This window comes from Streptomyces sp. NPDC004111, assembly GCF_042874215.1.
GTDB lineage: Bacteria > Actinomycetota > Actinomycetes > Streptomycetales > Streptomycetaceae > Streptomyces.
Genome location: NZ_JBIAMU010000005.1, coordinates 213,466 through 271,136 on the forward strand (window position 1 = coordinate 213,466; position 57,671 = coordinate 271,136).

Consider the following 57,671-nt stretch of genomic DNA (forward strand, 5'->3'; position numbering starts at 1 on the left):
CCCTTGGGTGGACCCCCTCACTTTCGCCGGATGTTGTCCGCCGCCGTCCAGCTCCCCACCCCCCCCCTTGTACGGCATCTAAAAACCGGGGGGCCGCGGGGGGGGGCGGGGGTCGGGGGGCCCGCGCCCCCCCCCGACGGATGGTTCCCGGCGGCCGGCGGTGACGGGCGACGGCCCTTCCTCACCGCCGGGCCGCCCCGTTGCCCACGTCCCGCAGCCACTCCTCCAGCGTGCCGAAGTCGTCCTCGGTGAGGCCCAGCCGGGCGTCGACGTGCAGCAGCAGGGCGGGCGCCGGGTGGTGGGCGGCCACCCACTGCCGGTCGGCCGCGCCGATCTCGTCGTCGGCCCAGGCGAACGGCCGCCTTGCCGCCCACCGCGTCAGGGCGCGGGTCTTCCAGTGGACACCGGCCCGGGTGTCCGCGGCGGCGCTCTCGGGCGAGGGGTCCGGCCACTCCACCACCGGCAGCCGCGGCAGGCCCAGCCAGGGAGAGACGCACGCGTTCGCCTCGTGCAGCCAGGTCGTCGCCCACACCAGCTCGCACGGCAGGGCCAGCAGACGGGGGCCGAGGGCGGGGTCGAGCCGGGGGAGGAGCGGGTTCGCGTCGGCGGACGCGGGGGCGGCGTGCGGGCTGCGGTAGGTCGGGTAGCCCTCGGGCAGCTGGTCGCGGCTCGCCCCGAAGGGAATCAGCGGGCCGTCCACGTCGAGGAAGAGCAGGGGCGGGAGTGCGGGCGCGGGCTCGGCTGCCGGGGGCGGCGGTGCGGTGGTCACCGCCGCACCCTACTGAGCGTGGGAGCCGGTCAGTTCGGGCAGTGGGTGTCCTGGGCGGGGCGGACGCCGTCGCGGAGGAAGGCCGTCACCGTGCGGTCGCCGCAGGCGTTGCCGTTCGTCACGTACATCCCGTGGCCGCCGTTGGCGTTGGTGACCATGCGGGCCCGCTGGCCGAGGGCCTCGCGCATCTTCAGGGCGCCGAAGTACGGGGTGGAGGGGTCCCGGAGGCTCTGGGTGATGAGGATGTTGGAGGGGCCGCGGTCGGTGAGGCGGGTGGGGGTGTGGGTGGGGGCGATCTTCCAGAAGTTGCACGGGGTGAGGTTGGCGGGCAGGCCCGCGGTGAGCGGGTAGCGGGCCCGGTCGCGGGCGACCGCCGCCGCGTACCCGGAGATGTCGGACGGCCACCGGGTGTCGTTGCACATGCCCGCGACGACCACCGCGGTGTCCGTGTCGGGCAGCGGGCCCGAGATGTCGGGGGTGAGGACCGGGGTGCCCGCGGCGGAACCCGCCGGGGCCAGCGCGGCCTTCATCATGCGGGCCAGGGAGGGGAAGGCGCCCTCGGAGTAAAGCTGGTTCACCAGGGACTGGCGGAGCCGGTTGCCGGTCAGCGGGACACCGGGGGTCGTGGACCCGCGCGGGACGCGGTCGAGCCGGGCGGCGAGGCGCAGGAAGAGCGGGCGGATCTCGGCGGGGGTCGCGGCGAGCCGCAGGTTCTCCACCGGGGAGCCGGGCGCCGGGTCGGTGTGGGTCTCGCGCGCCGGGTCGGCTGCCCAGGCGGCGAAGTCGGGGAAGCGGTCCTCGGTGGCCTGCGAGGTGTTGACCATCCAGCCCTGTTCGAGGCGGCGCGGGTTCGGGTCGGCGACGCTGTCCAGCACCCAGCGGTCCGTACGGTGCGGGAACTTCTGGGCGTAGACGGCGGCGACGTACGAGCCGTAGGAGGTGCCCCAGGCGGACAGCTTCCGCTCGCCGAGCGCGATGCGCAGGCTCTCCAGGTCGCGCACCTCGTTCTCGGCGGAGAAGCTGCGCAGCAGCGGCCCGCCGTTGCGGGCGCAGGCATCGGCGATACGGCGGCTGCGGGCGATGTTGTCGTCGATCCGCCCGTCGGCGTCCGGCCAGGAACGCAGTTCGACCATGTGCCGGTCGGCGGCGTCGATGCCGCACGAGGCCTTCGTGCTGCCGCCGACCCCGCGCGGATCGAAGGCGACCAGGTCGTACCGGCCGCCCAACTGCTTCTGGAGCGCCTTGCCCTTCTGGCTCAGCCGCTGGAGCCCCGAACCGCCGGGACCGCCCGGAATCACCATCAGCACGCCACGCCTATCGGCGGCGTCGGTACTGGCGACCCGGGACACGGCGAGCGTCAGCGTCGCACCGCCGGGCCGCGCGTAATCGACCGGAACGGTCAGCTCCGCACACTCCTGCCCGACCGGCCCCTGCGCGGTGGCACAAGGACGCCAGACGAGGGAGGAGGACCCACCGGACCTGGCGGCGGCCGTGGTGGCGGAGGCCGTGGGCGCGAAGCCGGCCCCGAGGGTGGCGGCGGTCGCGGAGGCGGAGAGGAGCAGGGCGAGAGCGGTACGTCCGGTCGTCTTCATGGCCCCAACTCTCTTGTCGGAGCGCCCTGTTGACCATGCGGGCTGCTGGTGGACGGGGGTGGGGGTAGCCCCCGGGGGAGGATGGGGAGAGCGGCGGGGCGGCACGGTCGGCGGGACGGTCCTGGCGGTGCGGGCCGAGGCCGTCGGGAGGGAGCGCTCCGGCAGACCGGGAAGCCTCGGGTCGGCCGCGACCGCCGACGAAGAAGGAACAGGGGAGAGCATGCAGTTCATGCCGTCCGACCGGCCCGAAGCGGCCGTGCAGTCCACCGGGGCCGCGCAGACCGAAAGCGTCGTACAGCTCGTGCGGGAGCTGTTCGGCAAGGGGGTTGTGGGTGTCTACGCCCATGGTTCGGCCGTGCTCGGCGGGTTGCGGACGCACAGCGACGTCGATCTGCTGGTCGTCGTGGAACACCCGATGCCGCCGGCCGAGCGCCGTGCCCTGCTCGACGGGCTGATGGCGGTCTCCGAGCCCTGGCCCCGCCGCGGGCCCGGCCGGCACGTCGAGCTGACCGCCGTCGTACGGTCCGAGGTGCGGCCCTGGAGCTACCCGCCGCGCTGCGAGTTCCAGTACGGCGAGTGGCTGCGCGCGGAGTACGAGCGCGGCGAGGTCCCGGCCCCCGGGCCCGCCCCCGACCTCGCGCCGCTGCTCACGATGGTGCTGCTCGGGGACGCCGCGCTGTGGGGGCCGCCGCCCGCCGAGGTGCTCGACCCGGTGCCGTACCCGGACCTCGCCCGCGCCCTCCTCGCCGGCCTGCCCGACCTGCTCGCGGACGCCGATGAGGACACCCGGAACGTTGTCCTCACGCTCGCCCGCATCTGGCGCACCCTCGCGACCGGCGGTGACATCACGGCCAAGGACGCCGCCGCGGACTGGGCGCTGGAGCGGCTCCCGGCCCGGCACCGGCCCGTGCTGCGGCACGCCAGGGACGTCTATCTCGGGGCAGCGGAGGAGCGGTGGGGCGATCTGTCGGCGGAGGTGGGGCCCTTCAGCGCGTGCCTTCTGGGTGAGATCGAGCGGCATTCGCCGGGGGTCCGTCCGTGAGTGCGGTGTTCTGTCGTGACCAGTCGGCGCGGGTGAGTTCGTACGCGACGTCGCCCTCCTCGGAGCCCTCGATGGAGTCGGGCCACTCGTCCGTGAAGTGGCGCACGAACGTCAGCCCGGACTTCTCCATCACGCGGCGGGACGCGGTGTTGACCGTCATGGTGTCGGCCGTCACCCGCATCAGCCCCGGGTGCTCGGCGAACCCCCGGGCGATCAGGGCGCGCGCCCCCTCGGTGGCGTAACCCCGGCCCCAGGAAGCCCTGTTGAGCCGGTAGCCCAGTTCGACCTCGGCCGGGCTGTCGTCGGCCAGCGGCCGGAACTCGAACCAGCCCAGCCACGTCCCGGTGGCCCTCTCCTCGGCGGACCAGTAGCCCCGGGTGCCGGTGCACGGGTGGTCGTGCAGGAGCTGGGGCAGGACCTTGGTCCGGATCCTCTCGCGGGAGGTGGGGCGTCCGCCGTTGAGGAACCGCATGACCTCGGGGTCGCTGTCCAGCGCGTAGAGGCGCTCGACGTCCGCCTCGTCGCCCGAGAACGGGCGCAGGGCGAGGCGTTCTGTCTCCAGGTAGATCCGCATACGGCGATCCTCGCCAGGACGGGGGCCGACGCGCCACCGGAATTCGGCGGCGGCGGGGAGCGTCCGCCGGACCGGGGGCGTGTGCGCGGGCCGGTCTACGCGGACTTCGCGCGCCGGCCGCGCGACCTTCGTATCCGCGCCCGCAGCGCCCCCACCAGCCACAGCGCCCCGGCCGTCGCCGCCAGCAGGAACGCGGGCGGCAGGTTCTCGTCCGGCGACGACGCGCCCCGCACCCGCGCCACGGACGGGTCGGCCGCCGCGACCTCCAGGGGCACCGGCGCACCCACCGACGGCGGCGGGGAGAGGCGCCGGAGGCTCAGGGTGCCGGTGTCCGTGCGGTAGGTGCGGTCGCCCACCCGGTAGCCGACCTCGAAATCCGTGCTCTTCGCGTGCGGGACGGCTCCCGTGACCCACCCCGTCACCCGGACCGGCCCGGCGTCGATGAGGTCCCCGGCCCGCCACTCCCTGGCCGCCGCCGCCAGAGAGCCGACCACCACCAGCAGTGCCGCCAGGACCCCGAGCGTCGCGGGGCTGAACACACGGCGCAGTCGCCCGGCCATGCTGGGGACGGTACCCGGAGGGCCGGGGCGCGTCGACGGCGTGCGCGCGGCCCCGGCGGGGGCACGGCCGGGCCCCCGCGCCGGCCCGTACCGCAGCGGGACCCGACCCGCCCCCGTACCGGCTACTTGCCGAGCAGCGCCGCCTCCAGCCGCTTCGCCTGCTCCGTGGCGAAGGACTCCAGGCCCTTGGTGTCCTTGCTGCGGTACTCCTGCGAGACCGAGACGACCACCGTGCCGACCCGGAAGTGGACGACGCGCAGGGCGCTGTCGTCGCTGTCGCCGGACTTCACGTAGGTGTACGCGTTGCCCACCGGTGCGCCCTCCTCCTTGTGGGCGTCCGCCGCGAGCCTGCTCTCCTCCGTGTACCCCGACTCCGCCGCCGACCTGCTGCCGTACGCCTTGATGCTGGTGCCGACCAGGGCGCCCGACGCGTCGGTGTAGTTGCCGACGCCCTCGAAGGTCAGACCGTCGCACGGGCCCTCGCAGGAGGCGTTCTGGGCCTTGATGCCGCCGTTGTCGCCCTGGCTGTCCTCGGCCCAGCCCGCCGGGAGGTCCTTGGCGCGCAGCAGCGCCGCGTCCAGCGACTTGGCGTTCTTCAGCGGTGCCTGGGGGTCGCTGAGCCGGGCCTGGGAGGCGGCCGGGCGGTCGCCGTTGCCGTCGTTCCCCGTGCCGGAACCGCTGCCCTTCCCGGAGCCGTCCGTCCCGGATCCACCACCGCATGCCGTGACGCTCAGCAGCAGGGCGACCGAGGCCGCCCCGACCCAGATTCTCCGGGACCCCATCACACGTACCTCTTCATCTCTTCACCAGTTGCATTCAACCGGCAACCTACACAGCGGGGCCGCGGGGCGGGCCCGGTGCCCCGTTCTGGTCGCCGGGTGCCCGGGGGAGACTGCTTCGTATCATCGGATGCATGACCGCCGAACCCGCTGGACACACCGGGCCCGCCGAGGCCCCCGCCCGCCGCCCGCTGCGTGCCTCGGACGCCGACCGGGACGCCGTAGTCGAGCAGTTGCGGGACGCCGCCGCCGACGGACGGATCGACCTGGCGGAACTCGACGAGCGGCTGGAACTCGCCCTCGGCGCCAAGACCGTCGCCGAACTCGGGCCACTGGTCGAGGACTTGGTGCCGGAGGGGCACGAGGTGCGGCTGCCGGGCGCGCCGACCGGTGAGCCCCTCGTCCTCAAGGGCGGCATGCACGGAGCGGTCCGCGAGGGCCGCTGGCAGGTGCCCGCCCGGATCGTGGCGCACGGCGGAATGGCCGGAGTGCGCCTCGACTTCACCCGCGCGGAAGTGCGCGGCCGGGAGGTCGAGGTGGAGGCGTACGGGGAGATGGCGGGCGTCGTCCTCGTCCTGCCGGAGGGCTGGGCGGTGAACACCGACGCGATGGAACCGGGCATCGGCGGCGTGAAGAACCGCCTCAAGGGCGAGCGCACCCCGGGCACCCCGCTGATCCGCATGTCCGGCACGGGCGGCATGGCCGGCGTCGTGATCCGCCACCCGGGTCCCATGCTGCGCCGCAAGCTCCGCCGCGAGGCCGAGGACAAGTAGCGGGTAGGCCGCGAGGCCGGAGACAAGTAGGCCCTGCGCGGCGGGACTTGCCGGATTCCGCCGCCCCCGGGGCCCGTATCGCCGGGATTCCCGCACCCCGTCGTGGAACCGCTCGGATTCCTGCTCTCCGAGTCCGCTCCGGGACGCCTCCCCGCTCGTACACTGGGCTCAGCGAGTACCTGATACATGTGTGACGCTCGGGGGAGACGATCAGCATTGGGGCCGCAAGCCGGACAGGTGCGGGTGTTGTCGCGTGACGGAAGCCTGGCGGGGGCCGGTGTACTGGTGTCCGCGGGGGGCTCCCGGCTGTACGTACTGACCTGCGCCCATGTCGTCACCGCCGCCGGTGGCACCGCACCCGGCGGCCCCGGGCGCGGCGCGGCGGACGTGGTGGTCGACCTGCCCGGCCGGGGCTGGAGCACCAAGGCCCGCCTGCTGCGGCGGAGCTGGGCCCCGCCACCGCCGCTCGGAGAGCCCCCGCCGGGCCAGGACCTCGCGGGCTGCGGCGACTTCGCCGCGCTCGCCCTCCCGGACGACAGACCGCCGCTGCCGCCCGACTGCGGCCCGCTGCCGCTCGCCCCGTGCGGCACCCCCGACGGCCAGCGCGTCCAGATCATCGGCTACCCGCAGGGCGCCCCCGGCGGAGTCGTCGCGACCGGTCAGCTGTCCGGGGCGGGCGGCCCCTGTCCGAGATGGGTGCAGCTCGACGGGGTGCGCACCACCGGGGCCGCCGTGGAAAGGGGTTTCAGCGGGGCCGCCGTCTGGGACCCGGAACGGCGCCGGGTGGTCGGACTGATCACCGCCGCGCACACCCGCCAGACCTCGAAGACCGCCTGGATGCTGCCGGTGGAGGCCGCCACCCGCTACTGGCCCCCGCTCGGCGACTGGCTGGAGCCGGCCCGGCCGGACGGAGCCGACTTGCACGGACGCGACCAGCACGGACCGGACGCAGCGGAGCGGCACCCCCGCGAGCGGTACTCCCCGGACCCCGACCCGCACGGACCGGACCGGCACGGAGCGGACTTGCACGGGCCGGGCGGCCTGCACGGACGCGACCAGCACGGACCGGACGGAGCGGACCTGCACGGACGCGACCCGCACGCCCCCGACCCGTACGCCCCTTCGCCGCGCGCGGCCACGGCGTCCGCCGCCGGGCCCCGCGCCTCCGCCGCACCTCTCTGCCAGCCCCCGCCCCCGGCCGCCCAGTTCAGGCTCGCCGAGGCGCTGCTCCAGGTGCCGCAGATCGAGTACGACTCCGGGCGCGGCCTGCGGATGGCGCTGCCCGCCGCCGTACGCCGCAACGTCCGCAACCACGACTTCCCGCGCCAGCAGGTGCAGGCCTTGGTCGCCGCCTGCCTGGACCACCGCGACGGCTGCCCGGCGCTGCGCGCGGCCGTCACCGAACTGGGCGGCGACACCGTCTCCACCCACCGGGCCCTCTCCGTACTGGACCGGATGTGCTGCCGGGCCGGCCCGCGCGGCACCGGGCCCGGCCAGCGGGCCGCGGGCGCGGCGGAGACCGGCGCGCTGCGCGAGGCCCGCCCCGACGAGGACCCGCCGGGCGGCTGGTGGCCCGCCACGCGCCCCGAGCCGACCGGCCACCGCCCCGGGCCGACAGGCCACCGCCCCGGCCCGGAAGGCCTGCCCGGCCCGGCCGTCCCCAAGTACCTGGTCGACGTGGTCGCCGCGGTCGACTGCCTCCAGGACCGCACCGCCCTGCGCCGGCTCCTCCACCGCTTCGGCGTCGCCCCCTTCGAACGGACCGCGGACGCCGCCGCGCGCGAACTCGTCGGCCGGCTGGTCGAGGAGCTGTGCGAACGGCCCGACGGGCTGGTCCCGCTGGTCGAGATGCTGGAGGTGCGGGACGGCAACACGCCCGCCGTACGACGGCTCAAACTGGCCGTCGCCGTACGGCAGGTGGACCTCTTCGACCGCGAACAGTGGGACGAGGTGCTCGGGCTGCTGGACGAGGTGCGCATCGGGGACCTGCACCGGCGCTACTCGGAGTTCCTCCAGGACCTGGGGCACCGGGTGGCACCCCGGCACTGCACCGAACCCTGGTCGGTGTTCCTGCACGCGGCCACCCTCAACTCCCGCCCCGGCGACTCCCTGCCGTGCTTCCGGGTGCTCCGGGACCTGCTCGCCGCGGGCGCCGAGGGCAAGTACCGGCGCGGCATCGCCGAGTGGGCGCACGCCAACGACCCGGCCGTCCGCCAGCGGTTCGTCCCCCTCACCAACGCCGACCCCGACCCGGCACCGCACACCCGCCCGGATCCGGCCGTACACCCCGCGTCGGCCGGGCAGGGGGATCCGGCCGTACACCCGGACCCGCCCGCACACCCCGCGTCGGCCCCGCACCCGGCCCCGCACCCGGACCCGGCCGCGCACCCCCGGCCGGACCCGCACACCGAATCCGCCCCGCGAGCGGCCCGGACACCCAAGGCCCCCGCGCCCGCCCCGCCGCCCCGCGAGGTCTGGCGGCCCGAGGACTACCTCATCATCCGGCTGCGCCCCCTCCTCGACTCCGAACCCGGCCTCGACACCCTCCTCTCCCACTGGTGGCGGGTGCACCCGGGAGAACAACTGCGCGGCTCGGACCGGCGGATCGGGCTCCGGCAGGCCGAGGCGGAGGTCAGGGCGCTGCTGCGGAACGCCGAGAGCGACTGGGCCTACTCGGTGCGAGCAGAACTCGCCCTCGAATTCGTCCTTCCGCGAGATCTCCTCGACCTGTGCGTGGAACGCTGGGGCAAGGCGCCCTTCCAAGGTGTGGAGGGCCTGCTGGGGGAGGACCATCAAGTGGTTCTGCGCAGCCTGGAAAGGATCAACCGGCGTGATCTGCACCGGTACTGGGCCCGTCGTTGGGACGCCTTCGCGGGCGGCCGGGCGGGCCGGGTGCACTGGTTCCCGGAGGACGGCCGCTCGCACCTGCTGTCCGACCCGCCGCCCGCGGTCGTCGTACTGAGCGGGCCGCCCGGCGGCCACCGGCACCGGAGCGTCAGAAGCGGTCAGGGCGAGCGCCCGGAACTGGACGAGCTCTCGGAGGCGTTGCGGGTGGGGGTTCCCGTGATCCTCTGGGACCGGAGGGGAGAGCGTGACCCCGAGTTCCGCCGCGCGCTGCGCGCGCTCTTGGCCGAGCACGACCCCCGCGGGCTGCCGCATCTCGTCAAGGCATTGCGCACATCGGCCGATGCGACCGATGCTGAAGAGTATTTCTCTGTCGGCCGCCATGTCGCTTTGCTGTGGGACGATCCGGAACGGATGCCCGTCGCGCACACGGGATCCGCCGCGGTACCTCCTCCCACACCTGGAGAGGAGAGTCCGTGACATTCTCTGCCGGCACTCCGGCGTCCGCTTCCGGCAACGGCCACCCGGGAGCCGAACGGCCCCGCTGGTGGATCTACCGGGGGACGGGCGAACCGCTGCACGACACCACGCTCGCCGAACTGCTGCCGCAGGCCCCGCCGTGGCGGCGCTTCACGGGGGCGCCCGCCCTGCCCTCCCCACCGCCCGACGAGGAGGAGACGGTACGGCGGCTCGGCGCGCGCCCGCCCGCCCGCGCACTCTCCGAATTCGCCCGCCGCGAGGCCGAGATGGTCAACGCGGCACTGCTGCTGCGGCGCCCGCTGCTGGTGATCGGCCGGCCGGGCACCGGGAAGTCCAGCCTCGCCTACCGCGTCAGCCGCGAACTGCGCCTTGGCCGCGTACTGCGCTGGCACATCAGCAGCCGCACCACCCTCCAGCGGGGGCTGTACGAGTACGACGCGATCGGCCGCGTCCAGGACAGCGCCGCCCTGCGCGCGGCGGCGACCGGGGCGGACGCGTGGACCACCCCGGCCGCGACGCCGCCCGCCGCGACGGACGGGGCGGCGGCGGACGGGGCGGCGGACCGGGCGGCGGACGCCGTCCGGGACCCAGGGAGCGCGCCCGCACTGCCGCCCGATGTCGGCGACTACATCCAGCTCGGGCCGCTGGGCACGGCCCTGCTGCCGTACGACGAACCGCGCGTGCTGCTCGTCGACGAACTGGACAAGAGCGACCTGGACCTGGCGAACGACCTGCTCAGCGTCTTCGAGGAGGGCTCCTACCCCGTCCCCGAACTGCTGCGGGCCCGGCGCAGGCACCCGTCCGTGACGGTACTGACGGACGACCCGAGCGGCGAGGCGGAGATCGTCGGCGGCCGGGTCACCTGCCGGGCCTTCCCGTTCGTGGTGATGACCTCCAACAGCGAGCGGGAGTTCCCGCCGGCGTTCCTGCGCCGCTGCCTGGTGCTGCGGATGCCCGAGCCCGACGAGCAGGACCTCGCCCACATGCTGGCCGCCCACTTCGACGAGGAGACGGCGGAACGGTTCGGCGGCCCGCTGATCGCCAAGTTCCTCGCCCGCAGCCGCGAACAGGGCGGGCTCTCCATCGACCAGCTGCTCAACTCCCTGTACATCGCGACCTCCTACGGCGCCGAGGAGCACAACGGCGACCTGCTGGAACTGGCCGAGCGGGTCTGGCACCGGCTCGACGGCTCGGTCGTCCAGCCCGGCACCGCGGGAGGGGCGGGGCGGGGGAGCGACGGATGACCGGCGGGGACGCGCGCGGCTCCGGGCCGTCCTGGCCGGAACTCCTGGACGCCCTCTACCTGGCCGCCTGCCAGCAGGAGGCCGAGCCCTACCGGGAGTGGCGGCCGGAGAGCGACCCGGCCCCTCCCGGGGCGGCGTTACCGGCGTTACCGGACCCGCCGCCGGACCCCGCGGCCGCGCCCGCCGCCACCGCCGGGCCGCGGGACCCCGCACCCGGACCGGAACCCGCACCCGTGCCCGCCCCCGGCACCCCGGACGAGGAGGACGGCGACGGCGACGGCGGCGCGGACACCACCGCCCGCACCGGCGGCGACCGCCCGGCGCCCGGACCGCCCCCGCAGCCCGAGGAGTTCACCGTCACCGTCGGCGCCCACGACGACGACGGCGACCGTGCGTCCGGCGCCACCGGCGGCGAGGAGCAGTGGTTCGCCGGGCGCGCCCACCCCTGGGACGGCACGCTGGCCGGCACCCGGCTGCGGACCGCCGCCGCCGTCCCGGCCGGCACCCTGGCCGCCGCACCGCTGCCCGACGCCCTCGCACTGGGCCGCGCCCTGCGCCCGCTGCGGCTGCGCACCGAGGTCCGCGACTCCTGGGAGCTCGACGAGGAGGCAACCGCCGAGCGGGCGGCGTACGAGAAGCTGTGGGTCCCGGTGTGCCGCCCGGTCACCGAACGGCGGCTGCGGCTCCTGCTGCTGGTCGACTCCGCGCCCTCCATGGACCTGTGGCGGGACACCGGGCGCAGACTGCGCGGCCTGCTGGAACAGACCGCCGCGTTCCGCTCCCTCACCGTCGCCGAACTCGACCTCACCGGCGACGGCCCGCCCACCCGCGACGGGGACTCCTCGCCCGGACCCGACAGCCTGGTCCTGGTCCTCACCGACGGGGTCGCCGACGCCTGGCGGGACGGCACCGCCGCCGCCCGGCTGTGCGCCCTCGCGCAGAACTCGCCCACCGCGGTGCTCAGCCTGCTGCCCCAGGAACTGTGGGAGATCACCCTGCCCACCGCCGTGCGCGCCCGGTTCGACGTACCGGAGCAGGCCGCGCCCAACCGGCGGCTGCGGCTGCGCGGCCCCGTCGTCGCGCAGGCCGAACTGGGCGACCCGGTGAGGCCCCGCGCACCGCAGCACCCGCCCGTCCCCGTACCCCTGCTGGAACTGACACCGGGGTCGCTCGGGCGGTGGGCGTCGATGGTCGCCTCGCCCGGCGGACGGCACGACTCGGCCGTCCTGCTCACCGGCAGCCACGGCGACCTGGGCGTCCGCCGGTACGACTATCCGGGTCCCGAACCCGCACCCGAGGAGCAGCCCGAGCACCGCAACCCGGCCCGCGAGGCGGTCCGGCTCTTCAAGGGCAGGGCCTCCCCGACCGCGTACGCACTCGCCAAACGGCTCGCGGCGGCCCCCCTCAACCTGCCCGTCATGCGCCTCATCCAGCGCTCGCTGCCCGGTGCCAGGGACTGGAACCTCGGCGAGATCATGCTGTTCGGGCTGCTGCACCGCACCGACCACGCGGGCGACGTCGAGGACACCGAACGGGTCTCCTTCGACTTCCCCGAAGGCGTCCGCGAGGAACTCCTCGGCCTCGGCACCCGCACCGAGACGATGACCGTGCTGCGCCAGGTCGAACAGGTCCTCGGCCCCCGGCTGGCCGCCGTCCCGGACGGCGAGGCCGTCGTGGCCTGGCACCCCGACGCCCCGTACCCGAAGGTCAACGAGCGCAACCGGCCCTTCGTGCGCCCCCTGTACAGCGCCCTGGCAGCGGTCTCCGGACCCTATCTGGGGCGCGCCACCAGGCTCAGGCAACTGCTCTCCACCGGCCCGCCGCCCGTCGTGGCGGCAGCCGCGGCGTCACCCCCGGTGCGCCGCACGGCGGGCCGCACCCCGCCCGCCGGCGGACCGCTGCCACCCGCACCGCCGCCACCACCCAGCACGCAGACCCCATCGCCGTACGGAGCTCCAGGAGGATCCGTGTCCACCGCGTCACAGCCCAGCCCTGTTCCGGCGATCCCGCCGAACCCGACGCCCACCCGGCTCTGGGGGAACGTGCCGCAGCGGAACCGGAACTTCACCGGCCGCGAGGACCTCCTGGAGCGCCTCAGCCAAAGGCTCAGCAGCAGCGGCACCCCCGGCGGCACCTCCGGGGTCACCGCGGTCCTCCCCGAGGCGCTGCACGGCATGGGCGGGGTGGGAAAGTCCCAGATCGCCATCGAGTACGTCTACCGCAGCAGCCGGGAGTACCAGCTCGTCTGGTGGGTGCCCTCCGAGCAGACCAGCCTCATCGTGCAGTCCCTCATCGAACTCGGTGAGCAGATGGGCCTCGGGGTGGGCGCCGACCGCAGCGCGGTCGCCGCCGTCCTGGAGGCCCTGCGCGTCGGCGTCCCGTACTCCAACTGGCTGCTGGTCTTCGACAACGCGGAGGACCCGGGCGAGGTCCGCAAGTTCTTCCCGAACGACGGCCCCGGGCGCGTCATGGTCACCTCCCGCAACTCCCGGTGGTCGACCCTGGCCAGCTACCTCGAAGTCGACGTGTTCGCCCGCGAGGAGAGCGTCGCGCTGATCAGGCGGCGCAGCCCGCAGATCCCCGACGACTCCGCCGACCGGCTGGCCGAGACGCTCGGCGACCTGCCGCTCGCCGTCGAACAGGCCGCGGTCTGGCTCGCCGAGACCGGCATGCCCGTCAACCAGTACCTGGACCTGTTCGAGACGAAGTACGCCGAACTGCTCCAGGTGGCGCCCCCGCCCGACTACCAGCTCCCGGTGGCCGCCGCGTGGAACGTCTCCCTCGACCGGCTGCGGGAGAACCAGCCCGCCGCGCTCCAGCTCCTCCAGGTGTGCGCGTTCTTCGCCCCCGAGCCCATCGACTGGGACCTCTTCTCCGCGGTCCGCGGCGTCGCCGCGCCCACCGCGCTGCGCGCCACCCTCGACGACCCCATCCAGCTCGGCCGGGCGGTCCGCGAGATCGGCAGGTACGCACTGGCCCGCATCGACCACCGCAAGTCCACCATCCAGCTGCACCGACTGGTCCAGCGCGTCCTCGTCCAGCAGATGAACAGCCAGGAACGCGCCGAGATGCGGCACTGCGCCCACGAGATCCTGGCCAACGCGGATCCGCGCAACCCGCGGCGGTCCGCCGAGTGGCCGCGCTACTCCAGTCTCCTGCCGCACGTGCGGACGTCGCAGATGGCCGACTGCGAGGACCCGTGGGTCCGCGAACTCGTCCTCAACGAGGCGCGCTTCCTGCTGTCCCGGAGCGACTACACGGAGGCTCTGGACGTCGCGGACAACGCCGCCGGCATCTGGCGACGCGGCCTGGGCGACGACCACGAACACGTCCTGGCCGTCGACCTGGTCCGCGTCCAGGTGCTGCGCTGGCAGAACCGGTACGAGGAGGCGTTCGACCTCCAGTCCGAGCTGCTGGAGCGGTGCCGCCGCTCGCTGGGCGACCGCCACCCCACGACCCAGCGCGCGGTCAGCCTGATGGCGGTCCTCTACCGGGTGCGCGGAGACTTCTTCGGCGCCCGCTCACTGGACCGGCAGGCGTTCGAGGCCCTGCGTCACGAGTTCGGCCCCGACGACCCCACCACCCTGGAAGCCGCCCACAACTACGCGGTCAGCCTTCGCCTCTCGGCAGACCGCAAGGACCTCGAAGAGGCCTACCGGGTCGACGAGGACACCTTCCAGCGCCGGGTGGAGGTGCTGGGCGACGACCACATGCAGACGATGCTGAGTCTGTACGCCCTTTACATCGACCTTCTGGAGGTCGGTCGCTACCAGGAAGCCGCCGAGGGCTACGAACAGCTTCGCGAGCGGGTGCTGACCATGCTCGGCGACGAGCACTCGATGACGTCGTGGGTGATCCGGGAACTGTCGGTGACCCGCCGCAAGCTCGGCGATCACCAGGGCGCCTTCGAGCTCTCCCACCAGGCACTGGCCCTGTCCCGGGCCCGCCCGGGGCAGGACAAGCACAACCTCGCCTGGGCCGAGCTGAACCACGCGACGGACCTGCGGCAGACCGGCGACCTCCCCGGGTCCTACGAACTGGGCCGCCACGCGATGGAGCTGTGCCGCGAGACCCTGGGCGACGACCACCCCCACACCTACGCCACCGCCACCAACCTCGCGGTCACGCTCCGGCTGCTGGACCGCACCGACGAGGCGCGCGAGCTCAACCAGGGCGCGGCGGAGGGACTGAGCCGCCTCCTGAGCCCGCTGCACGCCCGCGCCATCCTGGCCAAGACCAACCTGGCCAGCGACTTCGCCGAGCTGGGCGACTCCGTCCGGGCCCGCGAACTGGGTGAGGAGCTGTACGAACAGAGCATGCTCGTCAGCGGGGAGCGGCACCCCGACGCCCTGGCCGTCCGGCTCAACCTGTCGTACGACCTGAAGGCGACCGGCGAGATAGAACGGGCGAAGGAGCTCTACGAGCAGACCGTGGCCGTCATGCGGGAGGAACTCGGGGCCAAGCACCCGGCCACGGTCAACGCGAGCCGCATGCTGCGGGCCAACTGCGACATCGACATGCTCTCCCTGTGAGACGGAGCCCTCGCCTCGGCAGGCCGGGCGGGGGCTCCGCTCCGGGCAGCAGGCGGGGGCGCCTCTCCGGGCGACAGGTCAGGCGGGGGCGCCGCTCCGGGCGGCCGGGGCGGGCCCGCCGTTCCGGCCCGTGGGACCGTCCGATTCCCTGGCGGGGGTCGCGCCCCCGGCCCGTGCCGGTGGGGCGAGCCACCGGGCCAGCTCCAGCGCACCCGGCGGACGCGTGCCCGCCCGCAGCAGCGCCTCGTGCAGGGCGACGACCAGCTCCGGCCGTTCCACCAGGGGTTCCGATCGGGGGCCGGCCAGACCGATCCCGACCCAGTCGCTGATGTTCACCGGTTCTTCGGGCGGGTCACCGGACGCCCCGAAGAGTGCGCCGGCCACGTCCAGCTCACCGGCCGCGAGGGCGGCATCGGCCTCCGTCATCTCCGTCGCGCCCCAGCGGTCGACGGTCCGCGAGGCCAGGTCGGCGCGCAGCCGGTCGAAGGCGGCCCGGTCGGTGCTCCACAGCCGGGCCAGCCAGGTCCGGGCAGCCAGCCGTGACCGCAGCCGGGCCGGTGCCAGCCGGGCGGGTGGCAAGGGGGCGGGCGGCGGCTCCCCGGCCAGCCAACGCCGGGCCAGGGCATCGGCGTCGGCCGGGCCGACCGTCAGGTGCGTGGCCCGCCAGGTGGCCAGCAGGTCCTGGCAGCAGCGTGCCGCGAGCCGGCCCGGTTCCCCGGCCACCCGCTCGGACCACCAGCCGCTCGCCTGTCCGGCCAGCGCGGCGACGAGCCGTCCGCCCTGCGGGGACAGTCCGCCCGCGTTGCTCAAGGTGGCCAGCGCGGTCCGCAACTGCCAGCGGTGCAGAGCGAACTCGAAGTCTGCCCGGCCCCCCTCCTGCTTGCGCCGTCCGTGCCAGAACGCGGTGATCCCGGCCGTGGCGTGCGCACCGTACAGCAGCCCGCGCAGCGGTCTGGGGTCCTCCCGCCAGGGCGCGAAGTAGAGCGGCTCGGGGCCCACCCGGTCCGGATCGAGCAGCGGGGTCAGATCGTCCACGGCCACCAGCAGTTGGTGGTACGACTCGTGGATCAGGGTCGCGGCGGTCGCCGACGCGTCCTCGGGCAGCGACATCATGACCACGCCGAAGGCGTCCGGTACGGTCGCGCTGACCGGCCTGGCCGGCCCCGGCGAGTCCACCGGCACCAGGGAGTGCACCGCTCCCCGCACCACCCGGTGCGCGAGGGGGTGGTCCTGCCTCAGCAACTCGTCCGCCTCCGCGATCGTCCGCTGCCAACGGGAGAGACGTCCGGGCGAGAGCCGGCCGGGTTCCAGCAGCGCCCGGAAGTCCCGGTGCGGGCACAGGTGGTCCAGGGCCATCCCGTCGACGAGCACGGGCAGCGGCTGCCACCCCTCGGTGGGCCTGGACAGCTCTTCCGGCAGCCGTACGGAACCGCTGTCCCCGTGCACCAGCGCGCCCCGGCTGTCGCACTCCACGCCGACCACCGGCCACTCGCCCCTGGCCACCCGCCCGGTCAGCCCCAGGGAAGGCAGCCAGAGCCTTCCCCGGTGGGCCGGTACGCGCAGCGAGCAGCGGGTCCTGGCCCGGATCGCGGCGGCGGCGGCGAGCGAGCCGATCAGTCCCGCGTCGGCCCACGGCGGAGTGCCCAGGCCGGTGTCCGACGCACCGTGGCCGAGCCTGCGGAAGAGCCGCAGGGCCCAGGCGCTCACCATGGGATCGCTGAGGACGGCCTCGACGGCGGCCGGATGCGTGCGCTGGAGGGTGCCCAGCAAGGTCCAGGAGACGTGCGGGCGGGTCGGCGCCGGATTGGTGCGCGGCCGGTCGTCGGGCAGCGCGGCAGCGTACGGTGGCGCGAACGTGCCGGTGAGCGCCAACAGCAGCCGGCTGCGCCGTGCCGACGCCAGCAGCGCCACGTCGGACGGCTCCACCTCGCCGGTGGCGACGGCGGTCAGTGTGTGCGGAGAGAGCCGGTGGTGCTCAGAGTCGCTCAACTCTCATGGCCGGAACCGGACCGTGCCAACAGATGACTCCCGCACCGCCTGGACATTTCCGATACGCACAAAGGTGCAGCCATGTGCGCCAGTTGACCGTGCAGGGAGGCGAGAGCGCCCGAGAGGCCGTCCACCTCGCCCAGCTCGTCGAGGGGCACCCTCGACAGGTCGAGCGTGTGCGGCTGCAGATTGAGTGTGGTGCCCGCTGAATCAGCCATGTCCTCATGGTGGCGGACCGGGCCCGGGTGTGGAAGCCCTCTTCCGGCCGGGACTTCGAGTATGCCTCAAGTCTCCACAACCCTTATGGCGCAAGGGAGTTGATCCTCAGAAGCACCCCCCGCCGCACCCCCCACCGCGACCATCCCCCCACCTCTGCCTCCAGCACGTGGCGGGCCCGCGGCCGGGGCAGGGGCAGTCTGTTCGGTGCCACGGTGTGGACGTCCAGCACCCGCAGCTCCCGGTCCAGATACGCCACGTCGACGGCGAACCGCATCCCGAACGTGTGGATCGAATGGGCCGGGGTGAGGAGCAGCACCCCCTCGATTCCGGTCCGCCCCAGCAGTCCGCGCCCCCGGGCGCGCCGGGAGGCGGCGATCTCCAGGGGGAGGGCGAGGGCGCTCCCGTCGACCGTGATCGTGCCGGACCCGTCGGCGTACCGCGTGCGTCGTCCCACCCCGCCCACCCTAGCCACCGTCGGCCGCCCGCGCCGCCCTCGTGAACGGCCGCACCGGGAGCCCCCGTTGGGCCCACGGGCCCATGACCCGCGGCGGGGCCCGGCCTAGGGTTGGCGGGTGCTTGTCACTGGTGTGCTCACTGTGGCCGCCGCGCTCTGGGGCGCCGCCGCCGGACTCCTCGTGCCGCGCGCCGCGTACCGGCTGGCGGTGGAGCCGGACGAACCGTGGCGGGAGAGCTGCCCGGCCGGCCACCCCTTCGCCGGGCCCGCGCGTGGCTGGCTCGGCACGGCCCGGTGCGCCCGGTGCACGGCACGGACACCCGTCCCGGCGGGACCCACGCCGGGCACACCGCGCACCCCTGACGGCACCCCCGCCCCGGCGGGCGTACCCCGCACCCCTGACGGCACCCCCGCCCCATCGGGCGTACTCCGCACCCCTGACGGCACCCCCGCCCCACCTGACGGCACCACGTCCCGCACCCCGGACAGCACCCCCGCCCCGTCGGACGGCACCGCACCGCACCCCCCGCACAGCACCCCCCACCCCCGGCCCGCCATGCCCCGTACCCCGCGTCACGTCCTCCTCGGTGCCCTCGTCTGTGCCACCCTCGCCGTGAGCACCGGGCCCCGGCCCGAGCTGGTGGTCTGGCTGCTGCTCGTCCCCTTCGCCGCGCTCCTCGCCATGGTCGACCTGCGGGTCCACCGGCTGCCCGACGTGCTGACCCTGCCGCTGGCCGGGGCCGCGGCCGGCCTGCTGGGGATCGCCGAGCTGCTGCCCGGGGACGCCGGGTCCTGGCCGTCCGCTCTGCTCGGCGGCCTCGGCCTCGGCGGCACCTACTTCGTGCTCTTTCTGGTCAATCCGCGGGGCATGGGCTTCGGCGACGTGAAGCTGGCGCTCACCCTCGGCGTGGTCCTCGGCTGGTACGGGTGGCCGGTGCTCTTCACCGGGGCGCTGGCCGGATTCCTGCTCGGGGCGCTCTACGGCGTCGCCCTCATGGCCGCCCGCCGGGGCAGCCGCAAGACGGCCATCCCGTTCGGCCCCTTCATGCTCGCGGGCGCCTGGGCGGGTCTGGTCCTGGGCGGGCTCGGCGCGGCCTGAAACCGGCCCGGGAAGCACCGCGCGCACGGGCGGGATGCGGGCATTCGTGAGAAATTGCCACTAGTGACGGCTGTTCCACGACCCATCCATGCCGCCGTATCCCGACCCACCACCAGAGCGGAGTGCTCATGAGTGACGAGGACGAGTCGGACCTGCTCGCCGAACTGCGCCGCCCCCGCCCCTACCCGGCGGTGTCCCTCACCCTGCCCACCCACCGCCACCGGCCGGAGAACCAGCAGGACCACATCCGGCTGCGCAACCTCCTCGCCGAGACCGAGAAGCGGCTGCTCGACGACCCGAAGGTGAGCCGCGACCAGGCGCACGCCGTCGTGCAGCAGCTGAACGACGCCGTGGACGAGCTGGACCCGGAGCACTTCCTGGAAGGGCTCGTGCTGTACGCGTCGGCCGACGAGGCCCGTACGTATCTGGTCAGCGCGACCGTGCCGGAGCGGATCGTCGTCGCCGAGACCTATCTGACCCGCAACCTCGTCTCCGCCTCCGCCCGCCAGATCCCGTACCTCGCCCTGGTCCTGTCCATCGGCGAAGTACGGCTGTGGCACGGCGTCGGGTACGAGCTGCACGAGCTCGACCACGAGGAGAGCGGCTTCCCCGTCATCTCCTCCGGCGCCGACCGCGACGGCCCGCCCAACCGGGAGGGCGGCCACGGCGAGAACCAGGACTTCCGCAACATGCTCACCGAGGCGGACCGCAAGCTCACCCCGCTGCTCCAGGAAGCGGTGCTGCCGGTCGTCGTGGTCGGGCTGCGCCAGCACATCGCGACCTACCGCGAGCTCTCCCGGCACGGGGCGGTGCTCGCCGCCGACCTGGAGGTCGGCGGGCTGCTGCACACCACCGCGCCCGAACTCGTCGAACAGCTCGCCCCCGCCCGCGCCCGGCTCGCCGCCATCGACACCGAGGAGGCGACCAAGGCTCTGGACGCCGCCCGCAGCGGCAAGCGGTACGCGGCCGGCGTGCAGGACTGCTGGCAGGCCGCCCGCGAGGGACGGGTCGGGCACCTGGTGGTCGAGGAGTCCCTGCGCGTCACCGCCCGCCCGGAAACGGTGGAGGGCGCCGTGCGCGCCGCCCTGGTGCTGGCCCCTCCCGGCACGGAGGATCCCGGCGCGGGCTTCGAGGACGACATCGTCGACTCGCTCGTCGAACTGGTGCTGGCCGCCGACGGCGACGTCACCTTCGTCCCCGACGACAGCCTGTCCGAGGCCGACGGAGTGGCCGCGGCACTGCGCTACTGACCCGGCGCCCGGCCCGGCCGCGCCCCCGGGCCGGGCCCCGCGCCCGGGGCGCCGACTCCCCGGCCGGGACCGGCCACGGCTGTAATGTGCCGCCATGCGGACAATTCCTGACATTACGTCAGTGGAAGTGGTGCCGGTCCAAGTGGCCGCCCGGCCCGCGCACCGGGCCCTGCCCTGGGCCTGGTGCGCGGCCCTCTTCCTGCTCTACGGCACCCTGGCGACCCGCCGCCACCATCTCCTGCGCACCACCGGCTACGACCTCGGCATCTTCGAGCAGGCCCTCAAGGCGTACGCGCGGCTCGGCCCCCCGTACGTCCCGCTGAAGGGCGCCGGAGCCACCGGGGAGGGCGTCAACCTCCTCGGCGACCACTTCCACCCCCTGCTCGCCGTCCTCGCCCCGCTCTACCGGCTCCTCCCGTACACCGAGACCCTCCTGCTCGCCCAGGCCGCCCTGCTCGCGCTCGCCGTCGTACCGCTCGCCCGCTGGGCCCGGCGGGCACTCGGCGCCCCGGCCGCGCACGTCGTCGCCCTCGGCTACGGGGTCTCCTGGGGCATCGCCTCCGCCGTCACCTTCGACTTCCACGAGGTGGCCCTCGCCGTCCCGCTGCTCGCCCTCGCCCTCGAAGCCGCGGCCCGGGGCCGCCACCGCACCGCCGTCGCCCTCGCCGCGCCCCTGCTCCTGGTCAAGGAGGACCTCGGGCTCACCCTGGCCGCCCTCGGCGGGTACCTCGCCTGGCGGGGCAGCCGGGTGCTCGGCCTGGCCACCGCCGCGGCCGGCCTCCTCGGCACACTGCTCATCACCCGCGTCCTGCTCCCCGCCCTCAGCTCCGACGGCACCTACGCGTACGGCGAGTACGTCGCCGAGGGCGGCCGGGGCTCGCTGCTGGCCACCGTCGCCGCCGCCCCGCTCGACATGCTGCGCCCCGAGGTCAAGGCCGTCACCCTGGTCCTGGTGTTCGCGCCCACCGCGCTCCTCGCACTGCGCTCCCCGCTCGCGCTGCTGGCCGTGCCCACCCTCGGCTGGCGGCTGCTCTCGCAGCACAGCTACCACTGGGAGACCGCGTTCCACTACAGCGCGGTGCTGATGCCTATCGTCTTCGCCGCCCTGATCGACGCCCTCGCCCCGTACGGCGCACGGCCCGGCGACCGCCTCGCCGCCCGGCACCTGCGCGCCTCGCTGGCCACCGTCGTCGCCGTCACCCTGGTCCTGCTGCCGTCCTTCCCCTTCGGCCTCGTCCTGCGCAAGGACACCTGGCGCACCCCCGACCATGTGCGCGCCGCCCGCGCGCTGCTGGCGAGGATCCCCGACGGCGCCACCGTCGCCGCCTCCAACCGCCTTGTCCCGCAGCTCACTTCGCGCTGCACGGCAGTCCTCTTCCCCACCTACCCGCTGCCCGGGAAGCTCTACGGCACCGACGGCACGCCCCCGCCGCCCACCAGCGAGTGGATCGTCCACGACAGCCGCCCGCACGAGGCCTGGCCGCTGCCCGACGGGCACTGGCCCTACCCGCTCGACCGCCAGGAGGCGGAGCTGAAGCGGGCGCAGCGCGCGTACGGCTACCGGGTCGTCGCCCGCGCCGACGGCATCACCCTGCTGCACCGGACGGAGGCGGGCCCGGACACGGGAACGGGTGCAGAAACGTCAATCCGATGATGCTCCCGACACCCCCGAACGGGGGGAACCGGGAAAGCCGTCCGAGCGGCCCGAAAAGTGCCCGGATCCCAAGCGGCACAAGGGATTTCGGCCCTAGCGCCCTGCACTTCGGCGGTTGCGGAGAGTAATTGATTCGCGTGCCGGTGCACAGCATCACTTACGAAGGGTTATGGTGGAAACCCCCCCTCGGGCCGGTCCGTATCCCCCCCACGGACCGGCCCGTTTTTCTGTCCTCAGGCGCCTCGGGGGCCCCTTCCGGCGGCGTCAGCCCCGTCCGGCCCAGATGTTCGTGCCGGGGGTGGACACCGCGAAGGAGTCGATCTCCTTCAGCTCCGCCTCGGTGAGCGCCGGAGCCCCGAGCGCGGCCACGTTCTCCTCCAGCTGCTTGACGCTGGACGCCCCGATGAGCGCCGACGTCATCCGCTCGTCCCGCAGCACCCACGCGATGGCCAGCTGGGCCAGCGACTGACCGCGGCGCGCCGCGATGTCGTTCAGCCCGTTGAGCCGGCGCACGACCTCCTCGCTGAGCAGGTCCGGGTCCAGCGACTTGCCCTGGGTGGCCCGCGAGCCCTCCGGGATGCCCTTGAGGTACTTGTTCGTCAGCAGCCCCTGCGCCAGCGGCACGAAGGAGATGCAGCCCATGCCCGCCTCCTCCAGGGTGTCGAGCAGGCCGTCGTCCTCCGTCCAGCGGTTGATCATCGAGTACGACGGCTGGTGGATGAGCGGACGCACCCCCATCTCGCGCAGCAGCCGGGCCGCCTCGGCGGTCTGCTCGCTGTTGTACGAGGAGACGCCCACGTACAGCGCCTTGCCCTGCTGGACGGCGGACGCGAGGGCGCCCATCGTCTCCTCCAGCGGGGTGTCCGGGTCGAAGCGGTGCGAGTAGAAGATGTCGACGTAGTCCAGACCCATCCGCCGGAGCGACGCGTCCAGCGAGGACATCAGGTACTTGCGCGAGCCCCACTCGCCGTACGGGCCGGGGTGCATGCCGTACCCGGCCTTCGTCGAGACGATCAGCTCGTCGCGGTACGGGGCGAAGTCCTGGGCGAAGATCTTGCCGAAGTTGGACTCGGCGGAGCCGGGCGGCGGGCCGTAGTTGTTGGCCAGGTCGAAGTGGGTGACGCCGAGGTCGAAGGCGCGGCGCAGGATGGAGCGCTGGGAGTCGAGCGAACGGTCGTCGCCGAAGTTGTGCCACAGGCCCAGCGAGAGGGCCGGCAGCTTCAGGCCGCTGCGGCCGGAGCGCCGGTACTCCATCGTGTCGTAGCGGTCGTCGGCGGGGCGGTGGTGGAGAGGTTCGTCAGTCACGTTCACCTCCCTATCACGGAGCCACTTGTGACAGACCGGGTTGGGCCGTGGTGACCCGTGCGCAGTAATGTGACGCGCTCGGGCCCCGGGAAAAACCGCAGACTTCCCGAGCCCGGGAACACGAGAGGGTGAAACGCTGTGAACCTGCGCGACCTGGTGTACCGGCTCTACGCACGCCGCGTGGAAGGACGCCTCGACCACGCCCAGGTGCCCAAGCACATCGGAGTCATCCTCGACGGCAACAGACGCTGGGCGAAGGCGGCGGGCGGCACCACCGAGCAGGGGCACAAGGCCGGTGCGAGCAAGATCCAGGAACTGCTCGGCTGGTGCGCGGAGACGGACGTCGAGGTCGTCACCCTGTGGATGCTCTCCACCGAGAACCTGGACCGCCCCGAGGCGGAACTGACCCCGCTGCTCGCCATCATCGAGGGCGCGGTACGGGACCTGGCCGCCGACGGCCGCTGGCGGGTGCACCACGTCGGGACGATGGACATCCTGCCCGCGCGAACGCAGGGTGTACTGAAGGAGGCCGAGCAGTCGACGGCGGGCAACAAGGGGATACTGGTCAACGTCGCCGTGGGCTACGGCGGGCGCCAGGAGATCGCCGACGCGGTCCGCTCGCTGCTGCTGGAACACGCGGACAAGGGGACCTCCTTCGAGGAGCTCGCCGAGATCGTCGACGTCGAGCACATCTCGGAACACCTCTACACGCGCGGCCAGCCCGACCCGGATCTCGTCATCCGCACCAGTGGTGAGCAGCGGCTCTCCGGTTTCATGCTCTGGCAGAGCGCCCACTCGGAGTACTACTTCTGCGAAGTCTTCTGGCCCGCCTTCCGCAAGGTCGACTTCCTGCGCGCCCTGCGCGACTACGCGGCCAGGCACCGGCGTTACGGATCCTGACCGCCGCCCGTACCCCTTCCGCGTACCTCATACGCCTGAACCGGCGTCGTGTGCCCCGGCCATGACCAGGCATGGCGGTGCGGGTTCGAGGGAATACCCCCTCCAGGTCGGCGTCCGAACCACGGACGCCGCATCTCAAGTGGACGACTAGATGCCGTCCACCCGGGAGGCCCTTTGCACCAGGACGACCGCGCATCGCGCGCGGACGACTCAGTGGCGATGCGAGGGCCGGTGCTCGGTCCGCGCTTCGCGGCCGCAGCCCGGTCCCTCCGCCCGCGACGTCGTCGCACCCCAACCTCAGTCCGAGGGGGTACGTCCTTCCGTGGTGAACAGCTCTAAGCGCCGCCTTCCCGACAGGCGCACCTACGTTCTCGACACCAGCGTCCTGCTGGCCGATCCCAGCTCGATGACCCGCTTCGAGGAGCACGAGGTCGTGCTCCCGATCGTCGTCATCACCGAGCTGGAGGCCAAGCGGCACCACCCGGAGCTCGGCTACTTCGCCCGGCAGGCCCTGCGCATGCTGGACGACTACCGGATCCGGCACGGCCGGCTCGACGCCCCGATCCCGATCGGGGACCTCGGCGGCTCGCTGCGCGTCGAACTCAACCACTCCGATCCCGGCGTGCTCCCGGCCGGCTACCGGTTGGGGGACAACGACTCACGGATCCTGGCAGTCGCACGCAACCTCCAGGCCGAGGGGTACGACGTCACCGTCGTCTCCAAGGACCTGCCACTGCGCATCAAGGCCTCCTCGGTGGGTCTGCTCGCCGAGGAGTACCGCGCCGAACTCGCCATCACCGACTCCGGCTGGACCGGGATGGCGGAACTGACCCTGGAGGCCGACCAGGTCGACCTCCTCTTCTCCGAGGAGCGGCTGTACGTCCCGGAGGCCGCCGACCTTCCCGTGCACACCGGACTGGTCCTGCAGTCCGAGCGCGGCAAGGCCCTCGGCAGGGTCACTCCCGACGGCAACGTGCGCCTGGTGCGCGGCGACCGCGGGGCGTTCGGCATCCACGGCCGCAGCGCCGAGCAGCGGATCGCGCTGGACCTGCTGCTCGACCCCGAGGTCGGCATCGTGTCGATGGGCGGGCGGGCCGGTACCGGCAAGTCCGCGCTGGCGCTGTGCGCGGGCCTCGAGGCCGTCCTGGAGCGCCAGGAGCACAAGAAGGTGATGGTCTTCCGGCCGCTGTACGCGGTGGGCGGACAGGAGCTGGGCTATCTGCCGGGCTCCGAGGCCGAGAAGATGAGCCCGTGGGCCCAGGCCGTCTTCGACACCCTCTCGGCGGTCGCGGGCAAGGAGGTCATCGAGGAGGTGCTCGGGCGCGGCATGCTGGAGGTCCTGCCGCTCACCCACATCCGGGGTCGCTCGCTGCACGACGCGTTCGTGATCGTGGACGAGGCCCAATCACTGGAGCGGAACGTCCTCCTGACGGTTCTGTCCAGGATCGGGGCGAATTCCCGGGTTGTCCTGACCCATGACGTCGCCCAGCGCGACAACCTCCGGGTCGGCCGGTACGACGGCGTGGTCGCCGTCGTCGAGAAGCTGAAGGGGCATCCGCTCTTCGCGCACGTCACCCTCACCCGGTCCGAGCGTTCGCAGATCGCCGCCCTGGTGACCGAAATGCTGGAGGACGGGCACATCTGACCGAAAGGCAGTACCGGTAGGAGAGTTGGCGCCGCCCGGCAGGGCCCGTGAGAACCACGGGATCCTAGTCGGGCGGCGTCGCGTCACGCGCGTTCTTCCGTAAAACAGCAGCCACAAACACGGTGTGACGTTTCACACGTAAGGAAGAATTGATTACGCGCCTGATCTTCCGGCAGAGTCTTGCTTCCGTCAGGCCCCGCATACGGCACACCCGCACCTCCAGAGGTGCGACACCACACAATTCAACAGCTTTGCCGTATGCCGCCCGAGTAACACGGAGCACTCCCCAGGGAGTTGCCCGCCGGGTCCGTGCCTCCCGTGACGTACGACGAGGGAGTGCCAGCGCCAGGGGTGCGATTGCGTCCGCGAGGGTCACCGGCCGGGCGCTGCTGGAAGGAAACCGTGTGAGCCGGATTTCGGTTCGGGGATTCGCAGTGGCCTCCGCCACCGCGGTCACCACAGTCGGCGCCGTCGTGGGCGTCGCATCGGGCGACCCTCAGTCGTCGGGCGACAACAACTTCGAGGCAGCCGCCGCCGACACGACTCTCCTCGCGGAAATCCCCGTCGGCCAGCAGGCCAAGGTGGCGACCGCGTCCCTGACGCAGCAGGCCGACACGCAGGCCGCCGTCGCCGACGAGGCCGCGAAGAAGTCCGCCGAGGAGTCGGCCCGGCTGAAGGCCGCCAACGACGCCAAGGCGAAGAAGCAGGCCGCCGACGAGGCCAAGGAGGCCGAGGAGAAGGCCGCCAAGGCCGAGAAGGAGGCCAAGGAGCGCGAGAGCCAGGAGGAGACCGCGAGCCGGTCCGCCTCCCGCGACTCCTCCTCCTTCGAGCAGCAGTCGTCCTACACGGTCGACCAGGTCAAGGCCATCGCACGGCAGATCATCCCGTCCGGCCAGTTCCAGTGCTTCAGCAACATCGTGCAGCACGAGTCGACCTGGAACTACAAGGCGGTCAACCCGTCCTCGGGCGCCTACGGTCTGGTCCAGTCGTACCCGGGCAGCAAGATGTCCTCGGTCGCCGACGACTGGCGCACCAACCCGGCCACCCAGATCCAGTGGGGCCTCAACTACATGAACGAGCGGTACGGCAGCCCGTGCGAGGCCTGGGACTTCTGGCAGGCGAACCGGTCGTACTAGACCCCGGGGTCACTTCCAACCGGACCCCCCGGTCCTCCCGGCGCGCCCTTCGGGGCACGCGTACGGCGCTCAACTTCACGGAGCCCCCCACCGTCCTACGGTGGGGGGCTCCGCACGTGTACCGTCAGGTCGACCAATTCGCCGGGGGGCGCTGTGGGGGGAAGAGGAAGCATCATGTCGAAGACACCGGGGTGGCTCGGCGGACTGGGAGCCAGGCTCACCCACATGGGAGAGAAGCTCGAAGAGCGCCGGGCCGAGGTCCAGGCGGGGAGCGCCCCCGCCGCGCACGAGGTCCACGCACCCGAGCACGTCCCCCCGCCGCCCGACTACGCACCGGCCATAGCGGCCAGGCCCGACCCCGTCGACGCCGTCCCCTGGGGCGTACGGGTCGCCGCGGAGGCGGGCTGGCGGCTGCTGGTCCTCGCGGGCACCATCTGGGTGCTCGGCCAGATCATCAGTCAGGTCCAGCTGGTCGCCTTCGCCTTCATGGGTGCGCTGCTGGTCACCGCGCTCCTCCAGCCGACCGTCGCCTGGCTGCGCAGGGCGGGGCTGCCCCGGGGACTCGCCACCGCGTCCACCGCCATCCTCGGCTTCGTGATCATGGGCCTGATCGGCTGGTTCGTGGTCTGGCAGGTCATGGACAACGCCGAGGACCTCTCCAAGCAGGTCCAGCAGGGCATCCAGGACCTGCGGCAGTGGCTGCTCGACAGCCCGTTCCACGTCACCGAGCAGCAGATCAACGACATCTCGAAGAACCTCAGCGACGCGATCGGCACCAACGTCCAGGAGATCACCTCCGCGGGGCTCGCGGGCGTCACCGTGATCGTCGAACTGATGACGGGCCTGCTGCTCGCCATGTTCTGCACGCTGTTCCTGCTGTACGACGGCAAGCGCGTCTGGGAGTGGACGCTCAAGCTCGTGCCCACGGCGGCCCGGCCCGGCATGGCGGGCGCGGGTCCGCGCGCCTGGCGCACCCTGACCGCCTATGTGCGGGGCACGGTGATAGTGGCTCTGATCGACGCCATCTTCATCGGCCTCGGGATCTTCTTCCTGGGCGTCCCGATGGCGGTGCCGCTCGCCGTGGTGATCTTCCTGTTCGCGTTCATCCCGCTGGTCGGCGCGGTGATCTCCGGAGCACTCGCGGTCGTCGTGGCGATCGTCGCCAACGGTCCCTTCACCGCGCTGATGGTGCTGATCGTGGTGCTGGCGGTGCAGCAGATCGAGGGGCACGTACTCCAGCCGTTCATCCTCGGGCGCGCCGTGCGGGTGCACCCGCTGGCCGTCATCCTGTCCGTCGCGGCCGGCGGGCTGATCTCCGGCATCGGCGGCGCGGTCGTGGCGGTGCCGATGGTCGCCGTCCTCAACACCGCGGTCGGTTATCTGCGCGCGTACTCCAAGGAGAACGCGCTGCGGGCCTCGCCCAAGCCGCACGGGGCGACGGCGCTGGACGTCGCGCCGACCCCGGCGCCGGGCGAGCGGTCCGCCGAGCGCGACGCCGAGCGGTCCGCCGGGATCGCGGACCGGCCCTCCGACCTGCCGCCGGGTGCCTCCGGTGAGCGTTCCGCCGACCGGTCCTCGGGATCGGACCCGACGTGATATCCCCGCCCGAACTGGTCGGGGGACCGGACGAGGGGCCTCCGCCCGAGACACTGGACTCGGTCGGGGGCCCTCCGCGTCCGCCGCTGCTGCGCATCGGCGAGCGGCTGCGGGACTGGCGCCGGATGCCGTGGCTGTGGGCGCTCGGCGGGGCGGTGGCGGCCTCCGCGCTGTGGGCGGGAGGGCTGTATGCCTTCGGCCGGGACGAGGGGCCGGACCAGCGGGGGTACCGGCTGGCGTCGGACCGCTGCGCGGAGGTGCCGCTGACGAACCTGCGGCAGAAGCTCGGCAAGCGCGACACCACCACCGACAGCGCGGACCTGTTCGAGGATCCGGCGCTCAACCGGCTGGAGTGCCGGATGTCGATCCGCGACCCGTCGGAGCGGCGGGAGCGGAACTGGCGGATCGGCACCGTCTACCTGGTGACGCTGCACGTCGAGCAGCACCGCAGGACCGACCCCGGGCCGGAGATCGAGGCACTGCTGAAGAGCGGGCGGCGCGGCTGGGGCGGCTTCGAGACCGAACGCCTGACGCCGGTGGGGAACCTGGGCGACCGGGCGTTCTTCGTGAACAACTACCGCTCGGGGCCCGAACTGGAACTCGTGGCGCAGGACGGCGGGGTGCTGCTGACGCTCCGCGTCTACGGGCAGAACGAGGTGAAGGGCGAGGACGAGGCCTCCGCCCAAGGGATGCCCGAGATCCCCGAACCGGCACTCGGCGGGATGTCGGGGCAGATGGAGGCGGACCTGCGCGAGGCGATGGCGGTGCTCAAGCGCTGAGCGCAGGCAGGAGTGCCCACCGGACGAAGCGCTGAGCGCAGGCGGAAGGGGCCCACCGGACGAAGCGCTGGGCGCACGCGGAAGGGGCCCACCGGACGATGCCGGTGGGCCCCTTCACGTACACCTGCTGCCGTGGCCGGACGAACGGCCACCCGCTGCTACTCGGCGAGGACGGCCTCGGATTCGAGGGTCACGCCGACGGCCTGGAGCACCGAGGCGATCTTGACGGCCTCCTGGATCGTCTCGCGCTCGACGCCCGCCTTGCGCAGGACCTGCTCGTGCGAGTCCAGGCACTGGCCGCAGCCGTTGATCGCGGAGACCGCGAGGGACCACAGCTCGAAGTCGACCTTCTCGACGCCCGGGTTGCCGATGACGTTCATCCGCAGGCCCGCGCGCAGCGTCCCGTACTCCGGGTCGGAGAGCAGGTGGCGCGTGCGGTAGAAGACGTTGTTCATCGCCATGATGGCGGCGGCCGACTTGGCGGCCGTGTACGCCTCGGGGGAGAGGTTGGCCTTCGCCTCCGGCTCCAGCTCGCGCAGCACCTTCGGCGAGCGCGAGGCGATCGCGCAGGCCAGCACGGTGCCCCACAGCTGCTGCTGCGGGAGGTCGCTGTTGCCGATGACCGAGCCCAGGTTCAGGCGGAGGTCCTTGGCGAAGTCCGGTATGGCGGACTTCAGTTCGTCGAGAGCCATGTCAAAATCCCGTTCCGAATCGGTGCGTTCCGAAGGTCAGTGTGCCGGGCCGGTGATTACTCGCCGGAGAGCAGCGCGACCGGGTCCAGGGTGTTCTCGCCCTTGGTCCAGTTGCACGGGCACAGCTCGTCCGTCTGGAGCGCGTCGAGGACCCGGAGGACCTCCTTCGGGTTACGGCCGACGGAGCCGGCGGTCACCATCGTGAACTGGATCTCGTTGTTCGGGTCGACGATGAAGACGGCGCGCTGCGCGAAGCCGTCCTCGCCCTCGATGCCGAGGTCACGCATGAGCTCGTGCTTCGAGTCGGCCAGCATCGGGAAGGGCAGGTCGGTCAGGTCCGGGTGGTCCTTGCGCCAGGCGTGGTGCACGAACTCGGAGTCGCCGGAGAAGCCCAGGACCTGCGCGTCACGGTCGGCGAACTCGTCGTTCAGCTTGCCGAACGCGGCGATCTCGGTCGGGCAGACGAAGGTGAAGTCCTTGGGCCACGCGAACACGACGCGCCACTTGCCCTCGTAGGACTTGTGGTTGATCTGCTCGAACTCCTTGCCGGACTCCAGGGAGACACAGGCGGTGAGGTCGTACGTGGGGAACTGGTCACCAACAGTGAGCACGCGCACTCCTTGCGACGAAGGAAACTTCCCATATCGGGGGTTTCCCATGGGTTGGACGGATCCCCACAGTGACACAAGAGGCATTGATAGCGGAAATAGCTAGACTGGCTCGTACCGATCGGCTGCACCTATCAGTGGCCCTAGTAAAGAGGAGCGCACGCGCGTGCAGATCACGCTGAACCGGGGCAAGCAGCCCACCCTCGCGCAGCTGCGGGCGTTCGCCGCCGTCGCCGAGCACCTGCACTTCCGGGACGCGGCCGCCGCGCTCGGCATGAGCCAGCCCGCGCTGTCCGGGGCGGTGTCCGCGCTGGAGGAGACCCTCGGCGTGCAGCTCGTCGAGCGTACGACCCGGCGCGTGCTGCTCTCCCCGGCGGGCGAGCGGCTGGCGCTGCGGGCGGGCGCGGTGCTGGACGCGGTCGCCGCGCTGCTGGACGAGGCGGAGGCGGTGCGGGCGCCCTTCACCGGGGTGCTGCGGCTGGGGGTGATCCCCACGGTGGCGCCCTATCTGCTGCCGACCGTGCTGCGGCTGGTGCACGACGTCTACCCGGAGCTGGACCTCCAGGTCCACGAGGAGCAGACCTCCTCGCTCCTGGAGGGGCTCTCGGCGGGCCGGCTCGACCTGCTGCTGCTCGCGGTGCCGCTGGGTGTGCCCGGGGTCAGCGAGCTGCCGCTGTACGAGGAGGACTTCGTCCTCGTCGCCCCGGCCGACCACTGGCTGGGCGGGCGGGTGGACATCCCGCGCGAATCGCTGCGCGAGCTGGACCTGCTGCTGCTCGACGAGGGGCACTGCCTGCGCGACCAGGCGCTGGACGTGTGCCGGGAGGCGGGCCGGGAGGACGGCGCGCCCGTCACCACCACCGCCGCGGGGCTCTCCACGCTGGTGCAGCTCGTCGCGGGCGGACTCGGGGTGACCCTGCTGCCGCGCACCGCCGTCGAGGTCGAGACCGGGCGCAACGCGGCCCTGGTGACGGGCGACTTCGCGGCCCCGGCGCCGTCCCGGCGGATCGCGCTGGCGATGCGCACCGGCGCCGCCCGCGGCGAGGAGTTCGAGGAGTTCGCCCGCGCGCTGCGGGGCGCGGTGCGGGGGCTGCCGGTGCGGGTCCAGGGCGGCGGGGGCGCGGGCGGGTAGCCGCGCGCCGGAGCGGGGTCCGGGCGGCCGGTCGTACGCCCGGACGGGGCCCCTTCGGGAGAATGTGCAGGTCAGCGCCGTACGGGCAGCTATTCTCGGCATGTATACACACCACGTATACACACCGTGTAGAGTGCTCCGCATGTCAATCGGACACACCCTGCTCGGCCTCCTGGAGGCCGGCCCCCGCCACGGCTACGACCTCAAGCGGACCTTCGACGAGAAGTTCGGCCACGACCGGCCCCTGCACTACGGGCAGGTCTACTCGACGATGTCGCGCCTGCTGAAGAACGGCCTCGTCGAGGTCGAGAGCACCGAGTCCGGCAGCGGCCCCGAGCGCAAGAAGTACGCCATCACCGACGCCGGCATCACCGACGTCGAACAGTGGCTCGCCCAGCCCGAGAAGCCCGAGCCGTACCTCCAGTCGACCCTGTACACCAAGGTCGTCCTCGCCCTGCTCACCCATCGCGGCGCCGCCGAACTCCTCGACGTCCAGCGGGCCGAGCACCTGCGGCTGATGCGTGTCCTCACCGACCGCAAGCGCTCCGGCGACCTCGCCGACCAGCTGGTCTGCGACCACGCCCTGTTCCACCTCGAAGCCGACCTGCGCTGGCTCGAACTGACCGCCGCCCGCCTCGACAAGCTCGCCGCGGAGGTACGCAAGTGAGCCCCGCCACCCCGCCCACGGCCCCCGCCGGGTCGCTCCTCGCCGCCGTCGACCTGCACAAGGCGTACGGCGCGACCCCCGCCCTCGACGGCGCCCACTTCTCCATCCACCCCGGCGAGGTCGTCGCCGTCATGGGCCCCTCCGGGTCCGGCAAGTCGACCCTGCTGCACTGCCTCGCCGGGATCGTCACCCCGGACTCGGGCAGCATCACCTACCAGGGGCGCGAACTCTCCTCGATGCCCGACCGCGAGCGCAGCGCCCTGCGCCGCAGCGAGTTCGGGTTCGTCTTCCAGTTCGGCCAGCTGGTGCCCGAGCTGACCTGCGTCGAGAACGTCGCGCTGCCGCTGCGGCTGAACGGCGTCAAGCGCCGCGACGCCGAACAGCGGGCCCTCGGCTGGATGCGGAAGCTGGAGGTCGACGACCTCGCGGCCAAGCGGCCCGGCGAGGTCTCCGGCGGCCAGGGCCAGCGGGTCGCCGTGGCCCGCGCCCTGGTCACCGACCCGCGCGTGCTCTTCGCCGACGAACCGACCGGCGCCCTCGACTCCCTCAACGGCGAGCGCGTCATGGAACTGTTCACCGAGGCCGCCCGGTCCACCAACGCCGCCGTCGTCCTGGTCACCCACGAGGCACGGGTCGCCGCCTACTCCGACCGCGAGGTCGTCGTACGGGACGGCAAGTCGCGCAGTACGGAGTTCGCGGCATGAGCAAGTCCCGACCCGCCGACGTCGCACGGGCACTGGGCCTCGGCTGCCGCTTCGCGCTCGGCGGCGGACGCGAGGGGTGGGTGCGCACCGCGCTCACCGCGCTGGGCGTCGGCCTCGGCGTGACGCTGCTGCTGGTCGCGGTGGCCGTGCCGCACGCGATGTCGGCGCGCGAGGACCGGGAGGCCGCCCGCAGCGCCTCCTCCATGGGGCAGATCGCCCAGCCGCGCCCGGACACCCTGCTCATCACCCAGGCGGACACCGCGTACCGCGACAGCAACGTGCGCGGCCGGTACATCAAGGCGGAGGGCCCCGACGCCCCGCCGCCGCCCGGCCTGACCGCGTACCCGGGCGACGGCGAACTCGCCGTCTCGCCCGCACTGGACGCCCTGTTCCGGACGGAGCCGGGCAAGCTGCTGCGCGAACGCCTCCCCGGCAGGATCACCGCCGTCATCGGTGACGAAGGACTGCTCGGACCCGCCGAACTCGCCTTCTACCGGGGCGACTCCACCCTCAAGGTGGACGGCATGAAGGTCAGCCGCGTCGACGGCTTCGACAGCGGCAGGCAGCTCTCCTACGACCCCACCCTGCTCCTGCTCATCGTCGTCACCTTCGTCGTGCTGCTGGTGCCCATCGGGGTGTTCATCGCGGCGGCCGTCCGCTTCGGCGGCGAGCGCCGCGACCGCAGACTCGCGGCCCTGCGCCTGGTCGGCGCCGACAGCGGCACGGTGCGGCTGATCGCGGCGGGCGAGGCGCTCGCCGGCGCACTGATCGGCCTGGTGGTCGGCGGCGGGTTCTTCCTCCTCGCACGCTCCCTGGCCGACCGGATCACCTTCGGAGCGGCCGGGGCCGGGCTCTTCCCCGCCGACCTGACCCCGGTGCTCCCGCTGATCCTGCTGGTGGCGCTGGCCGTGCCGGCCGCCGCCGTCGGGGTCTCCCTGCTGGCGATGCGCGGCGTCGTCATCGAACCGCTGGGCGTGGTCCGTACGGCCAGGCCGGTGCGCCGCCGGGTGTGGTGGCGGCTGCTGCTGCCCGCGGCCGGGGTCGCCCTGCTGTTCCCCCTGATCGGGGGCGGGCGGGAGACCGAGGTCAACCAGAACCAGCTGATCGGCGGCACCGTCCTGCTGCTGCTGGGCGTCACCGCGCTGCTGCCCTGGCTGGTGGAGGCGTTCGTGGCCCGGCTGGGCGGCGGCAGCACCTCCTGGCAGCTCGCCGTCCGCAGGCTCCAGATGAACAGCGGCGTGGCCGCCCGCACCGTCAACGGCATCGCCGTCGCGGTCGCCGGCGCCATCGCCCTGCACATGCTGCTGGGCGGCATCGACGACCGGTACGTCACGGAGACCGGCGCCGACCCGAACCGTGCCCAGCTGGGCACCATGATCCCGGACAGCAGCCCGGCCGCCAGGGACGCCGGCCGGCTCGGCGCCGAGATCGCCAGGACCCCGGGCGTGGAGAAGTACATGGGGTTCGGCGTGGTGGCCGTGGGCACCTCGGCCAAGTCACCGGAAGAGCGCCACGAGGCCAGCATCGCCGACTGTGCCACCCTGCGCGAGGTCGCGAAACTCCCCAGCTGCAAGGACGGCGACGTCTTCATCTCCAAGGGCGGCGAGATGGGCGACCCCTCGGCCGCCTACGGGCCGGGGCGCACGGTGTATCTGCGGCCGGCGGACTTCGAGAGCATGCCCAGGGTCGGTGTCTCCGCCGACACCCCGCCCACCCGCTGGAAGATGCCCGCGAACACCCGCCACGTCACCCCCGTGCCCGACCCCGGCGGCAGTGCGCGCGGCGGACTGTTCATCACCCCCGGCGCCCTGCCTCCGCTGGCACCCGGCAGCCTCGCCCTCTCGATGTACGTGAAGGTCGCCCCGGGCGACGCGGACGCCGTCGAGCGGGTGCGCAACGTCCTCGCCAAGGCGGACCCGGGCGTCACCGCGTACGGGACCACGGCGACCGAGAGCGACCGGCGCTTCGCCACCGTCCAGAAGGGGCTGTACGCGGGTGCCACCTGTGTGCTGCTGCTGATCGGGGTGAGCCTGCTGGTCTCCCAGCTGGAGCAGCTGCGCGAGCGGCGCAAACTGCTCTCCGTGCTGGTCGCCTTCGGCACCCGCAGGTCCACCCTGGGCCGCTCGGTGCTGTGGCAGACCGCCGTCCCGATGGTGCTCGGGCTGCTGCTCGCGATGGCGGTGGGAGTCGGGCTGGGGCTGATCCTGCTGGCCATGAGCGAAGTGCCGGCCGCCGTGGACTGGGCGGGCGTCGCCGCGATGACGGGGATCGGCGGGGGAGTGGTCCTGCTGGTCGGGCTGCTCAGCCTGCCGCCGTTGTGGCGGCTGATGCGGCCGGACGGGCTGCGGACGGAGTGAGACACGGCGAAGGGGGCCGGAGCGGTGCTCCGGCCCCCTTCGGCCTTCACTCGGGTGCCGCGTCCTTCGGCGGCCTGCCCCTGCGCGGCAGCGGGCCCGTGTTCCCGGGCAGCCGGCCGGAGTCGGTGAGGGACTTGCGGAGCAGGAACTCGATCTGGGCGTTCGCGCTGCGCAGCTCGTCGGAGGCCCAGCGGGCCAGGGCGTCGTACACCTTGGGGTCGAGCCGCAGCAGCACCTGCTTGCGCGCCGCCCTGCGGGGGGCGGGCTGCGGCGGGGTCTCCCCGGCCTCGTCGCTCACTGGTAGAGCGAACCCGTGTTGATGACCGGCTGGGTGGCGCGGTCACCGCACAGCACCACCAGGAGGTTGCTGACCATCGCTGCCTTGCGCTCCTCGTCCAGCTCGACGATGTCCTGTTCGGCGATCCGGCCGAGCGCCTGCTCGACCATGCCCACCGCGCCCTCGACGATCAGCTTGCGGGCCGCCACCACGGCGCCCGCCTGCTGCCGCTGGAGCATCGCGGAGGCGATCTCCGGAGCGTACGCGAGGTGGGTGAAGCGGGACTCGATGATGTGCACACCGGCCGCCTCCACGCGCGCGTGGAGCTCGACGGCGAGCTTCTCGGTGATCTCCTCGGCGTTGCCGCGCAGCGAGAGCCCGCCCTCGTCGTGGGCGTCGTAGGGGTACTCGATGGCGATGTGCCGGACGGCCGCCTCGGTCTGGGTGGAGACGAACTCCAGGAAGTCGTCCACCTCGAAGCGGGCCTGCGCGGTGTCCTCGACCCGCCAGACCACGACCGCCGCGAGCTCGATCGGGTTGCCGTAGGCGTCGTTGACCTTCAGGACCGCCGTCTCGTGGTTGCGGACCCGGGTGGAGATCTTGCTGCGGGAGGTGAGCGGGTTCACCCAGCGCAGGCCGTCCGTGCGGATGGTGCCCCGGTAGCGGCCGAAGAGCTGGACGACCCGGGCCTCGCCCGGCGCCACCATGTTCAGCCCGCTCATGGCCAGGATCGAGCCGAGGAAGAGCAGGATGCCCAGGACGATCAGCGCCGCCTTCAGGCCGGCCGCCGCGGCGGCGGCGCCGATCACCACCAGACCGGCCGCGACGACGATGCCGAGCAGGCCGAGGAGGAGGGCGAGCCCGCCGGGGATGCTGTGCGCCGGGAACTCGGTGACGCGCGGCGCGGGCATCTCGGGAAGGCCGTCCGCGGGCTCGCCAGGGGGCTCGTACGAGGGAGTGGTCGACATGAGGAGTTCCCGTCTCTCAGTGCTCTGCGTGGTCTAGCAAAGTGATATCACTTTACCGCGCGGAGCGCGCGTCCGCGCAGAGGGTTGATACGGACCTGTTTCCTCAACTTCCGTCACTCGTGGCAACCTTTGGGCCAGACCGTTCGTCGGTTCCTGTGGGGGAGGTGCTGATTCTCACGTCAGTAAAAGGCGTGATTGGCACCCTTTTGTCCTAACTGGCGGTGTTAGCTTTCTGAGCTGACCCGGCGAGTATGTCGAGCGATGACTGAGATACGGAGCAACTGACCAATGGGCCGTGCGGATGCGCGAAGGGCCCGGCAGCGTGGGTCGCGCCGGGCACAGGGCAAGAAGGGCGGCATACGCCGGTTCTTCACCTGGAAGAAGGTGCTCGGGACCTTCTTCGGGCTCTGCCTGCTGGGAATGGCGGGCTTCATCGCCCTGTACATGCTCATCGAGATCCCACCGGGCAACGCGGCCGCCAAGAGGCAGAGCAACGTCTACAAGTACAGCGACGGCTCGATCATGGCGCGCACCGGCAACAGCGGCGACTTCGCCCGGGAGAACGTCGCGCTCGACGACATCCCCCCGAAGGTGCAGAAGACCTTCGTCGCCGCCGAGAACATGAGCTTCTTCGAGGACAACGGCATCGACTTCAAGGGTGTCGCCCGAGGCCTGCTCAACACCGTCAGCGGCAAGGGCAAGCAGGGTGGTTCCACGATCACCCAGCAGTACGTGAAGAACTACTACCTCACGCCCGAGCAGACCATCTCCCGCAAGCTCAAGGAGCTGGTGATCTCGCTCAAGGTGGATGAGAAGTACGACAAGAACACCATCCTCCTCGGGTACATCAACACCAGCTACTACGGGCGCGGCGCCGCCGGAATCCAGGCCGCCGCCCAGGCGTACTACCGCAAGGACGCCGAGGCCCTCACCGTCGAGGAGGGCGCCTACCTCGCCGCCCTGCTCCAGGCGCCCAGCAGCTACGACGTGCTGAACGCGACGCCGACGAACAAGAAGCTCGTCATGGACCGCTGGAACTACGTCCTGAACAACATGGTCAAGATGGGCGAGCTGAACCAGTCCGAGCGGTCCGGGATGACGTTCCCGATGCCCAAGCCGGCCCAGGTCGCCCCGGGGCTCAAGGGCCAGACCGGCTACATCATCGAGGCGGCGAACCAGTACCTGAAGAAGCGCGAGGACCTCACGGACGAGCAGCTCGCGGCAGGTGGCTGGACGATCACCCTCAACATCGACAAGAAGCGCCAGCAGGCCCTGGAGAAGGCCGTCCACCGGCAGCTGGAGTCCAAGCTGGACCGCAAGGGCAACAAGGTCGACGCGACCGTCCAGGCGGGCGCCACCTCCGTCGACCCCGCGACGGGCGCGGTCGTCGCCCTCTACGGCGGTGCCGACTACCTGAACCACCAGATCAGCAACGCCACCCGCACCGACTACCAGCCCGCCTCCACCTTCAAGCCGTTCGTGTTCGCGGCGGCCCTGGAGAACGGCTCGGAGACCCAGGACGGCGAGGAGATCACCGCCAACACGGTCTACGACGGCACCAGCAAGCGGAAGGTCGTCGGCAGCAAGATCCCGTTCGCCCCGCAGAACGAGGACGACCGCGACTACGGCGACATCAACGTCCAGGAGGCCATGGCCAAGTCCGTCAACTCGGTCTTCGCGCAGATGATCGTGGACGTCGGCGAGAACCTGACCAAGGAGACCGCGCTCCGGGCCGGCATGCAGGACCGCGGCGGGTTCGGCGCGACCCCCGCGATGTCGCTCGGCACCATGAGCGCGAACACCATGGACATGGCGGGCGCCTACGCCTCGCTTTCCGCGCACGGCAAGAAGATCACCCCGACGATCATCAAGAAGGCCGAGCACAAGGACGCCGAGGTCAAGGAGCCGAAGGGCATCAGCGACTCCGGCGGCCTCAACCGGCAGACCGCCGACACCGTCACCTCCGTCCTGCAGAACGTGATGGACGAGGGCTCCGGCGCCAAGGCCGACAGCGACGAGTACCAGGCGGCCGGCAAGACCGGAACCTCCGAGCAGAACAAGTCGGCCTGGTTCTCCGGCTACACCCCGAAGCTGTCCACCGCGGTGGCCCTCTTCGGCCAGGACCCCAAGACCGGCAACCAGGTCAGCCTCACCGGCACCGCCCACGCCGGCCGCGCCAACGGCGGTGGCTTCCCGGCCCAGATCTGGCGGGACTACACGCTGGGCGCGCTGAGCGACAAGGACAAGGCGGCCGAGTTCGACCTGGAGGTCAAGGAGGGCGCCGACTTCCGCACGCCGACCGCCCCGCCGCCCACCACCCAGGCGCCGGAGCCCCCGGAGGAGACGGAGCCGCCGAAGAACACCGAGCCGCCCAAGCACACCCCCGACCCGCCGAAGCACACCCCGCCGCCGTCCCAGACCAAGCCCCCGGCGGGCGGCGGGGAGAACGGCGGCAACGAAGGCGGCCAGAACGGCGGCGCGGGCGGCGGCAACCCCGACCCCGACCCGGGCACCGATCCCGACCCGGGCGGCGACCCGGGAGGCGCCAACGGCGGTGCGAACGGCGGCGCCAACGGGGGCGCCAACGGAGGAGCCAACGGAGGCGACCCGGGCGGCGGCCAGCCGGGCGGCGCCAACGGGGGCGACAACCCGTGGCCGCCCCAGCCGTAGCGACGGCGCGGGCAGGGACATGAGAGAGCGGCGGGCGGCACCGGAAGAGGTGCCGCCCGCCGCTCACGTGCACGGGCCCCGCGGCCTGACCGAACTCAGCGGAAGTTCGCCGCGACCCGCTCACCCAGGTCCTTGTCGACGTTCCGCCAGTACGTGAACGCCCGCTCCAGGACGGGCGCGCTGACCCCGTCGGACAGGTGCCCGGTGATGTTGCCCACCAGCCGGTCGCGGGCCGCGTCGTCCAGGACGTCGCGCACCAGCGTGCCCGCCTGGCCCCAGTCGTCGTCGTCACTGCGCAGCGTGTACGCGTGATGGACCATCTCGCCCGCCGTCGCCCAGCCCGCCGGCTCGCCGAAGCGCGCCGTCTCGGCCGCCGGGCCGCCGTACGAGTTCGGCGCGTACACCGCGCCCGCCCGCGACGGCTCGTACCGCATCGGCCCGTCCTTCGCGTACGAGTTGACCTGGAACCGGGGCCGGTTCGGGGGCAGCTGCGCGTAGTTGGGGCCGATCCGGTAGCGGTGGGTGTCGGGGTACGAGAACAGCCGGCCGAGCAGCATCTTGTCCGGCGAGGGGCCGATGCCAGGCACCAGGTTCGACGGCTCGAACGACGCCTGCTCGATGTGGACGAAGAAATCCTCCGGATTCTCGTTGAGCGTCATCCGGCCGACCTCGATCTCCGGATAGTCCGCGTGCGGCCACACCTTGGTGAGGTCGAAGGGGTTGAAGCGGTAGTCGGGAGCGTCGTCGAACGGCATCACCTGGACGTACAGCTTCCAGCTCGGATGATCGCCCCGGGCGATGGCGTCGAACAGGTCCCGGCGGTGCACATCACCGTCGGACCCCGCCATCGCGTCGCCCTCCTCCTGGGTGAAGAACTCGATGCCCTGCTCGGTCTTGAACCGGTACTTCACCCAGAACCGCTCGCCGCCCGCGTTCACCCACATGTAGGTGTGCGAGCTGAAGCCGTCCATGTTCCGGTACGACCTCGGGATGCCGCGGTCGCCCATCAGCCAGGTCACCTGGTGCGCCGACTCCGGCGACAGGGTCCAGAAGTCCCACTGCATGTCGTGGTCGCGCAGCCCGCTGTCCGGGCGGCGCTTCTGCGAGCGGATGAAGTCCTGGAACTTCATCGGGTCCCGGACGAAGAAGACCGGGGTGTTGTTGCCGACCAGGTCGTAATTGCCGTGCTCGGTGTAGAACTTGAGCGCGAAGCCGCGCGGGTCGCGCCAGGTGTCCGGTGAGCCCTGCTCTCCCGCGACCGTCGAGAAGCGCGCCAGCATGTCGGTGCGCCTGCCCGGCTGGAAGAGGTCGGCCCTGGTGAACTGGCTGACGTCATGGGTCACTTCGAAGGTTCCGTACGCGCCTGAGCCCTTGGCGTGCACCACCCGCTCGGGCACCCGCTCACGGTTGAACTGGGCCATCTTCTCGATGAGGTAGTGGTCCTGGAGCAGGATCGGCCCGTCGGGCCCGACGGTGAGCGAGTGCTCGTCGCTCTCCACCGGGATCCCGGCGTTGTTGGTGGTGTACGGGGCGGTGCCCGGAGCCTTGCGGGATTCCTCGGTCACGAGCGTCCTCCCGGAGATCGGTGGGAAATGGGTCGCTACGTCCGACTGCCCCAGTCAACCCCTCCGACACTACGTCGGCAACACTTGGACCCGTTCCAAGCTAGGACTCCTTCGCCCCACCGGGCAGCCCCAGCTCGAACCACACCACCTTCCCGCTGCTCAGCCGGGTGGCACCCCACTTGCGGGTCAGCCGGTTCACCAGGAACAGACCGCGCCCGCCCTCGTCGGTCTCCCTGGCCCGGCGCTGCCTGGGCAGCTGCGGCGAGTCGTCGCCGACCTCGCAGCGCAGCACGTCGGTACGCAGCAGCCGCAGCGTCACCGGCCGCTCCGCGTACCGCACGGCATTGGTCACCACCTCGCTGACCAGCAGCTCCACCGACTCGCTGAGGTCCTCCAGGCCCCACCGCTCCAGCGCCCTGCGGGCCAGCCTGCGGGCCCGCCCCGGCGCCTGCTCCTCCGGTTCGAGGAACCAGTACGCGACGTCGCTCGGCGCGATCCCGTCGAAACGGGCCGCGAGCAGCGCGATGTCGTCGTCCCGGTCACCCGGGCCGAGCATGTCCAGGACGTCGTCGCAGAGCGCCTCCAGCGGCGGCGGATGGTCGGGCCCGGTCAGCTGGGCGGTGGCGGCGAGACGTTCCCGCAACTGCTCGATACCGGTCCACACGTCCCGCAGCCGGGACTCCACCAGGCCGTCCGTGTACAGCAGCAGGGTGGCCCCGGCGGGCGCGTCCAGCTCGACCGCCTCGAAGTCCACGCCGCCGACCCCGATCGGGGCGCCCGGCGGCACCCGCAGCACCTCGGCGCGCCCGCCCAGGTGCAGCAGGATGGGCGGCGGATGTCCGGCGTTGGCGATGGTGATCCGGTGCGAGACCGGGTCGTACACCGCGTACATGCAGGTCGCCATGCGGTCCGTGCCGAGCCGCTGGGCCTGCTCGTCGAGGTGGTGCAGCACCTCCTGCGGCGGCAGGTCGAGCCCGGCCAGGGTCTGCGCGGTGGTCCGGAACTGGCCCATGATCGCGGCCGAGGTCATCGAGTGGCCCATCACGTCGCCGACCACCAGCGCCACCCGGCTGCCCGGCAGCGGGATCGCGTCGTACCAGTCGCCGCCCACCCGGGCCGTCTCCGCGGCCGGCAGATAGCGGGAGGCCAGCTTGACGCCGGTCGGACGGGGCAGCGAGTCCGGCAGCATGGTGCGCTGGAGCTCGTCGGCGATGTACGCCTCACGGCCGTACAGCACGGCCTTGTCGATGCCGAGTGCGGTGTGCGTGGCCAGCTGGGCGGCGACCAGCAGGTCGTTGCCCTCGAACGCGGCACGCTCGGGCCTGCGCAGGAAGACGGCCGCACCGATCACCCGGCGGCGGCCCCGGAGCGGGGCGAGTATCGCGCGCCGCCCGTCGGGCAGTGCCAGGTCCTTGCCGAGCAGCTCCGGCAGCGCGATCCGGGCCGCCGAGGCGTCGCCGAACACCGGCCGCACCCCGCGCAGCACCTCGGCCAGCGCACCGCCGGACAGCACCTCGCACAGCTGCCTGGCGGGCGAGCCCTCGCCGAGCGCGGTGTCGAACTCGTCGGCGGCCACCCCCGGCTCGCCGAGATCGCTCGTGCGCAGCCGGTCCGTACGCCGCAGCCGCAGCACGAACGGCACCGCGGGCCGCTCGTCACCGACCGGCAGCGGATCGCGCAGGTACACCAGGATCGCGTCCGAGAAGGTGGGCACGGTGGCCCGGCACAGCCCCAGCACGATCTCGTCGAGGTCTATGCCGCGGGCGATCCTGCGGGTGGCGGCGCCGACGAACCGCAACCGGTCGCCTTCGCGGGCCGGCGGCCCCGCGGGCGAGGGCACACCGGCGCCCGCCGGCCCCTCCTCCTGCCGGGGCCGGGCGCGCTCGTGCGGCCTGGCAACCAAGGGCTGCCGGCCTTCGTGCGAGGTGGACTGCTGCTCCGTCACGCGTGGGGTTCCGTCCGTCCGGGGAGCTTGTGCGCTGCAATCGCTGGTTGCGATATACCCGCTCTGCGGGCGGCGTCGACAGAACGGTGGCCTGTGAACGTTACAGACTCCCGCGCGCATCCGCGCGGGTTCACACATCGCTTCACAGATCCACCCCCCTGCGGTGACATACGGTCAGGTCCTGCTCCACGCCCGGTAGTTAGTGCTCGACCCAGCCGGTACGAGGCCATCCGGAGGACGATCCTACGGTTGGACCCTGGGGGCGCATCAAGAGTCTCACGTCGTCATGTGCGCCGGGGAGCGGTCCCGGTCATCCGGGGCAGGCGGTCCCAGTCGGCGGGCAGCGGCGGCACACCCCAGCGGGGATCGGGCCGCCAGTCCTCCCACCCGTCGGCGAACGGCGCCCCCCACGCCTCGATCCGCCGCACCGCCTCCTCGCCCGCCGCCCGCACGTCCGCGGCCTGCCGCTCGCCCAGCAGCCCCACCCGCCGGGCCTCGGCGAACTCGTCCTCGTCCAGCCACTGCCAGCGCCCGTCGGGGGACACCGCGATGTCCAGGAAGTGGTCCTGCGAATCGACCCCGCCCGCCCATCTGACCTGCGGCTCCTCCAGATTGACGTACCAGTTCTTGAACCGCCATCCGGGCTCCCAGAACAGCCACACCGACCACGGTTCCCCGGGCCGCGCCAGCTTGAGGACGCCGGTACCGAACCAGCGGGAGGTGGTGGTGGTGCGGGGCTTGGTGTAGCGGGTGGCGAGGGGCTCCTGGTGCACGGAAGTGCCGTCCGCGAGCACGGGCTTGACGCACTCGGTGCCCGGCGCCATCCAGACGGCGAGCACCTCTTCGGTGTCCCGCACGACGGTCACCGGGCGGCAGATGTGGATGTGAGGGGAGGCGTTGTCCCGGTACCGCCAGAGGATCTGGTCCCCCGGCGCCCATCGGTCCCCGGCGTGCCCGGCGGCCCCGTCCACATCCATGTGCGCTGTCATGCACAGATTTTAGGAGCACGGGGGAGTGCGCGCAGCGATACGGATCACTGCCCCGCGCGTGCCGTGCGGAGCGCCGTAGCCGGCGGGCGCTCCGGGTCGCGGATCCCGATCCTCCGGCCACGGCCTCCCGCCGCCCCGCCCGTGCGGGGCGGCGGGCCGCTCATGCGCGACGGACCGGCCGTCGTCCGTGTGCGGTGGTCAGTTCCCCGCCACCGGGTAGCCGTGGTAAGCGCCGTAGTAGTTGTCCGAACTGCCGGGCTTGTCCTCGACGACGCGGATGTTGCTCAGGGTGCCGCCTCCTCCGTAGAGGGTGCAGTCCACGCCGCTGGTGTCCGAGCCGTAGATGACATTTGCCGTGTGGTAGGTGTTGGAGCCGATCACGTAGTAGCCGGCCCACACCTTGTGGCTGTCGTTCTCCGCGTCACAGATCCAGAAGGACTTGCCGTCGTAGGAGTGGGTCGCGTAGTCGCTGCCCTGGTAAACGTTCTTGGCCGCGGCGGGGCCCGCCTGGAGGCCGACGATCGAGACTCCGAGTGCGAGTGCGCCGAGCGCGGCCATGGCTTTGCGTCTCATGAGCTTCTCCTGTGGGATTCCGTGTGAGTGGGACTGCGGACTGCGGCCGGGCCCGTTGAGGGACCGGTGTGCGGGAGCCGGTGCTCCGGGTCCCGTCAGCCCAGGGCGCGCGCGATGTTCGCCGCGCGCTGTTCCTTCAGCCGCTTCAGGCGGCTGAAATCCGCGGCCTGTTCCGCGATCAGACGGCGCTGGTGGTCGGCCGTCACCGCGATCAGGACCCGCACGTAGCCGGTGGAGCGCTTGCAGCGCACATCGGCCACGGCGGTGGTGGTCTCGGCTTCCGTCACCTCGTCGGCGTTCGCCCAGCGCCGGTCCAGGGCCGCGGCGCGCGGTGTCGCGTACCGGTGACCGGCACGGGCGAGACAGTCGCTCCACTTCTTGATGGCGGCGGCCGTCCGGGGGTCGGCCGAGACCGCGCGGCCCGCCTTCGCCGTCACTTCAGCGATCAGCTGGGGCTCGTCGGCGCGCACCCCGGGCCCGTCGAGCGTGCGGGCCGCCTCGGCCCGGCAGCCCTGCGCGGGTACGGGTTTGCCCTGGTACTGCGGCTTCAGCCCGAACAGCACGTCCTTCGCCGCATCCCGGGGTTCGTGCTGCCCGGAATGCCCCGCCTGCTCCTGGCCCCGACCACCGCGGACGCTCCAGGCCGGCGGGTGGTAACCGCGGGTGCGCGCCTGTTCCTCGTCGATCAGACCGAGGCGTTCGGCGCTCGCACCGGCGATCAGCCGGGCGCCCTCCCGCAGCACCTCTTCGCCGGGGCCCTCCCAGTCCAGCCCGAACCGCTTCAGGCAGGCCCGCTCCGTGGCGGCCTGGGCGCGGTCCGAACGCTCCTGCTCGGAGGGCGACATCCCATAGGCGTCCAGCGGCAGGGCGAGCGCCGGGGACGGGGCGGGGGGCTGCTGGGCGGCTGCCGCCTTCAACCCGGCACCGCCGTCCGCGTCCCGCTGCGCCGTACAGCCGACCACACCCAGGCCCACGGCGCAGAGCACCGCGACGACCGGAGCCACCCGGTTCCGGGCCGAGCGGCCGTGCCGCGGCCGGGAACCGCCCGGCCTCCACCGGTGCACGTTTCCTCTGCGGCCCGCCGCAGGACGTCTCTCGTCGCTCCCCATGACTGCTGCTCCCCCCGTGCACCGGAGCCCCCGGACGGCACAGGTCCCTCCCGGTGCTCCTGATTCCCCCCGTGCCCCGCGGGCCGGCTCAGGTGCGTGAGGCACATCCTTGCCCGGCGCGTCTGCCGTGTCCTTAGCCCTGAGTGCCCACCACTGTGCATCGCGTGCACGGTTCATTCACGCGGCAGGCACCACGGGTACGCCCTGTGTTCACGGTTCACCCGGGTTTCACGCCGTCCCGCCGAGGGCGATCCGCCGGAAGTCCCTCGGCGGCATCCCGTACGTACGACGGAACAGCCGGGTGAAGTCCCCCGGACGTACGAACCCCCACCTGCGCCCGATGGCGTGGATGGGGGTGGTGGCGAGTGCCGGGTCCGAGAGGTCGCGTCTGCAGCGCTCCAGACGTAACTGTCTGATCCAGGCGGCGACCGACCTTCCCTCCTCCTCTCCCTCGAAGAGCCGGTGCAGGTGGCGCAGGGAGATCCGGTGCCGGTCGGCGACGGTCGCGGGGGACAGCTCGGGGTCCGCCAGGTTCCGCTGGATGAAGCCCTGCACCTGGAGCCGCAGTTGCCGCCGGCGGGTCTCGGGGGACTCGGCCGCCGCGCCGGCCGGCAGGGCGAGTTCATGAGCGAGCAGGAGGGACACCAGGTCCAGCGTGACGTTCGCCAGCCGGGGCGCGTCCTCGGAACGGAAGTCGCTGTGCCCCGTCGCCAGCCCCCGCAGATGGCCGGCCAGCAGGGCGCCGGGGCCGCTGTCCGTCCGGACGGGCCCTGCCAGCAAGCGCTGGACCTGCCGGTGAGGCAGCGCCAGCAGCGACTTGGGGAACTGCGCGAGCAGCAGCCGGGTGACGTTCCCCTCCGAAGTGCCCCGCGAGACCGCGTCGAAGGGGCGGGAGCTGTCGTAGATCAGCAGGCTCCCGGGCACCAGCCCGCCCTCACGGCCCGCCTGGACGATGCCGTGGCTGCCGCTCACGGCGAGCGCCACCTGGTACTGCTCGGGATCGGAACGACGGATCAGCTTCGGCGTCCGGAGCGCCGAAAGGGTCGGGTAGCTCACGGAGCTGACGCGGACGAGCCCCAGGTCCAACTGGTGCAGCGAGGCCCGCAGGTCGGCGGAGTGCGCGCTGCGGATGGTGGTGGAGACCAGGGCCTGCGCGGCTGTCTCCACCCAGGCGCCGAAACGGTCGGCGGCGGGAAGGTCGTCGGTTCTGAACTCGGTGGTTTCCAGTCGTGTGCCCACATGCTCAGCCATTTCCCCACCGTGACACGCCCGCGCCGCCAATTCGAGCGGCTCGGCGCCGAAGGCCGCCCCCCCCCGGCCGGGGTGTACGAGGCGCCTGCCGGGCCGGGGCGGAGACCGGCGCGAGCCTCCGCCCTCCGCCGGACTACGGGTGTGTCATCCCCAGCACGTCCAGCGCCGCGTCCAGCTGCTCCTCCGTCAGGTCGCCCCGTTCCACGTAGCCGCCCGCGATCACCACCTCGCGGATCGTCCTGCGTTCGGCCACCGCCTTCTTGGCGACCTTCGCGGCCTCCTCGTAGCCGATGTACTTGTTCAGCGGGGTGACGACGGAGGGGGAGGACTCGGCGTACTCCAGGGCCCGTTCGCGGTTGGCGGTGATGCCGTCGATCGTGCGGTCGGCCAGCAGGCGGGTGGAGTTGGCGAGCAGCCGGACGGACTCCAGGACGTTCTTCGCGATGACCGGCAGCATCACGTTCAGCTCGAAGTTGCCCGCCGCGCCCGCCGTCGCGACGGTCGCGTCGTTGCCCGTCACCTGTGCCGCGACCATCAGCACCGCCTCCGGCACGACCGGGTTGACCTTCCCCGGCATGATCGAGGAGCCCGGCTGGAGGTCCGGCAGATTGATTTCGGCCAGTCCGGTGCGCGGGCCGCTGGCCATCCACCGCAGGTCGTTGGCGATCTTCGTGAGGGATACGGCGATCGTACGGAGCTGCCCCGAGGTCTCCACCAGGCCGTCGCGGGCGCCCTGCGCCTCGAAGTGGTCGCGGGCCTCGGTGAGCGGAAGTCCGGTGGTCCTGGCCACCTCGGCGATCACGGCCGCCGAGAAACCGGGCGGGGTGTTGATGCCGGTGCCCACCGCCGTCCCGCCGAGGGGCAGCTCGGCCAGCCGGGGGAGCGAGGCGTGCAGCCGCTCCACGCCGTAGCGGACGGCCGCCGCGTACCCGCCGAACTCCTGGCCGAGAGTGACCGGGGTGGCGTCCATCAGATGGGTGCGCCCCGACTTCACCACGTCCGCGAACTCCGCCGACTTGCGCTCCAGCGCCGCCGCCAGATGCTCCAGGGCCGGGACCAGGTCGACGGTCACGGCGGCCGTGGCGGCGATGTGGATCGAGGACGGGAAGACGTCGTTGGACGACTGCGAGGCGTTGACGTGGTCGTTCGGGTGCACCGGGGAGCCCAGGCGCTCGGTGGCCAGGGTGGCGACGACCTCGTTCATGTTCATGTTCGAGGAGGTGCCGGAGCCGGTCTGGAAGACGTCCACGGGGAAGTGCTCGTCCCAGTCGCCGCGCGCCACCTCCTCCGCCGCCTCCGCGACGGCCCCGGCCAGGTCCTTGTCGAGGACCCCCAGCTCGGCGTTGACCTTCGCCGCCGCCGCCTTGATCCGGGCCAGGGCCTCGATGTGGGCCCGCTCCAGCCGCTGCCCCGAGATGGGGAAGTTCTCCACGGCCCGCTGCGTCTGGGCCCGCCACTTGGCGTGCGCGGGGACCCGCACCTCACCCATGGAATCGTGCTCGATCCGGTATTCGTCAGTCGTCATCGGGGCGACACCTCCTGTGAAAGTTGAGCGGTTGTCTTGTTCTGGGTATTCCCAACGGCGCTACCGGTCAGTAAATACCGGGGGTAACAACCAACCGGGGAGGCGCAATGGCGCGCACCAGGCACAGATTCCGCAGCACCCTCGCCGTCACCGCGGCGCTCGCCGCGACCGTCGGCGGCATGACGGCGACCACCACGACCACCGCCGCGGCGGCGGGGAGCGGTGCGCGGGCCGCCGCGTCCACCCCCCTCCCGCCCGAGCTGGAGGCGATCCGCGCCGCCGAGGCGACCAAGCTGTACGGCAGCCCCGCCGAACGGCCGATGGGCGAGCGCAAGACCGGGCTGATCTCGCTCGGCGACAGCGAGATCTCCGGTGAGGGCACGGGGACGTACGAGGCTCCGACCAACGGCCCCACCAACTGGTGCCACCGCTCGCCCGACGCCGCGATCCACAAGACCGGCATCGCCGCCGACGTGACGTACAACGTCTCCTGCTCCGGCGGCTACACCGGGAACATCAAGATCGGCGGCAGCAAGCAGTACGCCGACGAACTCGTGCAGAGCGACAACCTCGCGATCAAGGCCCGCAACACGAAGATCAAGATGGTGGTGCTGGTCGCCGGGGCCAACGACGACCTCCAGTTCGGCCCGGTCATGACCGACTGCGTGACCCGCTACCTCACCCTCCAGGGGCCCTGCGAGTCCAAGTACGCGGGCGGCTGGCAGGCCCGCGTCGACGGCCTGGTGCCCAAGGTCGAGGGCGCCATCCGCGACCTGCGCACCACCATGACCAACGCCGGTTACGCGGACGGCGACTACAAGCTGGTCGTCATGGGCTACCCGAGCCCGATCGGCCCGGACTTCTACGACAACCCCAGCTTCCCCGGCAAGCTCATCTGCGGCGGCCTCGGCTACGACTCCGACACCTCCTGGGGCCGCAACGTCGCCGTCCCCGCCTTCGAGCGCGGCATGCGCAAAGCGGCGGCGAACACCGGAGCGACCTACCTCGACAACTCGCGCCTTTTCCAGGGCCACGAGGTGTGCATGGACGACCCGTGGGCGCGCGGCCTGTACATCGACCTGTCCAAGCCCGGCACCCCGGACGAGAACTCCGTCCGCCAGTCCTTCCACCCCAACATCCGGGGCCACGCCGCCTTCGCCTCCTGCCTCACCCAGCTCTACAACTCCGGCGCGCGTGAGGGCAGCTGCGCGGACCCGGCGTCCACCGGCAAGCCGGTGCTGACCACGGGTGCCTGGGACGACAAGTTCACACCGCTGAAGAACGCCGCCACCGGTACGTGCGTGGACGCGCCCGGCTCCGTCACCCGCAACGGCACCGCCGTGGGCGGCTGGGACTGCCACGGCGGCCGCAACCAGGGCTGGTGGTACGACAGCACCCAGAAGTCGGTCCGCACCGAACTCAGCCACGACCGGTGCCTGGACGTCCCGGGCGCCAAGTACGAGGCCGGCGCGGGCCTGGTGCTGTGGAACTGCTCCGGAGCGGCCAACCAGCAGTTCGTCCGGCAGGGCGGCACCCTGCGCCCGGCCGCCGCGACCGGGCTGTGCGTCACCCTGTCCTCGGCCAAGGACCAGCTGAAACTCCGCACCTGCGACGGCACCCCCAACCAACAATTCACCTAACCCCAGCCCAACCGGGCCCCGCCGAGCCCCCTTGGGCGGCGGGGCCGCCCCCGGGGGCGGAACGGGCGGGCAAGGGGGCGGCCCCCGGCGGAGCCGCACATTCGCCCCCCCCCCCCCCCGGGGGGCCGCCCCCCCCCCCCCCGCCCCCCCCGCGGGGCCCCCCCCCCCCCCCCCCCCCCCCCCCCGCCCATCACCCACTAATTAGTGCGTACTTGAACACCCCCCCACCCCACCCCGATCCTGAATGCAAGGAGCCCACCAGCCCCACCCCCTACCCCACCCCTACTCCACCCGGCCCCACCCCTACTCCACCCGGCCCCACCCCTACTCCACCCGGCCCCACCCCCTACCCCACCGCCGAATCCCCCATCTCCTCCAGCATCCGCATCCTGCGAACCCCCCAGGCCCCCAACGGCCGCAGCGCCACCTGAAGCTCCTTCCCGCTCTCCGTGAGCGAGTACTCGACCCTCGGCACCGCCGTGTCCTCGTACACCTCCCGGTGCACGATCAAGTCGGCCTCCATCTCGCGCAGTTGCTGCGTCAGCACCTTCTCGCTGATCCCCGTCAGCTCACGCCGGATCGCCCCGAAGCGGCGCGGCCGCTCGTGCAGCGCCCACAGGATCAGCACCTTCCACTTGCCGTCGACGACGTCGATGCCCGCGTCCAGCCCGCACTGATACGGCTGATTCCTCAACTCGCCCCACCCGCCCCTCGCTCCGCCATGCCTTCACAACGTCTGGAATTCCTCATGAGTGCCCCCGCCGACAACACCCCCCGCCCCGTCACCGTCCTCGGCCTCGGCCCGATGGGCCAGGCCCTGGCCCGTGCCTTCCTCGCGGCGGGACACCCCACCACCGTGTGGAACCGCACCGCATCCCGCGGTGATTCCCTGGTGGCCCGAGGAGCCCTCCGCGCCGCCACCCCCGCCGACGCCGTCAGCGCCTCCGACCTGGTCGTGGTCTGCGTCCTCGACTACGCCGCGGCCCTCTCCGTACTGGACGCCGCGGGCGACGCGGCCAAGGGACGTACGGTCGTCAACCTCACCGCCGACACCCCCGCCCGCGCCCGCGAGGCAGCCGCCTGGGCGCAGGCGCACGGGGTCACCTACCTCGACGGCGCCATCATGACCCCCACCAGCACCATCGGCACCCCGCACGCCGTCTATCTCTACAGCGGTCCCGAGGACGCCTACCGGGCGCACCGCCCGACCCTGGACGCCCTCGCGGGCACGCCCAGTTACCTCGGTGCGGACCCGGCCCGCGCCGCCTCGCACGACGTGGCCCTGCTCGACCTGTGGTGGACCTCGGTCAGCGGCCTCGTCCACAGCATCGCCCTGGCCCGCTCGCAGGGGGTCTCGGCCAGGGACCTGGCCCCGTTCGCCAAGAACATCGGCAACCTCCTCACCTCCGTCATCGACGAGTTCGCCGAGGAGGCCGACGCGGGGGAGCACCCCGGCACCGAGAGCGACCTCGTCTCGGCCGCGGCCGGTCTCGCGCACATCGTGCACGCCTCCGAGGAGGCCGGGCTGGACGCCTCGGTGGCCCGTGCCGCCCACGCGGTCGCCGAACGCGCCATCGCCGAGGGCCGCGGCCACGAGAGCACGCTCGGCATGCTGAGGACCATCGCGGCCGGGGAGGCCCGCCCCACCCCGGCCGCGCACTGACCACCCCTGCGAGCGACGCCGGAAAACGGACCACCCTCCACGATCTGCACGATCGTGGAGGGTGGTCCGCGTCAGCGGCGAGAGCCGGCCGGGTGGGTGCCTGGCGGCGAGAGCCCGCCGGGTGGAGCGTGGCAACGGCGTGAGCAGGCCCGCCGCCGAGTGGTGCGTGGCGGCGGCTGGAGCCCTGCCCGCCGCCCGCGTCCGCCCTACGCCTGGCCCGGCGCGCGCACCGGAATGCTCGTCACCATCGGCGGAGCCGCCGGCGCGGTGAAGAAGTCGTTGCCCTTGTCGTCGACCACGACGAACGCCGGGAAGTCCTCGACCTCGATCTTCCAGACCGCCTCCATGCCGAGTTCCTCGTACTCGACGACCTCGACCTTCTTGATGCAGTCCTGGGCGAGCCGGGCCGCCGGGCCGCCGATGGAGCCCAGGTAGAAGCCGCCGTGCGTGCCGCACGCGTCGGTGACCTGCTTGGAGCGGTTGCCCTTGGCCAGCATGACCTTGGAGCCGCCCGCCGCCTGGAACTGCTCGACGTAGGAGTCCATCCGCCCGGCGGTGGTGGGGCCGAAGGAGCCGGAGGCGTAGCCCTCGGGGGTCTTGGCCGGACCGGCGTAGTACACCGGGTGGTCCTTCAGGTACTGCGGCATCTCCTCGCCCGCGTCCAGCCGCTCCTTGATCTTGGCGTGCGCGATGTCGCGCGCGACGACCAGCGGGCCGGTCAGCGAGAGACGGGTCTTGACCGGGTACTTGGTCAGCTCGGCGAGGATGTCGTCCATGGGCCGGTTGAGGTCGATCCGTACGACGTCCTCGTCCGCGTTCAGGTGCTCGTCCGTGGTGTCGGGGAGGAACCGCGCCGGGTCCTTCTCCAGCTCCTCCAGGAAGACGCCCTCGGCGGTGATCTTCGCGGTGGCCTGGCGGTCCGCCGAGCAGGACACGGCGATGGCCACCGGCAGCGACGCGCCGTGCCGCGGCAGGCGCACCACGCGCACGTCGTGGCAGAAGTACTTGCCGCCGAACTGGGCGCCGATGCCGATCTTCTGCGTCAGCTCGAAGACCTTCTGCTCCAGCTCCTGGTCGCGGAAGCCGTGCCCGGTCGGGGAGCCCTCGGACGGCAGCTCGTCCAGGTAGTGCGCGGACGCGTACTTGGCGGTCTTCAGCGCGAACTCGGCGGACGTGCCGCCGACCACGATCGCCAGGTGGTACGGCGGGCAGGCGGCCGTGCCCAGCGAGCGGATCTTCTCCTCCAGGAACTTCATCATGGAGGCCTCGTTGAGGACCGCCTTGGTCTCCTGGAAGAGGAAGGACTTGTTGGCCGAGCCGCCGCCCTTGGCCATGAAGAGGAACTTGTACGCGCCGCCGTCGGTCGCGTACAGCTCGATCTGCGCGGGCAGGTTCGAGCCGGTGTTCTTCTCCTCCCACATGTTCAGCGGGGCCATCTGCGAGTAGCGCAGGTTGAGCTTGGTGTACGCGTCGAAGATGCCGTGCGACAGGGCCTTCTCGTCCTCGCCCTGCGTCAGCACGTTCTGGCCGCGCTTGCCCATCACGATCGCGGTGCCGGTGTCCTGGCACATGGGCAGGACGCCCGCCGCCGCGATGTTCGCGTTCTTCAGCAGGTCGAGGGCGACGAACTTGTCGTTGCCCGACGCCTCCGGGTCGTCGATGATGCGGCGCAGCTGCGCCAGGTGCGCGGGACGCAGGTAGTGCGAGATGTCGTGCATCGCCTCGGCGGCCAGCTTGCGCAGCGCCTCGGGCTCGACCTTGAGGAACGTACGCCCGTCGGCCTCGAAGGTGGAGACACCCTCGGAGGTCACCAGCCGGTACGGGGTGGTGTCCTCTCCCAGCGGGAGCAGATCGGAGTACGCAAACTCTGGCATTTCGGCCATTCCTCACTAGGCAGGCGGGCAGCGGCACACACCTCCATTGGCGCGGCGCGCCTCCCAGCGTATGACGCGCCCCGGGCGGCGGACCGGTGAGGGCAGCCTCACCCGGCCCGCGCCGCCCGTGCGACACCCGCCTCCGCCCCCTATCGCGATCTATCGCGTTTCGGTACGGTGGACGGGTGGACCTAGAGAAGAAGCCCCAGCCGCCCCTTCCGGCCAAGGCGCCCGCCGTACCGGCCGAGGAACCCGCCGGAGCTCCGGCCCTGCGCGCCTCCGACGCCGACCGCGACCGCATCGCGGACATCCTGCGCGACGCCATGGCGGAAGGCAGGCTCGACGCCGAGGAGCACGGCGAGCGCATCGACGCCGTCTACCGCGCCAAGACCGTGGCCGAACTGGAACCCCTCGTACGGGACCTGCCCGTGGCCGGCGCCCCGCCGCGGCCCGCCGCCGCGCCCGCGTACGAGCCCTACGAGAACGGCGCGGTCGCCGCGCCCACCGAGAACCTGGTCGCCGTCTTCAGCAGCTCCACCCGCAAGGGCCGCTGGCGGGTCGCGCCCCGGATCAGCGCCTTCTCGCTCTTCGGCAGCATCGAGATCGACCTGACCGAGGCCCTGTTCGCCCAGCGGCTCACCACCATCAACGCCACCTCCGTCTTCGGCAACGTCGAGGTCCGGGTCCCGGAGAACATCACCCTGCGCGGCAACGGCAACGGGATCTTCGGCAACTTCGAGGTCCGCACCCTGGAGTCCGCCGACCCCGAGGCCCCCGTCGTGGTCGTCAACGGCACCTCCGTCTTCGGCAACATCGAGGCCAAGCCCAAGCGCGGCAAGCGCATCGCCGACCTGCACGACCGGCTGCGCAAGCACCTCGGGCACTGACGGAGCGTCGGCTTCCGGGGCCGCGGAGCACCCGACGCGTACTGGACACGGTTCGAAACCCTGTGCATAGGCGTGCGCACAGCGGGTAGGGACTGCGCATCGTCGCTCGCTCGCGAAGCCGTCGTCAGGAGTAGACCGTGCTGCAACCGCCGCATCAGTCCTTGCAGGTCGCCACCGTGCCCGCGCAGCGTGCGCCGGTACCGGTCCGTGATCAGCGGGACCAGGCCGGCCCATGGCACACGGAGGCGGTGTGCCGCCGGGACGAAGCCGGGCTGTTCTTCGCCCCGTCGAAGGAACCGACCGCCTCCAGGCTGGCCCGCGAGGAGGCCGCGAAGCGGGTCTGTGCCCGCTGTCCCGTGATGATCGAGTGCCGGGAGCACGCACTGCTCCAGCCCGAGCCGTACGGCGTCTGGGGCGGGCTCACCGCCGCCGAGCGCCGGGTGGTGCTGGCCAGGCGGCGCCGGCGCGAGATGGAGCTGAAAGCCGCACCCCCGGCCGGGGACCACCGCATAGCGGGCTGATACGGGCCGCCGCAGGGCCCCGTACGCCCTCCTGCGCACGAGTCGGGGGGGGGGGGGGGGGGGGGGGGGGGGGGGGCGCCCCCCCCGGGGGGGGGGGGGGGGGGGGGGGGGGGGGGCGCCCGGGGGGGGGGGGGGGGGCGAATGTGCGGCTCCGCCGGGGGCCGCCCCCTTGCCCGCCCGTTCCGCCCCCGGGGGGGGGCGGGCCGCCCGGGCGGGCGGGGCGCCCCCCCCCCCGACCGCTGTGCGCGCGGACCGTCGTGCCCGCGCGGCGGCTACTTCGCGCGGTCGAAGTCGATGGCGCTGTACGCGCGCAGCTTCGAGAGGCGGTGCGTGGAGTCGATCTGACGGATGGTGCCCGACTTGGAGCGCATCACCAGGGACTGGGTGGTCGCGGTCGCCGAGCGGTAGCGCACACCGCGCAGCAGCTCGCCGTCGGTGATGCCGGTGGCGACGAAGAACACGTTCTCGCCGCTGACCAGGTCGTTGGTGTGCAGCACCCGGTCCAGATCGTGGCCGGCGTCCAGCGCGCGCTGCTTCTCGGCCTCGTCCTTGGGCCACAGCTTGCCCTGGATGGTGCCGCCGAGGCACTTGATCGCACAGGCGCTGATGATGCCCTCGGGGGTGCCGCCGATGCCCATCAGCAGGTCGACACCGGTCCCCTCGCGCACCGCCATGATCGAACCGGCGACGTCGCCGTCCGAGATGAACTTGATGCGGGCCCCGGTCTCCCGGATCTCCTTCACTATCCCCTCGTGGCGGGGACGGTCCAGGATGACGACGGTGACGTCCTCGGGGGTGGAGTTCTTGGCCTTGGCGACCCGGCGGATGTTGACCGAGACGGGGGCGTTGATGTCGACGAAGTCGGCCGCCTCCGGGCCGGTGACCAGCTTGTCCATGTAGAAGACGGCCGACGGGTCGAACATCGTCCCGCGGTCGGCGGCGGCCAGCACCGCGATGGCGTTGGGCATGCCCTTCGCGTTCAGCGTGGTGCCGTCGATCGGGTCGACCGCGATGTCGACCTCGGCGCCGGTGCCGTCACCGATCCGCTCCCCGTTGAACAGCATCGGGGCTTCGTCCTTCTCGCCCTCGCCGATCACGACGACGCCGTTCATGGAGACGGTCGAGACCAGGGTGCGCATGGCGTTGACCGCCGCACCGTCCGCGCCGATCTTGTCGCCGCGGCCGACCCAGCGGCCGGCGGCCATGGCTGCGGCCTCGGTGACGCGGACGAGTTCGAGGGCCAGGTTGCGGTCGGGGGCCTCGGCGGGGACTTCGAGCGGCGAAGGGAGCTGGTGCTCGGTCATCGGATGCGCACCTTTCTGTACGGCTACGGCGGCGACGGCCGGGAGAATCCGGGACGGGATCCGGGCGGGATCCCGGAGGAAGACGGTGAGGACGGTCCTGTGACTCTATCCGTACATCGACAAAATGAGCAGAGCGGGGCACGTATGAGCGGCATATCGGGCACGTCCTCACGGCACCCGGGGGTTCCTGACGGGCGCCGGTACCCCATGGGGGACCATGGGTGACGTGGCAGCGAAGCGTGGCAATCAGAAGATCCGGGACATGGTGCTCTCGATGGCGGTCATCGGCGCCGTCGTCGCCGGCGTCTACACCGTCATCCCGCACGACGAGAAGGCCGACCCGCTCAAGACGGTCGACTACCGGGTCGAACTCAGCACGGCCCAGCGGTCCGCGCCGTACCCGATCCTCTCCCCGCAGGGCCTGCCGGAGGGCTGGCGGGCGACCTCGGTGACGTACCGGGGCAACGAGGGCAAGGCCTGGCACCTCGGCTTCCTCGACCCGAACAAGGAGTACGTCGGCGTCGAGCAGTCCACGAACGACCCCGCCAAGTACGTGCCCAAGGTCACTCTCTCCGCGAAGGACACCGGGAAGACCGAGCAGGCCGGCGGGGTGACCTGGCAGGTCTGGAAGGGCGAGAAGTACGACGCCCTGGTCCGCACCGACAAGGGCGCGACGACCGTCGTCACGGGCACCGCACCGCAGGCGCGCCTGGTGGAGATGGCGGCGGCGCTGAAGGCGAAGCAGCCGGAGCCGGGGCAGACGGGATCGCAGCCGTCGACGCCGAAGGCGAAGCCGACGGAGCCGAAGCAGGACTGAGCGGCGCCGGGCACAGGGGCCGGACGAAACCGGCCGGACCCCTGTGTCCGGTGCACGCGGAAGGGGCCGCCGCACCGGATCGGTGCGACGGCCCCTTCGAAGGGTGCGGCCGGGCGTACCCGGCCCGGCCCGGCGACTCAGACGGTCGTGATGACCTCGTCGTAGGAGAGGCGCGGGGAGCGCGGGAACCAGGCGTTCTCGCCCGGCTTGCCGATGTTCACGACCATCAGCGGGGTGTGGTCGTCGTCCAGGAACTCCTTCTGGACACCGGCGAAGTCGAAGCCCGTCATCGGGCCCGCGGCCAGACCGGCGGCGCGGACGCCGACCAGGAAGTAACCGGCCTGCAGGGTCGCGTTGACCAGGGCGGCCTGCTCGCGGACCGGGCGCTCGGAGAAGAACGCGTCCTTGGCCTGCGGGAAGTGCGGGAACAGCGCCGGGAGCTCCTCGTGGAACTCGTTGTCGGCGGAGAGGATCGCGACCAGCGGGGCGGCGGCGGTCTTCGGCTGGTTGCCCTCGGCCATGTGGGCCACGAGGCGCTCGCGGGCCTCGGGGGAGCGGACCAGCGTCACGCGCAGCGGCGACTGGTTGAAGGCGGTCGGGCCGTACTTGACCAGGTCGTAGATCGCCTGGACCTGCTCCTCGGTCACCGGCTCGTCGGTGAACGTGTTGGCGGTGCGGGCCTCACGGAAGAGGAGGTCCTGGGCGGCGGGGTCAAGAA

The 57,671-nt window shown here is 72.5% G+C and carries 46 protein-coding genes (1 of these 46 running past the window's edge); 23 read left to right on the forward strand and 23 right to left on the reverse strand.

What is annotated here, in order from left to right; genetic code table 11:
- Window positions 1-181 precede the first annotated feature (181 nt).
- Complete coding sequence (locus tag ACFYVL_RS12995; protein WP_389243790.1) at window positions 182-769, reverse strand: HAD domain-containing protein; 588 nt, start codon at window positions 767-769, stop codon at window positions 182-184.
- A 29-nt stretch (window positions 770-798) separates the two neighbouring features.
- A complete protein-coding gene (locus ACFYVL_RS13000) occupies window positions 799-2,361 on the reverse strand; it encodes an alpha/beta hydrolase (protein ID WP_389243792.1) in 1,563 nt (520 codons plus the stop codon).
- Between the two features lie 220 nt (window positions 2,362-2,581).
- Here ACFYVL_RS13000 and ACFYVL_RS13005 point away from each other — a divergent pair, with 220 nt between their 5' ends.
- Complete coding sequence (locus ACFYVL_RS13005; RefSeq protein ID WP_389243794.1) at window positions 2,582-3,403, forward strand: aminoglycoside adenylyltransferase family protein; 822 nt, start codon at window positions 2,582-2,584, stop codon at window positions 3,401-3,403.
- On the opposite strand, the gene ACFYVL_RS13010 is transcribed toward ACFYVL_RS13005, so the two are convergent.
- The 3 genes from ACFYVL_RS13010 to ACFYVL_RS13020 all read right to left on the reverse strand — a co-directional run bounded on the left by ACFYVL_RS13010 (window position 3,348) and on the right by ACFYVL_RS13020 (window position 5,319).
- Window positions 3,348-3,977 carry a GNAT family N-acetyltransferase gene (locus ACFYVL_RS13010; protein WP_389243796.1) on the reverse strand — a complete coding sequence of 210 codons (630 nt, stop codon included), beginning with the start codon at window positions 3,975-3,977 and terminating at the stop codon, window positions 3,348-3,350. The genes ACFYVL_RS13005 and ACFYVL_RS13010 overlap by 56 nt on opposite strands.
- 95 nt (window positions 3,978-4,072) lie before the next feature.
- Entirely contained in the window at window positions 4,073-4,537 is a 465-nt protein-coding gene (locus ACFYVL_RS13015) for a hypothetical protein (protein WP_389243798.1), read from the reverse strand.
- Between the two features lie 122 nt (window positions 4,538-4,659).
- Window positions 4,660-5,319, reverse strand: a complete 660-nt coding sequence (locus ACFYVL_RS13020; RefSeq protein WP_389243800.1) for a hypothetical protein — start codon at window positions 5,317-5,319, stop codon at window positions 4,660-4,662.
- Window positions 5,320-5,450: 131 nt separating this feature from the next.
- Between ACFYVL_RS13020 and ACFYVL_RS13025 the strand changes: the two genes are divergently transcribed.
- The 4 genes from ACFYVL_RS13025 to fxsT all read left to right on the forward strand — a co-directional run bounded on the left by ACFYVL_RS13025 (window position 5,451) and on the right by fxsT (window position 15,189).
- A complete protein-coding gene (locus ACFYVL_RS13025; RefSeq protein ID WP_389243802.1) occupies window positions 5,451-6,089 on the forward strand; it encodes a DUF1707 domain-containing protein in 639 nt (212 codons plus the stop codon).
- Between the two features lie 246 nt (window positions 6,090-6,335).
- Complete coding sequence (locus ACFYVL_RS13030; RefSeq protein ID WP_389243804.1) at window positions 6,336-9,413, forward strand: trypsin-like peptidase domain-containing protein; 3,078 nt, start codon at window positions 6,336-6,338, stop codon at window positions 9,411-9,413.
- Window positions 9,410-10,657 carry an AAA family ATPase gene (locus ACFYVL_RS13035; protein WP_389243806.1) on the forward strand — a complete coding sequence of 416 codons (1,248 nt, stop codon included), beginning with the start codon at window positions 9,410-9,412 and terminating at the stop codon, window positions 10,655-10,657. Before ACFYVL_RS13030 ends, ACFYVL_RS13035 begins: the two co-directional genes overlap by 4 nt.
- Window positions 10,654-15,189 (forward strand): FxSxx-COOH system tetratricopeptide repeat protein, encoded by a 4,536-nt coding sequence (gene fxsT, locus ACFYVL_RS13040; protein WP_389243808.1) that lies wholly within the window; start codon window positions 10,654-10,656, stop codon window positions 15,187-15,189. The genes ACFYVL_RS13035 and fxsT overlap by 4 nt, the downstream gene beginning before the upstream one ends.
- Before the next feature lie 78 nt (window positions 15,190-15,267).
- Here fxsT and ACFYVL_RS13045 read toward each other — a convergent pair whose 3' ends face one another.
- The gene (locus ACFYVL_RS13045) at window positions 15,268-17,178 is read right to left on the reverse strand and encodes an aKG-HExxH-type peptide beta-hydroxylase (protein WP_389243810.1); all 1,911 of its coding nucleotides are present in this window, start codon (window positions 17,176-17,178) and stop codon (window positions 15,268-15,270) included.
- 301 nt (window positions 17,179-17,479) lie between these two features.
- On the reverse strand, window positions 17,480-17,851 hold the full coding sequence (locus tag ACFYVL_RS13050; protein ID WP_389243812.1) for a DUF192 domain-containing protein: 372 nt from the start codon (window positions 17,849-17,851) through the stop codon (window positions 17,480-17,482).
- A gap of 118 nt (window positions 17,852-17,969) precedes the next feature.
- On the opposite strand from ACFYVL_RS13050, the gene ACFYVL_RS13055 reads away from it, so the two are divergent.
- The 3 genes from ACFYVL_RS13055 (at window position 17,970) to ACFYVL_RS13065 (ending at window position 21,854) form a co-directional block, all read left to right on the forward strand.
- Window positions 17,970-18,950 carry a prepilin peptidase gene (locus ACFYVL_RS13055; protein ID WP_389243814.1) on the forward strand — a complete coding sequence of 327 codons (981 nt, stop codon included), beginning with the start codon at window positions 17,970-17,972 and terminating at the stop codon, window positions 18,948-18,950.
- A 128-nt stretch (window positions 18,951-19,078) separates the two neighbouring features.
- Window positions 19,079-20,200, forward strand: coding sequence for a chemotaxis protein (locus ACFYVL_RS13060; protein WP_389243816.1), 1,122 nt, complete (start codon window positions 19,079-19,081; stop codon window positions 20,198-20,200).
- A 121-nt stretch (window positions 20,201-20,321) separates the two neighbouring features.
- A complete protein-coding gene (locus tag ACFYVL_RS13065; protein ID WP_389243818.1) occupies window positions 20,322-21,854 on the forward strand; it encodes a DUF2079 domain-containing protein in 1,533 nt (510 codons plus the stop codon).
- Between the two features lie 264 nt (window positions 21,855-22,118).
- Here ACFYVL_RS13065 and mgrA read toward each other — a convergent pair whose 3' ends face one another.
- Window positions 22,119-23,159: an L-glyceraldehyde 3-phosphate reductase gene (gene mgrA / locus ACFYVL_RS13070; RefSeq protein WP_389243820.1), complete on the reverse strand. Its 1,041-nt coding sequence runs from the start codon at window positions 23,157-23,159 to the stop codon at window positions 22,119-22,121.
- A 138-nt stretch (window positions 23,160-23,297) separates the two neighbouring features.
- Here mgrA and ACFYVL_RS13075 point away from each other — a divergent pair, with 138 nt between their 5' ends.
- The 5 genes from ACFYVL_RS13075 (at window position 23,298) to ACFYVL_RS13095 (ending at window position 29,215) form a co-directional block, all read left to right on the forward strand.
- Entirely contained in the window at window positions 23,298-24,059 is a 762-nt protein-coding gene (locus ACFYVL_RS13075) for an isoprenyl transferase (RefSeq protein WP_389243822.1), read from the forward strand.
- Between the two features lie 322 nt (window positions 24,060-24,381).
- Complete coding sequence (locus tag ACFYVL_RS13080; RefSeq protein WP_389243824.1) at window positions 24,382-25,704, forward strand: PhoH family protein; 1,323 nt, start codon at window positions 24,382-24,384, stop codon at window positions 25,702-25,704.
- Window positions 25,705-26,090: 386 nt separating this feature from the next.
- Window positions 26,091-26,840 carry a transglycosylase SLT domain-containing protein gene (locus ACFYVL_RS13085; protein ID WP_389244207.1) on the forward strand — a complete coding sequence of 250 codons (750 nt, stop codon included), beginning with the start codon at window positions 26,091-26,093 and terminating at the stop codon, window positions 26,838-26,840.
- Window positions 26,841-27,014: 174 nt separating this feature from the next.
- Entirely contained in the window at window positions 27,015-28,436 is a 1,422-nt protein-coding gene (locus ACFYVL_RS13090) for an AI-2E family transporter (RefSeq protein ID WP_389243826.1), read from the forward strand.
- Window positions 28,433-29,215, forward strand: coding sequence for a hypothetical protein (locus ACFYVL_RS13095; RefSeq protein WP_389243828.1), 783 nt, complete (start codon window positions 28,433-28,435; stop codon window positions 29,213-29,215). The genes ACFYVL_RS13090 and ACFYVL_RS13095 overlap by 4 nt, the downstream gene beginning before the upstream one ends.
- A gap of 158 nt (window positions 29,216-29,373) precedes the next feature.
- Here the strand turns inward: ACFYVL_RS13095 and ACFYVL_RS13100 are convergent, their stop codons facing one another.
- Together ACFYVL_RS13100 and ACFYVL_RS13105 are read right to left on the reverse strand one after the other, a co-directional pair.
- Window positions 29,374-29,907: an alkyl hydroperoxide reductase gene (locus ACFYVL_RS13100; protein WP_389243830.1), complete on the reverse strand. Its 534-nt coding sequence runs from the start codon at window positions 29,905-29,907 to the stop codon at window positions 29,374-29,376.
- Between the two features lie 56 nt (window positions 29,908-29,963).
- Window positions 29,964-30,518 (reverse strand): peroxiredoxin, encoded by a 555-nt coding sequence (locus tag ACFYVL_RS13105; RefSeq protein ID WP_389243832.1) that lies wholly within the window; start codon window positions 30,516-30,518, stop codon window positions 29,964-29,966.
- Between the two features lie 163 nt (window positions 30,519-30,681).
- Here ACFYVL_RS13105 and ACFYVL_RS13110 point away from each other — a divergent pair, with 163 nt between their 5' ends.
- The 4 genes from ACFYVL_RS13110 (at window position 30,682) to ACFYVL_RS13125 (ending at window position 35,375) form a co-directional block, all read left to right on the forward strand.
- Entirely contained in the window at window positions 30,682-31,647 is a 966-nt protein-coding gene (locus ACFYVL_RS13110; RefSeq protein ID WP_389243834.1) for a hydrogen peroxide-inducible genes activator, read from the forward strand.
- 142 nt (window positions 31,648-31,789) lie between these two features.
- On the forward strand, window positions 31,790-32,314 hold the full coding sequence (locus ACFYVL_RS13115; RefSeq protein WP_389243836.1) for a PadR family transcriptional regulator: 525 nt from the start codon (window positions 31,790-31,792) through the stop codon (window positions 32,312-32,314).
- The gene (locus ACFYVL_RS13120) at window positions 32,311-33,018 is read left to right on the forward strand and encodes an ABC transporter ATP-binding protein (RefSeq protein WP_389243838.1); all 708 of its coding nucleotides are present in this window, start codon (window positions 32,311-32,313) and stop codon (window positions 33,016-33,018) included. Before ACFYVL_RS13115 ends, ACFYVL_RS13120 begins: the two co-directional genes overlap by 4 nt.
- Window positions 33,015-35,375: an FtsX-like permease family protein gene (locus ACFYVL_RS13125; RefSeq protein ID WP_389243840.1), complete on the forward strand. Its 2,361-nt coding sequence runs from the start codon at window positions 33,015-33,017 to the stop codon at window positions 35,373-35,375. Before ACFYVL_RS13120 ends, ACFYVL_RS13125 begins: the two co-directional genes overlap by 4 nt.
- A gap of 46 nt (window positions 35,376-35,421) precedes the next feature.
- Here the strand turns inward: ACFYVL_RS13125 and ACFYVL_RS13130 are convergent, their stop codons facing one another.
- Window positions 35,422-35,673, reverse strand: a complete 252-nt coding sequence (locus ACFYVL_RS13130) for a hypothetical protein (RefSeq protein ID WP_389243842.1) — start codon at window positions 35,671-35,673, stop codon at window positions 35,422-35,424.
- Window positions 35,670-36,620, reverse strand: coding sequence for an SPFH domain-containing protein (locus ACFYVL_RS13135; RefSeq protein WP_389243844.1), 951 nt, complete (start codon window positions 36,618-36,620; stop codon window positions 35,670-35,672). The genes ACFYVL_RS13130 and ACFYVL_RS13135 overlap by 4 nt, the downstream gene beginning before the upstream one ends.
- A 288-nt stretch (window positions 36,621-36,908) precedes the next feature.
- Between ACFYVL_RS13135 and ACFYVL_RS13140 the strand changes: the two genes are divergently transcribed.
- Window positions 36,909-39,290: a transglycosylase domain-containing protein gene (locus ACFYVL_RS13140; protein WP_389243847.1), complete on the forward strand. Its 2,382-nt coding sequence runs from the start codon at window positions 36,909-36,911 to the stop codon at window positions 39,288-39,290.
- A gap of 95 nt (window positions 39,291-39,385) precedes the next feature.
- Here the strand turns inward: ACFYVL_RS13140 and ACFYVL_RS13145 are convergent, their stop codons facing one another.
- The 7 genes from ACFYVL_RS13145 to ACFYVL_RS13175 all read right to left on the reverse strand — a co-directional run bounded on the left by ACFYVL_RS13145 (window position 39,386) and on the right by ACFYVL_RS13175 (window position 48,247).
- Window positions 39,386-40,855, reverse strand: coding sequence for a catalase (locus tag ACFYVL_RS13145; RefSeq protein ID WP_389243849.1), 1,470 nt, complete (start codon window positions 40,853-40,855; stop codon window positions 39,386-39,388).
- A 100-nt stretch (window positions 40,856-40,955) separates the two neighbouring features.
- Window positions 40,956-42,938: a SpoIIE family protein phosphatase gene (locus ACFYVL_RS13150; protein ID WP_389243851.1), complete on the reverse strand. Its 1,983-nt coding sequence runs from the start codon at window positions 42,936-42,938 to the stop codon at window positions 40,956-40,958.
- Window positions 42,939-43,084: 146 nt separating this feature from the next.
- A complete protein-coding gene (locus ACFYVL_RS13155; protein ID WP_389243853.1) occupies window positions 43,085-43,789 on the reverse strand; it encodes a DUF402 domain-containing protein in 705 nt (234 codons plus the stop codon).
- Window positions 43,790-43,987: 198 nt separating this feature from the next.
- On the reverse strand, window positions 43,988-44,362 hold the full coding sequence (locus ACFYVL_RS13160; protein ID WP_389243855.1) for a hypothetical protein: 375 nt from the start codon (window positions 44,360-44,362) through the stop codon (window positions 43,988-43,990).
- Between the two features lie 95 nt (window positions 44,363-44,457).
- On the reverse strand, window positions 44,458-45,366 hold the full coding sequence (locus tag ACFYVL_RS13165; RefSeq protein ID WP_389243857.1) for a hypothetical protein: 909 nt from the start codon (window positions 45,364-45,366) through the stop codon (window positions 44,458-44,460).
- A 333-nt stretch (window positions 45,367-45,699) separates the two neighbouring features.
- The gene (locus tag ACFYVL_RS13170; RefSeq protein ID WP_389243859.1) at window positions 45,700-46,722 is read right to left on the reverse strand and encodes a helix-turn-helix domain-containing protein; all 1,023 of its coding nucleotides are present in this window, start codon (window positions 46,720-46,722) and stop codon (window positions 45,700-45,702) included.
- A gap of 133 nt (window positions 46,723-46,855) precedes the next feature.
- On the reverse strand, window positions 46,856-48,247 hold the full coding sequence (locus ACFYVL_RS13175; protein ID WP_389243861.1) for a class II fumarate hydratase: 1,392 nt from the start codon (window positions 48,245-48,247) through the stop codon (window positions 46,856-46,858).
- Window positions 48,248-48,354: 107 nt separating this feature from the next.
- On the opposite strand from ACFYVL_RS13175, the gene ACFYVL_RS13180 reads away from it, so the two are divergent.
- Entirely contained in the window at window positions 48,355-49,887 is a 1,533-nt protein-coding gene (locus tag ACFYVL_RS13180; RefSeq protein WP_389243863.1) for a ricin-type beta-trefoil lectin domain protein, read from the forward strand.
- Window positions 49,888-50,233: 346 nt separating this feature from the next.
- Here the strand turns inward: ACFYVL_RS13180 and ACFYVL_RS13185 are convergent, their stop codons facing one another.
- The gene (locus ACFYVL_RS13185) at window positions 50,234-50,581 is read right to left on the reverse strand and encodes a winged helix-turn-helix transcriptional regulator (RefSeq protein ID WP_389243865.1); all 348 of its coding nucleotides are present in this window, start codon (window positions 50,579-50,581) and stop codon (window positions 50,234-50,236) included.
- Between the two features lie 54 nt (window positions 50,582-50,635).
- Between ACFYVL_RS13185 and ACFYVL_RS13190 the strand changes: the two genes are divergently transcribed.
- Window positions 50,636-51,550, forward strand: a complete 915-nt coding sequence (locus ACFYVL_RS13190; protein WP_389243867.1) for an NAD(P)-dependent oxidoreductase — start codon at window positions 50,636-50,638, stop codon at window positions 51,548-51,550.
- A gap of 206 nt (window positions 51,551-51,756) precedes the next feature.
- Here ACFYVL_RS13190 and ACFYVL_RS13195 read toward each other — a convergent pair whose 3' ends face one another.
- Entirely contained in the window at window positions 51,757-53,424 is a 1,668-nt protein-coding gene (locus tag ACFYVL_RS13195; protein ID WP_389243869.1) for a fumarate hydratase, read from the reverse strand.
- A 185-nt stretch (window positions 53,425-53,609) separates the two neighbouring features.
- On the opposite strand from ACFYVL_RS13195, the gene ACFYVL_RS13200 reads away from it, so the two are divergent.
- Window positions 53,610-54,311, forward strand: coding sequence for a DUF1707 domain-containing protein (locus ACFYVL_RS13200; RefSeq protein WP_389243871.1), 702 nt, complete (start codon window positions 53,610-53,612; stop codon window positions 54,309-54,311).
- Window positions 54,312-54,448: 137 nt separating this feature from the next.
- Window positions 54,449-54,832 carry a WhiB family transcriptional regulator gene (locus tag ACFYVL_RS13205; protein ID WP_389243873.1) on the forward strand — a complete coding sequence of 128 codons (384 nt, stop codon included), beginning with the start codon at window positions 54,449-54,451 and terminating at the stop codon, window positions 54,830-54,832.
- Window positions 54,833-55,104: 272 nt separating this feature from the next.
- On the opposite strand, the gene glpX is transcribed toward ACFYVL_RS13205, so the two are convergent.
- Window positions 55,105-56,136: a class II fructose-bisphosphatase gene (glpX, locus tag ACFYVL_RS13210; RefSeq protein WP_389243875.1), complete on the reverse strand. Its 1,032-nt coding sequence runs from the start codon at window positions 56,134-56,136 to the stop codon at window positions 55,105-55,107.
- 226 nt (window positions 56,137-56,362) lie between these two features.
- Here glpX and ACFYVL_RS13215 point away from each other — a divergent pair, with 226 nt between their 5' ends.
- Window positions 56,363-56,953, forward strand: coding sequence for a DUF4245 domain-containing protein (locus ACFYVL_RS13215; protein WP_389243877.1), 591 nt, complete (start codon window positions 56,363-56,365; stop codon window positions 56,951-56,953).
- A gap of 137 nt (window positions 56,954-57,090) precedes the next feature.
- On the opposite strand, the gene ACFYVL_RS13220 is transcribed toward ACFYVL_RS13215, so the two are convergent.
- Window positions 57,091-57,671 carry the 3' portion of a malonic semialdehyde reductase gene (locus ACFYVL_RS13220; RefSeq protein WP_389243879.1) on the reverse strand. Its footprint extends 10 nt past the window's final position, so 581 of the gene's 591 nt are visible here — the last part of the coding sequence; the start codon falls outside the window, past its right edge; its stop codon occupies window positions 57,091-57,093.

What these genes read in the sequence shown, in the direction of transcription:
- ACFYVL_RS13000 (WP_389243792.1), bottom strand. Translation starts at nt 2,361, where the DNA reads ATGAAGACGACCGGACGTACCGCTCTCGCCCTGCTCCTCTCCGCCTCC.
- ACFYVL_RS13005 (WP_389243794.1), top strand. Translation starts at nt 2,582, where the DNA reads ATGCAGTTCATGCCGTCCGACCGGCCCGAAGCGGCCGTGCAGTCCACC.
- ACFYVL_RS13010 (WP_389243796.1), bottom strand. Translation starts at nt 3,977, where the DNA reads ATGCGGATCTACCTGGAGACAGAACGCCTCGCCCTGCGCCCGTTCTCG.
- ACFYVL_RS13015 (WP_389243798.1), bottom strand. Translation starts at nt 4,537, where the DNA reads ATGGCCGGGCGACTGCGCCGTGTGTTCAGCCCCGCGACGCTCGGGGTC.
- ACFYVL_RS13020 (WP_389243800.1), bottom strand. Translation starts at nt 5,319, where the DNA reads ATGGGGTCCCGGAGAATCTGGGTCGGGGCGGCCTCGGTCGCCCTGCTG.
- ACFYVL_RS13025 (WP_389243802.1), top strand. Translation starts at nt 5,451, where the DNA reads ATGACCGCCGAACCCGCTGGACACACCGGGCCCGCCGAGGCCCCCGCC.
- fxsT (WP_389243808.1), top strand. Translation starts at nt 10,654, where the DNA reads ATGACCGGCGGGGACGCGCGCGGCTCCGGGCCGTCCTGGCCGGAACTC.
- ACFYVL_RS13060 (WP_389243816.1), top strand. Translation starts at nt 19,079, where the DNA reads ATGAGTGACGAGGACGAGTCGGACCTGCTCGCCGAACTGCGCCGCCCC.
- ACFYVL_RS13090 (WP_389243826.1), top strand. Translation starts at nt 27,015, where the DNA reads ATGTCGAAGACACCGGGGTGGCTCGGCGGACTGGGAGCCAGGCTCACC.
- ACFYVL_RS13100 (WP_389243830.1), bottom strand. Translation starts at nt 29,907, where the DNA reads ATGGCTCTCGACGAACTGAAGTCCGCCATACCGGACTTCGCCAAGGAC.
- ACFYVL_RS13115 (WP_389243836.1), top strand. Translation starts at nt 31,790, where the DNA reads ATGTCAATCGGACACACCCTGCTCGGCCTCCTGGAGGCCGGCCCCCGC.
- ACFYVL_RS13125 (WP_389243840.1), top strand. Translation starts at nt 33,015, where the DNA reads ATGAGCAAGTCCCGACCCGCCGACGTCGCACGGGCACTGGGCCTCGGC.
- ACFYVL_RS13135 (WP_389243844.1), bottom strand. Translation starts at nt 36,620, where the DNA reads ATGTCGACCACTCCCTCGTACGAGCCCCCTGGCGAGCCCGCGGACGGC.
- ACFYVL_RS13140 (WP_389243847.1), top strand. Translation starts at nt 36,909, where the DNA reads ATGGGCCGTGCGGATGCGCGAAGGGCCCGGCAGCGTGGGTCGCGCCGG.
- ACFYVL_RS13150 (WP_389243851.1), bottom strand. Translation starts at nt 42,938, where the DNA reads ATGTGTGAACCCGCGCGGATGCGCGCGGGAGTCTGTAACGTTCACAGG.
- ACFYVL_RS13155 (WP_389243853.1), bottom strand. Translation starts at nt 43,789, where the DNA reads ATGACAGCGCACATGGATGTGGACGGGGCCGCCGGGCACGCCGGGGAC.
- ACFYVL_RS13160 (WP_389243855.1), bottom strand. Translation starts at nt 44,362, where the DNA reads ATGAGACGCAAAGCCATGGCCGCGCTCGGCGCACTCGCACTCGGAGTC.
- ACFYVL_RS13170 (WP_389243859.1), bottom strand. Translation starts at nt 46,722, where the DNA reads ATGGCTGAGCATGTGGGCACACGACTGGAAACCACCGAGTTCAGAACC.
- ACFYVL_RS13175 (WP_389243861.1), bottom strand. Translation starts at nt 48,247, where the DNA reads ATGACGACTGACGAATACCGGATCGAGCACGATTCCATGGGTGAGGTG.
- ACFYVL_RS13180 (WP_389243863.1), top strand. Translation starts at nt 48,355, where the DNA reads ATGGCGCGCACCAGGCACAGATTCCGCAGCACCCTCGCCGTCACCGCG.
- ACFYVL_RS13190 (WP_389243867.1), top strand. Translation starts at nt 50,636, where the DNA reads ATGAGTGCCCCCGCCGACAACACCCCCCGCCCCGTCACCGTCCTCGGC.
- ACFYVL_RS13195 (WP_389243869.1), bottom strand. Translation starts at nt 53,424, where the DNA reads ATGCCAGAGTTTGCGTACTCCGATCTGCTCCCGCTGGGAGAGGACACC.
- glpX (WP_389243875.1), bottom strand. Translation starts at nt 56,136, where the DNA reads ATGACCGAGCACCAGCTCCCTTCGCCGCTCGAAGTCCCCGCCGAGGCC.